Origin of the sequence: Rathayibacter sp. AY1C9, from assembly GCF_002932315.1 — a bacterium.
In the GTDB taxonomy this organism is placed as follows: Bacteria; Actinomycetota; Actinomycetes; order Actinomycetales; family Microbacteriaceae; genus Rathayibacter.
This window is the reverse complement of the sequence record NZ_PSVZ01000010.1, coordinates 57672-115342: the sequence shown is the minus strand read 5'-3', so window position 1 is coordinate 115342 and position 57671 is coordinate 57672. Positions and strand designations below refer to the sequence as shown.

Sequence of the window (57671 nt, the reverse complement as noted above, 5' to 3'; positions counted from 1 at the left end):
CGCGGCGGAGAGGAACAGCCCCTCCGCGGGCGGGTCGTACTCGGCGACGACGGTCGGGCGGCCGGGAGCGTCGCGGAGCACGGTCCGGCGGCGGTGCACGGCGAGCGCGAGGCCGATCAGGACCGCGGCGAGGCCGCCCAGCTGCACCCAGGACCAGCCGGAGGCGAGGTAGCGGTCGTCGCGCGGCGTGAAGGTCCCGGGAGCGAAGCCGATCGCCACGGTCACGTTCTCCCCCGGAGCCAGCGACTCCCCCGATGCCGTGACGACCGCGCCGTCGCGGCCGATCGGACAGGGCGTCGTCGAGCCCTCCGGTCCCCGGTAGCAGCTGACGGTCCCCGTCGCGGCGGAGGCCAGCGACCCGGCGAGCTCGACGCGCACGTCGTAGCGGTCGAAGGACTGGCGCCAGCCCGTGCCATTGACGTCCCAGTAGAACTCGTCCTCGCCGCTGCGCGTGCCGGATCCAGGCAGGGTCGTGTTGTGCTGCGTGTAGGTGAAGACGTAGGTCTGGCCGCCGCTGACGAACTCGTCCGCCGCGCTGGTGACCAGGAGGAAGCCGTCCTCGCGCTCGGTGTCGACCGGCCGCGCCTCCCCGTCGCCGTCGGTGACGGACACCAGGTCGACGTCGGTCGGGTGCCCCTCGTAGTCGAGCGGGATCGCGCGCTGCATGCCGCGGTTCTGCGACGGCGGGAACTCGGCGACGAAGGTCTCGACAGTGGTCAGCGTCGAGCGGCCCTCCTCGTCGCGGTCGAGACGGAAGTCGGCCGAGTACTCCGAGAACCGGAAGCCGTCCACGTCCGCGCGCACGACACCCGCGACGGGCTGCGGAGCCGCGACAGGGTGCGGAGCCGCCACGGCCTGCGCCGCCGCTCCGCCGACCAGCAGCGGGACCGCGAGGGCGACGGCCGCCGCGCGCCGCGCGACCACCCCCGCCCGGCCGGTCGAGGCGGACAGGATCGTGCCGAGCAGCCCCCACATGCCTGCGATGCTACGCGCCGACGCTCGCCCGGCACGTCCCCCGGGCGGACTACTGGAGCAGGAACTGCGTGGGCGAGCCCGAGGGGATGCCGGAGACCGATACCGACAGGTTGTAGGCGGCGCCGCCCGCCTCGACCGCCTCGCGTCCGCCGGAGCAGGTGTCGGCGGAGGAGCGGGTGCGGTCCCACGTCAGCGCGCTGCCCATCACCGAGCGGCCCGCCTGGAGGAGCACCGGCAGATCGGCCGCGCCGGTCTGGCAGTCGGTCGAGGTCCAGATCTGCTCGGAGCCGCTCGTGATCGTGAAGACCTGCTTGCTCGTGCCCGCGTCGATCACGCAGTCGGTGCTCGAGATGTTGGCCAGCGAGAGCGAGAGCTGCGGATCCTCGCCGGGCGCGTAGCTCGTGGCGTCCGTGACCGCGGTGACGGCGACGGAGTCGGCCGAGCAGGCGGGTGCGGCGCCGGGCGTCGCACCGGGCGAGGTGGTCGGGTAGAGCGTCGGCAGCACGACGGTCGGCGTGGGGCTCGACGCGGCGTCGGAGCCGGTCATCCGCGGGAGCAGCGACAGCACCACCGCCAGGCCCGCGACGATGACGACCAGCGCGAGCAGCACTCCGGCGCGGCGTCGCCGGTAGACCCGGGAGGGCAGGCGGCGGGGCGGCGGAGTCACCGGGACAGGCTACGACGTGGCGGCGGTCAGAGCGTCTTCAGCATGCGGGTGTTGCCGAGCGTGTTCGGCTTCACCCGGGCGAGGTCGAGGAACTCGGCGACTCCCTCGTCGGGAGAGCGGAGCAGCTCGGCGTAGACCTCGGGGTCGACGACCTTCTCGCCGATCGGCTCGAAGCCGTGGCGGGCGAAGAAGTCGACCTCGAAGGTGAGGCAGAACAGGCGCTTCAGGCCGAGCTCGCGCGCGTCGTTCTCGAGGCGCTCCAGGATGTGGTGGCCCACGCCCCTCCCGAGCCAGTCGTGCGCGACCGCGAGGGTGCGCACCTCCGCGATGTCGTCCCACATCACATGGAGCGCACCGCAGCCGATCGCCGTCCCGTGGCCGTCCTCGGCGATGCGGAACTCCTGCACGGCGCCGTAGAGCACCACGCGGTCCTTGCCCAGGAGGATGCGCTCGTTCACGAGCGGCTCGCTGAGCTCCTGGATGAAGGGGACATCGCTCGTGCGCGCGCGGCGCACCGGGTACTTCCAATCGGCCATTCGACAAGCCTAGGCCGCACCGGGCGCGGGATCCTGCGAGCAGGCGCCCACCCCCGGACGACGACGTGCCCGCCCCCTCGCGAGAGGGGACGGGCACGTCGTCGTTCGGCAGCCTGCTACGACATCAGGTCGGGCGTCGCCGGGCCGGCCGTGGCCGCTCCGGTGGACGCGCCGGCGCTGATCGAGATCAGACGCGGGGTCGTGGTGAAGACGAACCTGTTGTCGGCGAAGTCCACGTGGATGTGGTCTCCGGCGCCGAGCTCGCCGTGCAGGATCCGCTCGGACAGCTGGTCCTCGATCTCGCGCTGGATCGCCCGGCGCAGGGGGCGCGCACCGAGGGCCGGGTCGAACCCGACCTCGATCAGGCGCTCCTTGGCCGGCTGCGTCAGCTCCACCGTCATGTCGCGGTCGAGCAGACGGTCGCCCAGGCGCTTGATGAAGAGGTCGACGATCTGGAGCAGCTCGGGCTTCGACAGCTGCGGGAAGACGATGACGTCGTCCACGCGGTTGAGGAACTCGGGCTTGAAGTGCTTCTTGAGCTCCTCGTTGACCTTGCCGCGCATGCGGTCGTAGCCGGTGGCGTTGTCGCCCTCGATCTGGAACCCGACGGGACCACCGGCGATGTCACGAGCACCGAGGTTGGTGGTCATGATGATGACGGTGTTCTTGAAGTCGACGACACGGCCCTGGCCGTCGGTCAGTCGACCCTCCTCCAGGATCTGGAGGAGCGAGTTGAAGATGTCCGGGTGCGCCTTCTCGATCTCGTCGAAGAGGACCACGCTGAACGGCTTGCGGCGCACCTTCTCGGTGAGCTGGCCGCCCTCCTCGAAGCCGACGAACCCGGGAGGGGCGCCGAACAGCCGCGAGACGGTGTGCTTCTCGCCGTACTCCGACATGTCGAGCGAGATCATCGCGTTCTCGTCGTCGAAGAGGAACTCGGCGAGCGCCTTGGCCAGCTCGGTCTTCCCGACGCCCGTGGGGCCGGCGAAGATGAACGAGCCCGAGGGGCGCTTGGGGTCCTTGAGGCCCGCGCGGGTGCGGCGGATCGTCCGCGAGAGGGCCGCGATGGCCTCCTCCTGGCCGATGACGCGCTGGTGCAGGGCCTTCTCCATGAAGACGAGCCGCGAGGACTCCTCCTCGGTGAGCTTGAAGACCGGGATGCCCGTCGCCTGGGCGAGGACCTCGGCGATCAGGCCCTCGTCGACCACGCCGGTGGCCTTGACGTCGCCCGACTTCCACTGCTTCTCGAGGCGCAGGCGCTCACCGAGCAGCTGCTTCTCCTCGTCGCGCAGCGACGCGGCCTTCTCGAAGTCCTGGTCCTCGATCGCGGCCTCCTTGGCGGAGCGGACCACGGCGATGCGGTCGTCGAAGTCGCGCAGCTCCGGCGGCGCCGAGAGGATCGAGAGGCGCAGGCGTGCGCCGGCCTCGTCGATCAGGTCGATCGCCTTGTCGGGGAGGAAGCGGTCGCTGATGTAGCGGTCGGCCAGATTGGCCGCCGAGACGATCGCGCCGTCGGTGATGGACACCTTGTGGTGCGCCTCGTAGCGGTCGCGCAGCCCCTTGAGGATGTTGATCGTGTGGGGCAGCGACGGCTCCGCGACCTGGATCGGCTGGAAGCGGCGCTCGAGAGCGGCGTCCTTCTCGAAGTGCTTGCGGTACTCGTCGAGCGTGGTCGCGCCGATGGTCTGCAGCTCGCCGCGGGCGAGCAGCGGCTTGAGGATCGAGGCGGCGTCGATCGCGCCCTCAGCGGCCCCTGCGCCGACGAGGGTGTGGATCTCGTCGATGAAGGTGATGATGTCGCCGCGGGTGCGGATCTCCTTCGTGACCTTCTTCAGGCGCTCCTCGAAGTCACCGCGGTAGCGGGATCCGGCGATGAGCGAGCCGAGGTCGAGCGTGTAGAGCTGCTTGTCCTTCAGCGTCTCGGGCACGTCGCCGCGCACGATCGCCTGGGCGAGGCCCTCGACGACGGCGGTCTTGCCGACGCCGGGCTCGCCGATCAGGACGGGGTTGTTCTTGGAGCGGCGGGAGAGGATCTGCATGACCCGCTCGATCTCCTTCTCGCGCCCGATGACCGGGTCGAGCTTGTTGTCGCGCGCCGCCTGGGTGAGGTTGCGTCCGAACTGGTCGAGGATCTGCGATCCCCCCTGAGGCTGCTGCTGCTCACCGCCCACGGCGACCTGCTCCTTGCCCTGGTAGCCGGAGAGCAGCTGGATGACCTGCTGGCGCACGCGGTTCAGGTCGGCACCGAGCTTGACCAGCACCTGAGCGGCGACGCCCTCGCCCTCGCGGATGAGGCCGAGCAGGATGTGCTCGGTCCCGATGTAGTTGTGGCCGAGCTGCAGCGCTTCGCGCAGGGACAGCTCGAGGACCTTCTTCGCCCGAGGCGTGAAGGGGATGTGGCCGGTCGGCTGCTGCTGCCCCTGGCCGATGATGTCCTGCACCTGCTCGCGCACAGCGTCGAGCGAGATCCCGAGGGACTCGAGCGCCTTGGCGGCCACTCCCTCGCCCTCGTGGATCAGGCCGAGCAGGATGTGCTCCGTGCCGATGTAGTTGTGATTGAGCATCTTGGCCTCTTCCTGGGCCAGGACGACGACGCGCCGCGCGCGATCGGTGAATCTCTCGAACATGCTGTCACTCCCTACAGAACCCGCAGGGGTGGGCTCCGATACGTCGACTGTAACCAGCACTCCCCCCGGTGAGCAGGCCTGTTCGCCCTGGGCGTGCACGCGATCCGGAGGGGTGCGGGCGGCGGTCCCGTCCACCGGTCCATGCGAAGGCATACACTTCCCGCATGAGCAACCTGGAGGAGCATCCCGACGAGCTCCCCGTCGCCGCGGCGCCGGTCCCTCGCGAGTCCGGCGCGGTCGAGATCCTGGAGGCGCGACTCGTCCCGCTCGGCGGTCCGCGCGCGATCGAGGTGCGCCGCACCCTCCCCCAGCGCTCGCGCTCGACGATCGGCGCATGGTGCTTCGCCGACCACTACGGCCCGGTGCGGCTCGGCGAGGAGGCCGGGATGGACGTCCCGCCGCACCCGCACACCGGCCTGCAGACCGTGAGCTGGCTCTTCGAGGGCGAGATCGAGCACCGCGACAGCGTCGGCAGCCTCGCCGTGGTGCGCCCGGGCGAGCTCAACCTGATGACGGCCGGACGCGGCATCTCGCACTCGGAGGTCTCGACCGGGGGCGCGCCCGTCCTGCACGGGGTGCAGCTCTGGGTCGCGCTGCCCGAGGAGGCACGGCTCGTCGATCCGTTCTTCGAGCACCACCGCGGCATTCCCGTGGAGCTGCCCGGCGCGCTGGTCCGCGTCTTCGTCGGAGGGATGCTGGGCGCGTCGGTGCCCGCGAGCACCTTCACTCCGCTGGTCGCCGCGCAGATCGACCTCGAGCCGGGTGCCCGGGTCGAGCTGCCGGTCGAGGAGTCCTGGGAGTACGGCGTGCTGGTCGACGCCGGCCCCGTGGCGGTCGAGGGTGCGGACGTCCCGCGCTCGGACCTCGCCTACCTGACGCCCGGCCGCTCGCACCTGGTGCTGACCGCCGGGGACGCGGGAGCCCGCGTGGTGCTGCTCGGCGGCGAGCCGTTCGCCGAGGAGCTGGTGATGTGGTGGAACTTCGTCGGCCGCAGCCACGACGACGTGGCGGCCGCCCGCGAGCGCTGGCAGTCCGACGTGATCGCCGGGGCGGATCCCGCGGGACCGTTCGGCACCGTCGACGGGTACGGCGGACGCGCGCTCCCCGCGCCCGTGCTGCCGACCGTGCGCCTCAAGCCGCGCCGCCGGGCCTGAGCCGAGACCGTCAGGCCGAGGCGCTCCGAGGCGGGGCCGCCGACGCGGGAGCGCGGAAGTCGCGATGATCCCGCTCGACCACCGCGACTCCCGCGCTCTCACCGGCGCGTCAGGACGCGTCCGACTCCTCTTTCGCGGCGGCCTTCGCAGCGGCCTCGCGATCGGTGGCCTCGGCCGTCTCGCGGAAGGCGCGGCGCGGATCCTGCAGCGCGCTCATCGGCGAGAGGTCGCGCGGCGTGACGGCGTCGACGAGCCAGCCCGTGATGATCCGCCACTTGCGGTCCAGGGTCGGCATCGCCGCTCCGTGGTAGGCGCGGTGGGCGAGCCAGGCGGGGAGGCCGCGCAGCTTCACGCCCTTGATCAGGCCCGCGCCCTTGCCGATGCCGTACTCGGCGACGGTCCCGACGGAGGCGTGGCGGTACTCCTCCACGGTGCCTCCGGTGAGGTCGGCGATGATGTTGCGCGCCAGGAGCTTGGCCTGCCGGACCGCGTTCTGCGCGTTCGGCGGGTAGTACGCGGGCTGCTTCTCGCTGGTGAGGTCCGGCACCTGCGCGCCGTCGCCGGCCGCCCAGGCGCCGCCCACCGGCTCGCCGTCCTCGCGGATGACCCGCAGGCGCGCATCCGCCATGACGTGGCCCTTCGGCCCGCGGGGCGCGTCGGTCGCGTCGAGGATCGGGTTCGGCTTCACGCCGGCGGTCCACACGATCGTGGCCGTCGGGATGCGCTCGCCGGAGGAGAGCTCCACGACGCCGTCCTCGCAGGAGGGCATCGTCGTCTTCAGGTGCACGTGCACGCCGCGCGAGCGGAGGTGGTCGAGCGTCCACTTCGAGAGCTCGGGACCGACCTCGGGGGCGACCCGGTCCAGTGCCTCGACGAGGTGCCAGGTGACGTCGCCCATCGAGAGCGAGGGCTGCGCGGCGAGCGTCTTGCGGCTGAGGTCGAGCAGCTCGCTCAGCGCCTCGACGCCGGTGTAGCCGCCGCCGACGAAGACGAAGGTGAGCAGGCGCCGGCGCTCGGCGGGATCGGTGGTGAGCGCCGCCTCCGCGATGTTCTCGATGACGCGGTCGCGCAGGTGCGCCGCCTCCTCCACCGTCTTGAAGCCGATGCCGTGCTCGGCGAGGCCCGGCGTGGGGAACGTGCGGGTGACGGCTCCGAGCGCGAAGACGACCTGGTCGAACTCGATCGTGCGGGTGGAGCCGTCCATCGCGGCGACGGTGGCGCTGCGCTCGGCGAGGCTCACGCCGGTGATCGCGCCGCGGATCACGCGGGTGCGCTTGAGCGCGGAGACCAGCGGCACCGTGACGTGGCGCGGCTGGACGTGGCCGCCGGCGACCTCGGGCAGCAGCGGCTGGTAGGTCATGTAGGGGTTCGGCTCGACGACGGTGACGTCGATCGGCGCCTCCCCCCGCCTTTTCTCGAGGCCCCAGGCCGTGTACAGGCCGACGTAGCCGCCGCCGAGGATGAGGATGCGCGTCGTACGGGATGCCGTCATGTCCGTTCCCTTCTCGAACCCGGCGCCGGGCAGGCGGAACCGGATGGTGCTGAGGACGCTCCGACGCTACGCGGGGCGCGGCAGCCCGCACAGGGACTTGCGCGACGAGTCGGGGCCGCGCATCCTCCGCCTGCGGGCGGACGGGAGCCGCGCTACTGCAGCGCCGAGGTGAGCCGCGCCAGGTTGTCGAGCAGGGTCGAGCGGAGCGGCTGCTGCCGCCACTCGCGGAGGGTCAGCTCACGGGAGTGCTCGCGGTAGTCCTGCTGCACCTGGCGCAGATCCTCGACGAACTCCGAGCCGCGCACCATCAGCGAGACCTCGAGGTTGAGCGTGAAGGAGCGCATGTCCATGTTGCTCGAGCCGATCACGGCGACGTCGTCGTCGATCGTGAAGTGCTTCGCGTGCAGGATGGTCGGCTTGCGGTACATCCAGATGCGCACGCCCGCGGTCAGCAGCGTCTCGTAGTACGAGCGCTGGGCGTGGTAGACCACGGCCTGGTCGCCGATCTCGGAGACGAAGAGCTCCACGTGCACGCCCCGCCGGGTCGCCGTCGTGATCGCGTAGAGCATCGCCTCGTCGGGCACGAAGTACGGGCTGGTGATGATGATCGACTTCTGCGCCGAGTAGAGCAGCGTCAGGAACAGCCGCAGGTTGTTCTCGCCCTCGAACCCCGGCCCGCTCGGCACCACCTGGCAGTCGATCGTGTCGCGCTGCTGCAGCGCCTCCATCGGCTCCGACTCCCGCAGGAGCAGCTCGTCGGTCTCGCTGTACCAGTCGGTGATGAAGATGGCGTTGATGCCCTGCACCACCGGCCCCTCGAGGCGCACCATCAGGTCGTGCCAGTGCAGGCCGCGACGGATGTTGCCGCGCTTGTTGTAGCTGGAGTCGACGACGTTCTGCGAGCCCATGAAGGCCGCGTTGCCGTCGACGATCAGCAGCTTGCGGTGGTTGCGCAGGTCCGGCCGCTGGTACTGCCCGCGCCACGGCCGCACGGGGAGCATGTACGACCACGAGGCGCCCGCCCGCTCGAGGGCGCGCAGCCGGCGATGGGTGCCGCTGTAGTAGCCGGGCACGCGGATCGACGCGATGTGGTCGAGGAGGATCCGCACCCGCACCCCGCGGGCCACCGCGCGGTCGAGCGCGTCGAAGAAGGGCGCGGTGGTCGAGTCGGCGGCGAGGATGTAGAACTCGCAGTGCACGTACCGGCGGGCGCGGTCGATCTCGGCGGCCATCGCGCGGATGGTCTGCTCGTAGTCGCCCTGGAGGCGCGCGTCGTTCCCGCCGACCAGCGGCATGGCGCCGAGGTTGCGGTTGAGGGTGACCACCGACTCCAGCCACTGCGGCCACGGGTGCTCCCGGGCGACGCGGTCGATGCCGTCGGTCGACTCCAGGATGAAGCGGTTGATCTCCTGCTGCTTCCGGCGGCGCTTGCGCGGCAGCCGGTAGCTCCCGATGAAGAGGAACAGCAGGATGCCGACGTACGGGATCAGGAAGATCGCCATCAGCCAGGCGAGGCCGGTGGTCGGACGGCGGTTCCGCGGCACGACGATGACGGCGATCACGCGGACCACGAGCTCGACGACGACGGCCGCGATCGGGAGGATCACGGCCCAGTCGGGTGCGGGCACCGCGCCTCCTCGTTCGTCGTGCGGAGCCGCTCAGCGGGCGCGGGAGGCACCCGCGCGGCGGCGGTGGTCAGGAGGCGTCGCGGGGAGGCAGGCCGCGGCGCTCGCGCTCGCGGGCCTCGATGCGGTCGTACGCGCGGCGCTCGTTGCGGTCCGAGCGGATGAGGGCGCGCATCACGAACCAGAAGATGGCTCCGACCGTGATCGTCGGCACGAGGGCCCACAGCCCCTGGTTCCACAGCTCCCAGTCCATGCGGCGATCCTACCCGCGGCACCGGCGCGGGAGCCGTGAGCCCGGAGGCCCGTGCGCCCAGCGGCCTTCGCGGGCGCTGGGCGCTACTGGCTCTCGACCGACTTGTTCAACGCCGCGGCGTCGGAGTTGAGGCCCTCCAGCTCCGAGCGCAGGCCGTCGTACACGGCGATGTCCGCGTCGATGGCGGCCCGGGTGGCGTCGACGGCCTGGCTGCGGGCGAGCAGATCGGCGCGCTCCGTCTCGAACTCGGCCGTCGATCCGAAGTCGCCGCTGTCGGCGCGCGAGTTGAAGTCGTCGATCTCGACGTTGAGCGCGTCGTACTCGGCGTTGTTCGCGTCGACCCGCGCCGTGAGGTCGGCGTACATCGTCTCGATCCGGGAGACCAGGTCCTCGATGCGGTTCTCGAGATCGGTGAAGACCGCCTCGTAGCGGGCGTTCAGGCCCACGACGACGGAGCGGTCGTCGAAGAACTCGGCGTAGTGCGCCTCGAGCGCCGGCGGCAGGTCGGCCACCTCGGTCCCCAGGATCGAGTGCAGCTCGTTGACGCGCTCGCCGAGGCCGCCGGTGCGGTACAGCTCGAGGCGCTCGGCGATCGTGCCGTCCTGCGGGAGGGTCTCGTACGCGGCCTCGAGCTCGTCGCCCAGCTCGGCCTGCTCCTCCGCGTCGAGCCGCACCCACGCGGCGTGCAGCATCTCGTGGGCCGCCGTCACGTCGCGGATCCCGTCGAGGTCGGGATTGGCGACGTCCGAGATGTAGATGCTGGTGCCGGTGTAGCAGCCGAGGACGATGTCGTCGGAGGCGCCGTAGCCGCAGAGGTCGTTGAAGCCGGCGGTCGGCTCGACCGACGGGCTCGACGCGTAGTAGAGGGCGCGGCCGCGGTCCGACATGGCGGTCCGCTCCGCGAAGCCGGCGATCGTGGGGTCGGGCGTGAACGCCTCGGCCGCCCGCCGGTCGGCCAGCGCGGTGCCGACGTCGCCGGAGGAGGTGAGGACGCTCGCGGCGACCGCGGTCCCCACTCCGAACTGCGCGATCGTGAGGACGCCCGCCGCGACGGCCGCGACGATGCTCGATGCCCTGACCATGTCTCCCCCTCGGCTCCTGCGACCCTACTTGACGAGCGGGAACAGGATCGTCTCGCGGATCCCGAGGCCGGTGATCGCCATCAGGAGGCGGTCGATGCCCATGCCCATGCCGCCGGTGGGGGGCATGCCGTGCTCGAGGGCGCGGAGGAAGTCCTCGTCCAGGCGCATCGCCTCGTCGTCGCCCGCGGCGGCCTGGCGGGCCTGCTCGACGAAGCGCTCGCGCTGCACGACCGGGTCGATCAGCTCGGAGTAGCCGGTGGCCAGCTCGAAGCCGCGGACGTAGAGGTCCCACTTCTCGACGACGCCCGGGATGCTGCGGTGCGCGCGCACGAGCGGCGAGGTGTCGACGGGGAAGTCCATCACGAAGGTCGGACGCGTCAGGCCGCCCTTCACGAAGTGCTCCCACAGCTCCTCGACGTACTTGCCGTGCGTAGGGACGTGCACCTCGACGCCCTCGCGCGCGGCGAGGGTCTCGAGCTCGGCGAGCTCCGTCTCCGGCGTGATCGCGATTCCGGCCGCGAGCGACAGGCTCTCGTACATCGAGATGCGGTCCCACCGGCCGCCGAGGTCGAACTCGGTGCCGTCGGCCCAGGTGACCACGTGCGAGCCCGCGACGGCCTGCGCCGCGTTCTGGATCAGCTCCTGGGTGAGGTCGGCGATCGAGTTGTAGTCGCCGTACGCCTGGTAGGCCTCGAGCATCGCGAACTCGGGCGAGTGCGTGGAGTCGGCGCCCTCGTTGCGGAAGTTGCGGTTGATCTCGAAGACCCGGTCGATGCCGCCGACGACCGCCCGCTTGAGGTAGAGCTCGGGCGCGATGCGCAGGTACAGCTCGGTGTCGAAGGCGTTCGAGTGCGTGGCGAAGGGGCGGGCGGAGGCGCCGCCGTGCATCACCTGCAGCATCGGGGTCTCGACCTCGAGGAACTCGTGCGAGGCGAAGGTGTCGCGGAGGGAGGCGTTCACGCGGGCGCGGGTGACGACCGTCTCGCGGGCCTGGGGGCGCACGATCAGGTCGAGGTAGCGCTGGCGCATCCGGGTCTCGTCGCCGAGCTCGTTGTGCAGGTTCGGCAGCGGCAGGATCGCCTTCGCGGCGATCGTCCACTCCGACACCCACACGCTCAGCTCGCCGCGCTTGCTCGAGACGACCTCGCCCTCGACGAAGAGGTGGTCGCCCAGGTCGACGAGCTCCTTCCACGCCGCGAGCGACTCCTCGCCCACGTCGCCGAGCGAGACCATGGCCTGGATCCGCTCGCCGTCGCCGGCCTGCAGGGTCGCGAAGCAGAGCTTGCCCGTGTTGCGCTGGAACACCACGCGGCCCGCGAGGCCGACGCGCTCGCCGGTCTTCACGTCCGGCTCGATGCCCTCGTGGCGCGCCCGGACGGCCGCGATGGTGTCGGTGACTCCGACCGCGACGGGGTAGGCGCCGGCGCCGAGGTCGTCGCCCGCGAGCTCGAGCAGGCGCTCGCGCTTGGCGAGGCGGACGGCCTTCTGCTCGGAGGCCTCCTGCTGCGCGGCCCGCTCGGCGGCGGACTGCTCGGCGGCGGGGGTCGTGGTCTCGGGGACGTCGGGGGTGTCGGCCATGAGGGGTCGCGGTGCTTTCGGTTCGGGGCGGACGGCCGCGATCAGGCGAGCAGGATCGGGGCGTTGTCGAGGAGGCGGGTGGTGCCGACGATCGCGGCGACGAGCACGAGTGCCGGGCCGCGGTGGTCGGCGTCGACCGGGAGGAGCGTCGCGGGATCCACGACGACGAGGTAGTCCAGCTTAACGAGCGGCTCGGCGTGCGCGACGGCCTCGGCGGCCTCGATCGCCGCGGCGGCACCGCGGTCCGCGGCTTCCGCGGCGGCCGCGAGGAGGCGCGGCAGCACGAGGCCCGCGCGGCGCTGCTCCTCGTCGAGGTAGCGGTTGCGGCTGGAGCGGGCGAGCCCGTCCTCCTCCCGCACGATGCCGACGCCCTCGATCTCCACGGGCAGGTCGAGGTCGCGGACCATGCGGCGCACGAGGAACAGCTGCTGCGCGTCCTTCTGCCCGAAGACCGCGACGTCCGGCTGGGCGATGCTCAGGAGCTTGGCGACGACGGTGAGCATCCCGTCGAAGTGGCCCGGCCGCGCGCGCCCCTCGTAGAGGCCGCCGACCTCGCCCGCGACGACCCTCGTGGAGGACGGCCCGTCGGGGTACATCTCGGCGACTCCCGGGGCGAAGAGGAGGTCGGCCCCGGCCGCGTCGAGCAGGGCGGTGTCGCCCTCGAGGTCGCGCGGATAGCGGTCCAGGTCCTCGGTCGGACCGAACTGCAGCGGATTCACGAACACCGACACGACGACGACGTCGGCCAGCTCGCGCGCCCGCTCGACGAGGGCGAGGTGCCCGGCGTGCAGGGCGCCCATCGTCGGCACGAGCGCGATGCGCCGACCGGCCCGCCGCGCCTCCTGCAGCCGCTCGCGGAGGTCGCCGATGCGGTGGACGGTGCTGATCACCCGACGATGCTACCGGCGGGCCCGCGACCACCGGGGCCCTCGGCACCGGGACGCCGTGCTCCTCCGCGAGGCACCGCCTCCCGAGCGGCGTCCCACCCGCGGAGCGGCGTCTCGAGCGGCGCCGCCCGTCAGCCCGCCGCGCGGCGCAGGGCGTCGTCGACGGAGGAGCGGACGAGGCTGGAGAGGAAGAAGCCCGGCTTCTCGACGCCGATGCCCGCCAGCAGTCCCGCCGCCTGGTCGACGATCGCGGTCGAGAAGGTCGTGGCGGTCGAGACCGCCTCCGCGTAGGCGGCGCGGTCCGACTCCGCCACGGTGACCGGCTCCCCGCCCATCTCGACCACCAGCGCCTGCGCGATCGGCAGCACCGGGCCCGGTGCCGACACGGCGAAGTAGGTCTCGGCGAGGCGCGCCAGGTCGAGGCTGGTGCCGCTGAAGGCCATCGCCGGGTGGACTGCCAGGGGGATGACCCCGGAGGCGAGCGCCGGCGCGAGCACCCCGTAGCCGTGCTCAGGCGCCGTGTGCAGCACCAGCTGGCCGGGCTGCCACGCTCCGGTCGCGGCGAGCCCCGCGACCAGGGCGGCGATCTCGCTCCCGGGGACGGCGACGATCACCAGCTCGCTGCGCTCGACGAGCTCGGGGATCGCGAGCACGGGGACTCCGGGGAGCAGCGCGTCGGCGCGCTCGCGGCCGCTCTCGCTGGTGGTGGCGATACCGATCACGGCGTGGCCGGCCCCGGCGAGCGCGGCACCGAGCACCGGGCCCACGCGTCCGGCACCGATCACGCCGACGCCCAGGCGTCCGTCGCGGCGGTTCTCAGGCATGCGGTTCCCCCTCCGGAGCGGGCCAGTCGGGCAGGGCGGGTGCGGCCGCCCGCCGCCCCCACTGGTGGCTCGCGTCGCGGTCGGCGGCCCGCACTCCGGCCGTCGCGAGGCTCTCGAAGAAGGCGAGTCCGTCGGCTGCGCTCATCACCGGCACGAGCGGAGTGACGGGGCCGGCCACCGTGTGCACGCGCGCCGAGGCCAGCCCGAGCAGGCGCTGGAGCGGTCCCTGCTGGACCCCGACGCTCTGCATCCGCGCCAGGGGCACCACGGCGACCCGCCGCCAGACCGCTCCGCTGCGCAGGATCGCGACCTCGTCCGTCAGCCGGTACCCGGTCCTCCGGAACGAGAAGGGGCGGAGCCACACCGCCGAGCGCGGCGCCCGGGTGAAGCCGGCCGCGTCGCGGTGCCGGAGCGCGTCGCCGACGGGCGTCGACTCCGCTCCCTCGGCCGGTCCGGGCAGCAGGAGGGCGAGGACGCGCTCGACCGCGGCGAGGTCGCCCACGGGCAGGATCGTGGTGTTCGGCTCGCCGTTCGCCCCGCGGGAGGCCGCGTGGCCGGCGCGGTCGATCCGCACCTGCCACCAGCCGAAGGGGCGCCAGAGCAGCGGCTGCGTGATCTCGACGGCGTGGATCCGGCCGGGCGGGATCGTGTCGCTGCTGGTCGAGAGCACGCCGTAGCCGACCCGCACGCCGTCGGGCGTCGCGGCGATCGAGTACCGGAGCGAGCGCACGAACTGGCGGACGTAGTAGCTGCCCGAGCCGATCAGGCCCGGCAGGATCGCGAAGAGCACGTAGGGCGAGCCGTAGACGGCGACGAACACCACGGCGACGACCGAGGCGGCCAGGAACAGCGTGAAGCCGCTGAAGACGAGCGAGCCGAGGAGTCGGCCCGGCGGGATCGAGACGACCGACTCGGGCGGCGTCTCGTCCTGAGGCTCACCGAACTCCTCCAGCCGGCGCGCCAGGAACCCACCCGCCGGAGCCGCACCGTCGACCGTCGCCTCCCGCTCGCGCACCCCGGACGCGAGCCGCAGGATGTCGCGGCGCAGGGCGTCAACCAAGCGCGACCCGAGGTACGACAGCTGGACGTTCGCGTCCTGCCCGGCCACGCTCACCTCGAGCTTCGCGGCTCCGAACAGCCGGGCGAACAGCGGACGCTGCACCGCGATGCCCTGGATGCGGTCCAGCCGCGCCCGCCGGTTGGTCCGGAAGAGCACGCCGGAGCGCACCTCGACGAGCTCGTCCGTGATGCGGAAGGTGTGCATCCGCCAGGACAGCCAGAACGCGAAGACGGCGACCGCCAGGCCCACCGCGACCGCCAGCAGCGCCCAGCCGACGAGGCCGCGGCGCAGCAGCTCGTCGACCGGATCGCCGCTCTCGAACCCCTCCGGCCCGGGCAGGAACAGCTCGACCAGGCGCTCGCGGAGGTTCGTGATCACGATGCCGAGGACGACCAGCAGGCCGATCCCGCCCTTGAGGACCGGGGTCGCGGGATGGAGGCGGTGCCACTCCCCGTCGGCGAGGTCCGTCTCGACGGCGCGGAGCTCGGTCACAGGCCGGCCCGGCGCGACTCGGCGAGCTCGACCAGGCGGTCGCGGAGCTCCTCCGCATCCTGCTCGGCCAGGCCCGGGATGCTGACGCCGGTCGCCGCGGCGGCGGTGACGAAGCGGAGGTCGGCGAGGCCGAGCGCCCGGGCGAGCGGCCCGCGGTTGACGTCGATGAGCTGCATCCGCCCGTACGGCACCGACACGAAGCGCTGGAACATGATGCCGCGGCGGAAGAGCAGGTCGTCCTGGCGCAGGAGGTAGCCGTAGGCGCGCGCACGGCGCGGGGCCACGATCAGGAGGGTCACCGCGAGGGCGGCCGCGGCGGCCAGCGGGATCCAGCCCCACGGCAGGCCGATCAGCATCAGCACCACGGGCACGGCGAGCAGCAGCACGCTCGACACGACGGCCGACACGATCTCGACCGCGACGTACCGGGGCGAGACGCGGCGCCACTCCCCCGTGATGTCGAGGCGGTCCCGCCGGCGTCCCCTCGCGTCGCGGCGGGTCGTCGGCGACGCGTCCTCGGGCTCGGCGGGCATGGCGTCGTCCTCACTGCCCGCGGCGATCCGGGCGTCGGCGTCAGGCGTGGTTCACCTCGCCGACGGCGCTGTCGTCGTCGTCGCTCGGCGGGATGGTGCACAGGTGCTCGGCGACCAGGCCGGCCACCAGCAGGACGAGCGCACCCACGATGGTCGCGACGTCCTGCCACACGGAGCCTAGCGAAGGGATCGCACGGCTCAGCAGGTACACCAGGATGCCGCCGGAGGCTCCGAGCAGCAGAGCACCGACGTGGCTGGACGCCTTCGCCAGCACCACGACGCGCATCGCCCGGAACGGATCGATGGGCCGGCGCAGCGTGCCCTTCGTGGCGCGGTGGATCGGGACGGCGAAGCCGAGCACGAGGGCCGCGACCACGATCAGGGTCAGCGGAACCGTCAGCGGCGGGATGAGCACGGGGCGGCCGGCGGCGGCGATCGCGAGGTCGAGGAGGAACCCCGCGACGGCCCCGGCGAGGCCGAGTCCGAGCAGGGTGCTGATGCGGGTGCGCCTCACGGAGTCCTGCTCTCGGGGTCGGCGGTGCTGCCGCGGGCGGAGTCGCGCCCCGGCCAGGTCAACCCGGCCGGGTGGTCGGTCACGCGATCGGTCGCCCGTGCGCGCAGCTCGGCCACGGGTCCGGCTCCGGGAAGGACCGCCGCCGGCTCGACGTCGAGCCAGGGCTCGAGCACGAACGCCCGCTCGGCCGCCCGCGGGTGCGGAAGGGTCAGGTGCGCGTCGTCGCGGAGCACGCCGCCGACCGCGATCACGTCGATGTCGAGGGTCCGGTCGCCCCAGCGCACCTCGCCCTCGCCGCGGATCCGGCCGCCGGCCGATTCGATCGCCGCCGTCGCCGCGAGCAGGTCGTCGGGCTCGAGGACGGTCGAGCCGGTCACGACCGCGTTGAGGTACCCGGGCGCGTCCTCGTCGACGCCCTCGGGCTTCCACGCGGGCGACTCGACGACCTTGGACACCGCCTCGATGCGCAGGCCCGGCGTCGTGGCGAGGGCCCGCAGCGCCTCCTCGAGGTGCGCGAGGCGGTCGCCGAGGTTGCTGCCGAGCGCGAGCACGACGTGGCGCACAGGGCGGACGCGCTCCTGCCGCGGCCTCACGAGCGGGTCCTCGTGATCTGCACGGCGACGTCCTCGAACGGCAGCGGGATCGGCGCGTCCGGCTTGTGGACGGTGATGCGGACGACGTCGGCGGCGGCGAAGCCCAGGGCGACCCGGGCGAGGCGCTCGGCCAGGGTCTCGATGAGGTCGACCGGGTCGCGGGTCACCGCGTCGGCCAGGGCGATCGCGAGCTCGCCGTAGTGCACCGTCTCGGCCAGCGCGTCGCCCTCGGCCGCCGGCGCGGTGTCGAGCCAGACCGTCGCGTCGATCACGAAGTCCTGTCCGTTCTCGCGCTCGAAGTCGAAGACGCCGTGGTGCGCGCGCACGCGCAGCCCGGTGAGGGTGATGGAGTCGCGCACGGCGAGGGCGGCGGGGTCGATCGCGGTCACGGGGTCTCCTCCTGAAGTCGGGCGGCGAGGGCCAGGGCACGGGCGGACGAGCGGACGTCGTGGACCCGGACGCCCCAGGCGCCGTGCTCGGCGGCGATGAGGCTCAGCATGGCGGAGACCTCGTCGCGCTCGGCGGCCGGGGCGCCGGCGGGGGCGAACGGAGCGAGGAACCGCTTGCGCGAGTGGCCGACCAGGACCGGGAAGCCCAGCGAGACGATCGCGTCGAGCCCGGCCAGCAGCGCCCAGTCGTGCGCGCCGACCTTCGCGAAGCCGAGGCCCGGGTCGAGCAGGAGGCGGTCGTCCCGGATCCCGGCCTCACGGGCGGCGTCGACGCGGCGCTCGAGCTCGCCGCGGACGTCCGCCACCACGTCGCCGTAGGAGGCGAGAGCGGTCATGCCCGCGCTGTGCCCACGCCAGTGCATCGCGATGTAGACGGCGCCGCGCTCGGCGACGAGCGGGAGCATCCGCGGATCGGCGAGGCCGCCGGAGACGTCGTTGACGACGACGGCGCCGGCATCCAGGGCGGCCTCGGCCGTGGCGGCGCTCATCGTGTCGATGCTGACGCGGACCCCCTCCGCGGCGAGGGCGCGGACGACGGGCAGCACGCGGCCCTGCTCGGCGGCGGAGTCGACGCGCGCCGCACCGGGGCGGGTGCTCTCTCCGCCGACGTCGACCAGGTCCGCGCCGAACGCGGCGGGTCCGTCCCCGGCGGGCCGGGTCAGGTCGAGGCCGTGGCGGACGGCGTCGTCGACGGACAGCCAGCGTCCGCCGTCGCTGAACGAGTCCGGAGTGACGTTGAGGATCCCGAGGAGCGCGGCGCGGCCGGTCGGCGTGAGGTCGGCGACGGTGGTGGCCACGTCACTCCCCCCGCGCGGCGCCGATCAGCGCGATGATCTCGGCGCGGGCGGCCGGGTCGGCGAGGGAGCCGCGGGCGGCGACCGTCACGGTCGAGCTCGCGGTCTGGCGCGGCCCGCGCATCCGCACGCAGCCGTGCTCGGCGTCGACCACGACGAGCACTCCCTCGGGAGCGAGGCCCTGCTCGAGCGCGTCGGCGATCTGCTCGGTCATCCGCTCCTGGATCTGCGGTCGCGACGCGACCGTCTCGACCACACGCGGCAGCCGGCCGAGGCCGACGACCCGCTCGCGCGGCCGGTAGGCGATGTGCGCGACGCCGAGGAACGGCAGGAGGTGGTGCTCGCAGACGGAGCGGAAGGCGAGGCCGCGCACGATCACCGTCTGGTCGAGCGGCGACTCCTGGCCGCCCTCCACCACCGCGAACGTCTCGGTCAGCTGGGCCGCGGCGTCGTCGTCGAAACCGCCGAAGAACTCCTCGTACGCCTCGGCGAACCGCCGCGGCGTGTCGAGGAGTCCCTCGCGGCCCGGGTCGTCCCCGATGGCCGCGAGGATCTCGGCGACGGCCGCCTCGATGCGCGCCTTGTCGACGGGCACGCGCGCGCTACGCCGTCGCGGGGCGCGGGTTGATCAGCGGCGGGCGCTTCGGCGCGACCTCGTCGGCACCGGCGGAGGAGACTCCCCCGTCGGTCGCACCCGAGTCGATCGGCGCCTTGGCGACAGGGACCGCGATGGGCGGCAGGTCGGACAGGGGGCGCTTGTCGCTCGAGAGCCACTGCGGGCGCTCGTCGATGCGGCGGACGTCCTTGAAGATCTCGGCCAGCTGGTCGTGGTCGAGCGTCTCCTTCTCGAGCAGCTCCATCGCGAGGCGGTCGAGGATGTCGCGGTTGTCGTTGATGACCTGCCACGCCTCGTCGTGCGCCTGCTCGATGAGCTGGCGCGTCTCGGCGTCGACCGTCTCGGCGATCTGCTCGGAGTAGTCGCGCTGGTGGCCCATGTCGCGGCCGAGGAACATCTCGCCTGACGACTGGCCGAGCTTGACCGCTCCGACGTTCGCGGACATGCCGTAGTCGGTGACCATCTTGCGGGCGATGGAGGTCGCCTTCTCGATGTCGTTCGACGCTCCGGTGGTGGGGTCGTGGAAGACGATCTCCTCCGCGACGCGGCCGCCCATCGCGTACGTGAGCTGGTCGAGGAGCTCGTTGCGGGTCGTGGAGTACTTGTCCTCCAGCGGGAGCACCATCGTGTAGCCGAGGGCACGACCGCGCGGAAGGATCGTGACCTTGGTCACGGGGTCGGTGTGGCGCATCGCCGCCGCCGCCAGAGCGTGTCCGCCCTCGTGGTAGGCGGTGATCAGCTTCTCCTTGTCGCGCATGACCCGCGTGCGGCGCTGCGGCCCCGCGATGACGCGGTCGATGGCCTCGTCGAGCGCGCGGTTGTCGATCAGCTGCGCGTTGGAGCGGGCGGTGAGCAGTGCGGCCTCGTTGAGGACGTTGGCCAGGTCGGCGCCGGTGAAGCCCGGGGTCTTGCGGGCGACGACCTCGAGGTCGACTCCCCCGGCGAGCGGCTTGCCGCGGCCGTGGACCTCGAGGATCCGCTTGCGGCCGAGCAGGTCGGGGGCGTCGACGCCGATCTGGCGGTCGAAGCGGCCCGGACGCAGCAGCGCGGGGTCGAGGATGTCGGGGCGGTTCGTCGCCGCGATCAGGATGACGTTCGTCTTGACGTCGAAGCCGTCCATCTCGACCAGCAGCTGGTTGAGGGTCTGCTCGCGCTCGTCGTGACCGCCGCCCATGCCGGCGCCGCGGTGGCGGCCGACGGCGTCGATCTCATCGACGAAGATGATGGCCGGCGAGTTCTCCTTCGCCTGCTGGAACAGGTCGCGGACACGGCTCGCGCCGACGCCGACGAACATCTCGACGAAGTCCGATCCGGAGATGGAGTAGAAGGGGACGCCCGCCTCGCCCGCGACCGCACGCGCCAGCAGGGTCTTGCCGGTGCCGGGAGGGCCGTAGAGCAGGACGCCCTTCGGGATGCGGGCGCCGACGGCCTGGAACTTCGCGGGCTCCTTGAGGAACTCCTTGATCTCGTGCAGCTCCTCGATCGCCTCGTCGGCGCCGGCGACATCGCCGAACGTGACCTTGGGCGACTCCTTCGAGACGAGCTTCGCCTTCGACTTGCCGAACTGCATGACGCGGTTGCCGCCGCCCTGCATGCCCGAGAGCATCAGCCAGAAGAACGCGCCGATCAGCAGGATGGGGAGCAGGAAGCCGAGGGCCGAGAGGAACCAGTTGGTCTGCGGGACCTCGTCGTTGTAGCCGGTGCTGCCGAGATCGGCCGCGGACACCGCGTCGACGACCTCCGCGCCGCGAGGGGCCACGTAGTAGAACTGCACCTGCGTGCCGTTGTCGCCGTCGGCCTGCTTGAGCGTGAGATCGACGCGCTGCTCGCCGTCCACGATCTTCGCCGAGTCGACCTTGCCGTCCTTCAGGAGGTCGAGACCCTCCTGCGTCGTGACCGGCCGGAAGCCGGACATGGTGATCAGCGAGGAGCCGATCCACACCGCGACGATCGCCAGGACGACGTAGAGGATGGGACCCCGGAAGATGCGCTTCACGTTCATGCTTGTTGCGGGTGCGACACCCGGCGCCTTTCTGACGAGGAGATTGTGCCTGCCAGGCTACCTCCCGCACTCTGAGCGCCGCCCACGCGTTCGCCGTGGGCCGAACGGCCGCGGGCTGTGTGGTCTGGCGGGGATGCGGCGGGCCGCATCCCCGCGCGCGGTCGGCTTCGCGAGATGGTGCGTTTCGCAGAGCGGGGTGCGTCGGACTGCCGGGAAACGCTGGCACGCGTCGGCACCGTCCGGCGGGGATGCGGCGGGCCGCATCCCCGCGCGCGGTCGGCTTCGCGAGGTGGTGCGTTTCGCAGAGCGGGGTGCGTCGGACTGCCGGGAAACGCTGGCACGCGTTTCCCGGTCCGCGTCCTCTGCCTTGCGGGTGGAGGTCGCGGGGATCGGCGCTTCGGCGGTAGGGACGCGCCGCGAGAGCGCAGGAGTTGTCGCACTCGAGCTCGACAGCGACGACTACTGCGGTCTCGGGAAGGAGGCGAAGGTGTCCGAGCAGGACGCGCCGCGAGAACGCAGGAGTTGTCGCACTCGAGCTCGACAGCGACGACTACTGCGACTACTGCGGTCTCGGGAAGGAGGCGAAGGTGTCCGAGCAGGACGCGCCGCGAGAACGCAGGAGTTGTCGCACTCGAGCTCGACAGCGACGACTACTGCGGTCTCGGGGGGGCGCTGGCGTCCGAGCGGGGCGTGCCGCGAGAAGGGGCAGCAGGCGCGGACGGACAAGCCGGGCCCGCCCGGCCCGGGTCAGGCCGACTCGAGGAGGAGCTCCGGGTCGCGGAGGGCGGGCACGAGGCCACGGCGGCGGCGGGCGGCGGCCAGCACGGTCACGGCGAGCGCCCCGACCAGCCAGAGCACGAGCACCAGGACCGCGTGCGCGACTCCGATGCTGCCGCCGGCGATCAGCGAGCGGAACGCCTCCACCGTCCAGGTCAGCGGCAGGACGCCGTGGATCGCCTGGAAGAAGGCGGGCGCGGTCTCGACCGGGTAGGTGCCTCCGGCCGAGGACAGCTGCAGCACGATCATCAGCAGCGCCAGGAACCGGCCCGGGGCGTCCAGCAGCGCGATCAGCGCCTGGTTGATCGCCACGAAGGTGAGGCTCGTGAGCACGGCGATCCCGATCAGCCCGGGCAGGTTCGACGCCTCGACGCCCACTCCGAAGCGGATGACGAGCGCGGCCAGGACGCCCTGGGCGACCGCCATCAGCGCGCCGGGCAGGTAGCTGCGCAGCGCGATGACCCAGGCGGGCCGGCGCGCGGCGAGGAGGCGGGAGCTGAGCGGGGCGCTCATCAGGTAGAAGGCGAGCGCGCCGACCCAGAGCGCGAGGGCCATGAAGTAGGGGGCGAGGCCGTAGCCGTAGGACGGCACGCGGTTCATCCGCTCGGCATCGATCCCGACCGGGGCGGCCGCGACGGTGCTGAGCTCCTGAGCCTGCTCGCCGGTGTAGGTGGGCACGTCGTCCGCGCCGTCTGAGAGCTTCGTGTCGAGGGTGCGCGATCCGGAGGCGAGCGAGTCGATCCCGTCGGCGAGGTCCTGCGAACCGGTGGCCGCGTCGGCCGAGCCGGTCGCGGCGGTCTCGGCGCCGTCCGCGAGGTCCGAGGCGCCCGTCGCGAGGGCGGCCGTCCCGGAGGCGAGGTCGGAGGCGCCGGCGGCCGCGGAGGCGATGCCGCTGGTGAGCGGGCCGACCGCGCCGGAGAGGGTGTCCACTCCGCCGGCGACCTGCGCGGCTCCGCCGTCGAGGGTCGCAGCTCCCTGGGCGAGGGCCTGCGCTCCGGTCTGCAGCTTCTGGGCGCCGTCGGCGGCGGAGGTCGCCCCGGTGGCCAGAGCGGCGGTGCCGGTCGCGAGGTCGGCGGCTCCGCCCGAGACCGTGGCGGCACCGGCGGCGAGCGCGGTCAGTCCGCTGCCGTCGTCGCCGACGAGCGCGGTCGCACCGGCGGCGAGCGTCTGCGCGCCCGCGTCCGCCGAGGCGGCTCCGCCCGCGAGAGCGGCCGCACCCTGCTCGAGGGCGGTCAGCTCGGCCACGCGCTGGGCATCGGACAGCGAGTCGTACCGCGAGAGCAGGGAGGCGAGGCCGGAGTCGACTCCGGTCGCTCCGGTGGCGAGTTGCGGAGTGGCGGTCGCGAGCGCTCCCGCGCCGGTCGCGAGCTGCTGGGCTCCTGCGAGGGCCTTCCCCGCTCCGTCGGAGAGGGAGGCGGACCCGGTGGCCAGCGCCTCGGCGCCGGACGCCGCCGAGGCCGCGCCGTCCTTCAGGGTCGACGTCCCCGCGGCGAGGTCGGTGGCGCCCGAGGCGAGCGACGCCGCTCCGCCGTCGAGCTGCTGGGCGCCGTCGGCGACCGTGCGGGCTCCCGTGTCGAGCGCCGCCGCCTGGTCGGGCAGCTGCCCGGTCCCGCTCGCGATCCGCTGGAGTCCCGACGAGAGGTCGGACGCTCCGGAGGCCGCGCTCCCCGCGCCCGAGCGGAGGGAGTCGGCGCCGGTCGCCAGCTGCGCGGTGCCGTCCTGCAGCTGCGCGAGCCCGACGACCAGCTCGGAGGAGCCGGACGCGGCGGTCCCGGCGCCGTCCGCCAGCTGAGCGGCGCCGTCGGCCGCCTGCTCGAGGCTCGAGTGCACGTCGGTGAAGCCGAGGTAGACGTTCTCGAGGTAGGTCGCGCCGACCTTCTCCTCCAGCGTCTTCGTCACGGTGGTGCCGATGGTGGAGGCGATGTTGCCGACGATCAGGTTGGCCGCGTCGTTCGTCTCGATCGACAGCTTCGCCTGCACGGCCGCGGCGGGGTCGTCGCCGCCGACGGAGGCGACGTCGGCCGAGAAGCCGGCCGGCACCGTCAGGACGGCGAGGACGTCGCCGGAGGCGAGCTCGCGGGACGCCTCGTCGGCACCGGTCGCCGTCCAGGCGAAGTCCGAGCCGGACGTGTCGGTGGTGAGCTGCTCGGTCAGGTCGTCGCCGAGGGCGAGCGCGGAGCCGTCCGAGGCGGTCGCGCCGGTGTCCTCGTTGACGATCGCGGCGGGCACCGTGTCGAGGTGGTGCGTGGGATCGAGGTTGGCCGAGGTCAGCAGTCCCGCGTAGATCAGCGGGATGAGCGCGATCGCGGCGAAGACGACGACGAGGCGCGGGTTCACGGCGCGCAGGGCGCGGCGGAGCGGGGAGGTGGTCATGGTCCTTCTACTTCGTGGAGTGCAGGGCGGCGAGCCGCGGCGAGGCGACTCCGGTGACGAGGAGCTCGGCGATGTCGGCGGAGGCCGAGGCCACGGGACGGCGGGCGTCGCCGTCGAGGAGCCAGCCGACGACCAGCCAGGTGGTACCGGCGGCGAGGAGGACGGCGAAGCGCTCGACGCGGGCGTGGTCGCCGCCGCCCGATCCGCGCTCGGCGAGGGGCGAGAAGGCGAGGAGCCGCTGCGCGAGGAACGCGACGACCGACTCCTGCACGGCGCGGGCCGTGCCTCCGCTCAGCACGCGGCGGTAGAAGTCGGCGTGCACGAGCAGGCCCTCGAGGAGCCCGCGGACGATGCGGGGGACCGCGCCCTCCCAGTCGGCGGGGGCGGTGCCGGGAGCGACGTCGCCGAACAGCGCGTGCATCCGCTCCACCGCGGCGGCCTCGATCAGGGACGGCACATCGCCGAAGTGCTGGTAGAACGTGGGGCGGCTGACGCCCGCGGCGCCGCAGAGCTCCGTGATGGAGGGCTGGTCGTCGCCCGGGCGGTCGAGTGCCGTCGTGATCGCGGTGAGCAGGAGCTCGCGCGAGCGGGTGAGCCGCGGATCGGTCACGGGGTCCTTCTTCCCGGCGCGAGGAGCGCCTTCTTTACGTCCGTCAGATAACTTACAACCGTAAAGAAGAGCGCGCAAGCGTCAGGAGGAGGGCGGCTCCGGGAGCAGCGTCGCGATGGCGGACGTGTCGACGATCACCGAGTCGTGCGGAGTCAGTCCCGGGCTCCGCGGCGTCGGCACCGGCAGGCGCACGAGCAGGGCGCCCGGATCCACGCCGAAGCGCCCGGAGCGGGTGCGGCCGACCGGATCGCCGTCCAGCTCGGCGAGCACCGGCTGGTCGAGCTCGAACGAGAACTCGCGGCCGGGCCACTGCCGGAGCGAGGCGAGCCCGTTGCGGTTGCCGGTCGCGACATCCAGCGCGAGGCCGAAGCGCCGACGCAGCAGCACCAGCTCCAGGTCGCCGTCGTCGAGCACGGCTCCTGCGGCCAGCTCGATGTTCGCGACCACCGAGCTGCAGTTGCAGGCCAGCACCATGAAGCAGCGCTGCGGTGGCTCCTCCGCGCCGTCGATCGTGAGGGTCACCTCGAATCCGGCCTTGAACATCGCCGGCGCGCCCGCCGCGAAGTAGGCGCCCCAGCCCACCCGCTTCTTCAGCTCCTCGTCCGTCTTGTCCATGATCTCGGCGTCCAGGCCCACCCCGCCCATCACCATGAACACCCGCTCCTCGCCGTCGTCGAACGCGGCCGTGCCCACGTCGATGGCGCGGTCCTGCCCGAGCAGGGCGATCTCGACCGCCTCGGGCAGCGAGCCGAGCGGGATCCCGAGGTTCCGCGCGAGGAGGTTGCCTGTGCCGCTGGGCAGCAGGCCGTAGGGGACGCCGGTCCCGCGCAGCACCGTGGCGACGGCGCGGACGGTGCCGTCGCCGCCCATCGAGCAGACCAGGTCCGGGCCCGCATCGAGTGCGGCGCGGGCCGCAGCGGCACCGGAGTCGCCCGGGCTGGTCTCGAACCAGAGCGGCTCGTTCCAGCCGTGGCGGCGCGCGATCGTCGCGACCAGGTCCTCCGCGGCGCCGACGTCGTCGAACTTGCTCGGGTTGATCACGACGGCGACGGTGCGCTTCTCGGGTGCCTTCACCCCGTCAGTCTGACGGCACCGGCGACCGGTCCAGTCGCGCGGACGCCTCCAGGGCGAGCACGGCGCCGATCTCGGCCGAGAGCGTGGCGGGCAGCGACGGAGGCACGTCCCAGCGGGGCCCGGCCAGCAGCACGCCGCGGCGGACACTCGAGCTCTGCAGCGCGGCGACGCTGCCGGCGACGAAGCCGCGGACGCGAGCCGCCACCGCGGGCGCGACTCCGGCCGTCGTGGCGAGGTCGACGAGGTGCCGGTAGGCGATGCCCCCGAACAGGGCGCCGTCCCCCGATCCCTGGTCGACGAAGACGCCGTCGGGGGCGAGCCGGTCCAGCAGGTCCTCGGCCGTGCGGGAGGCGTGGGCCACCAGGCGGGGGTCGGGCCGCAGGCGGTGCAGGGCGAGCGCCGCGCCGATGTAGACGGCGTGGTTGTAGCTGAAGGCCCAGTCGTCGCGGGCAGAGCCGCCCTCGCGGCCGATGCCGTCGGCGACGAAGCCGGTGTCGTCGTCGCGGAGGCGCACGTGCATCCAGTCGAGGGCGGCGCGCGAGAGCTCCTCCCGGCCGTCCGGCCGCAGCCGCTCCAGGCGCGCGCCGAGGATCGCGAACGGGCCGTTCGCGGGCGCGTTCTTGTAGTCCAGCTGCCGGCGGCGCCAGGCGAGGCTCGCACCGTGGCGGAGGTTCCAGCCCTTCGCGACGGCGAAGCGCCACAGGCGGTCGGCCCGGTCGAGGAAGCACGGGTCGCCCGAGGCCTCCCCGAGCCGGGCGAGCGCGCCGCCGAGCCACATCATGTCGTCGAAGTAGCCGTTGACCAGGCGCCCGCCGTTGCGGAGGCGGATCGCGCGATGGATCCGCCGGGCCCGCTCCAGGTGCGCCTCGTCGCCCGTGCGCTCGAAGGCGTCGACGGCCGCGTCGATCGCGTGCGCGAGCCACCAGTAGTTGAACTCGAGGTCGGCCCGCAGCGAGGTCGGGTAGCTCATGTGGTAGCCCAGCAGGGGCACCGCGAAGAGCCGCTCGAGGCTCTCCTGCGCGGTGTCCGCGGGGCTACTCGTAGACGTGCGGGGCGAGGACGGCGACATCGCGGAGGTTGCGGTAGCGCTCGGCGTAGTCGAGCCCGTAGCCGATCACGAACTCGTTCGGGATGTCGAAGCCGACGTAGGCCACGTCGACCTCGACCTTGGCGGCCGCGGGCTTGCGGAAGAGCGCGCAGATCTCGACGGACTCGGCGCCGCGGCTGCGGAGGTTGCCCTGCAGCCACGAGAGCGTGAGGCCGGAGTCGATGATGTCCTCGACGATCAGCACCTTGCGGTTCGTGATGTCGGAGTCGAGGTCCTTCAGGATCCGCACGACGCCGGAGGACTTGGTGCCGCTCCCGTAGGACGAGACGGCCATCCAGTCCATGACGATGTCGAGCTTGAGCTCGCGGGCCAGATCGGCCATCACCATCACGGCGCCGCGCAGCACCCCGACGATGAGCAGGTTCTCGCCCGCGTAGTCGCGCTCGATGGCGCGGGCCAGGGCGCGGATCCGCTCGTGGATCTCGGCCTCGGTGTAGAGGACCTCGGTGATGTCGTCGGCGATGTCGGCTGCTTCCACCCGGCCACTCTACGGGTGACCGGCCCCCGTCTCCCCTCCGCGAATGTCCGCTCCGGTACACCCCCGTCGGCGAGTCGCGTGCCGGAGCGGCGTCTCGCGGGGAGGGGTCGGGCGTCGCGCGGGGACCGGCGTCGCGGGGACGGGGTCAGGGTGCCGCGGGTGCGAAGACGAGGGTGGTGCCGCGGCGGGTGGCGAGGACGCCGGGGAGGTCGACGCCCTTCTGGCCGTGCCAGTCGGTGACCAGCGCGGCGACCGCCAGCGTCTGCGAGCGCGAGAGCGCGACTCCGAACTCGTTCGCCACGACCAGGCGGATGATCCGCTGCCGCAGCGCCGGCGGGTCCGCCGCGAGCCCGCGCGCGTCGACCGTGACGTGCCCCGCCTCGTCCTGGCCCACCAGCTCGAGCGCCCAGTCGAGGGCGAGCGCGTCGAGCGCGTCCCCGTCCTCCCGCAGCTGCTCGGCCGTGCGCGCCAGAGCCTGGGCCACTCCCGGCCCCAGCTCGTCCTCCAGCACGGGCAGCACGCGGTTCCGCACCCGGACCCGCGAGTAGCGGGGGTCGTCGTTGTGCGGGTCCTCCCACGGCACGAGCCCCTGGTCAGAGCAGGCGAGGCGGGTCGTCTCGCGCCGCAGGCCCAGGAGCGGCCGCCTCAGCGGCCCGCTGACCGGCGCCATCCCGTGCAGCGAGGCCGCACCGGCTCCTCGTGCCAGCCCCAGCAGCACCGTCTCGGCCTGGTCGTCGAGGGTGTGGCCCAGGAGGATCGCGGCGGCGCCCGTCGCGGTCAGCGCGTCGTCGAAGGCTCGGTAGCGCGCACTGCGGGCGGCCGCCTCCGGACCGCCCTCGGCGGACACCGTCACCACCTCGCGCAGCACCGGCGCGAGCCCCAGCCCGTGCGCCTGCTCCGCGGCCCGCCGCGCGACCTCCGCCGACGCCTCCTGCAGCCCGTGGTCGACGATCACCGCGCCGGCCCGCCTCCCGCCCCGCGGGGCCTCGAAGGCGACCGCCGCCGCGAGCGCGAGCGAGTCCGCTCCCCCGCTCAGCGCGACCAGCACGAGCGCTCCGGGGTCGAGCCCGTCGAGGCTCTCGCGCACCGCCCGCCGCAGATCGGCGACGGCGGGGGTCAGGCGGGGGCGATCGGGCACATCAAGTAACGTAATGCCAGCGATCCGCCCCTCCCGCGCGCGCACCCGCGCGAGCGTTCCGGAGGCCGATCCGTCCGCCGATGCGCCGCTCACGGCGCCACCGACTCAAGGAGAGAGCATGGCCGCATACGACGTCGTCGTCGAGATCCCCAAGGGGAGCCGCAACAAGTACGAGGTCGACCACGAGACCGGTCGCGTCTACCTCGACCGCGTGCTCTTCACCTCCTTCGTCTACCCGACAGACTACGGGTACTTCGAGAACACCCTCGGCCTCGACGGCGACCCCGTCGACGCGCTGGTGCTGCTCGAGTACCCCGTCTTCCCGGGCGTGGGCGTCTCCGTCCGCCCGGTCGGCGTGCTCAACATGAGCGACGAGGCCGGCTCCGACGCGAAGGTGATCGTGGTCCCCGCGAAGGACCCGCGCTGGCAGCACATCCAGGACATCGGCGACGTCCCGGAGCAGACGAAGAACGAGATCAAGCACTTCTTCGAGCGCTACAAGGACCTCGAGCCCGGCAAGTGGGTCAAGGTCGACGCGTGGGGCGACGCCGCCGAGGCGGAGCAGATCGTCCAGGACGGCATCAAGAAGCTGGCCGAAGAGGGTCACTGACCCCTCGCACCGACGAAGGAACCCCCTCCCGTCGTCTCGACAGGAGGGGGTTCTCTCGTTGTGCGGTGCGGCCGCGGTTCAGGCGGCCGGGCGGCCGACCATGCCGGCGGGCGTGCCCCAGGTGTTCCAGATGCGCACGGGCTTGCCGTAGTCGGCGGCCTCGATGATCTGGTTGTTCCCGAGGTAGATGGCCACGTGGTAGTAGTCTCCGCCGCCGCCCCAGAAGATCAGGTCGCCGCGCTGGCGCTGGCTGTAGGGGACGAGCTTGCCGGCGCCGGCCATGGTGTTGTACTGGTTCGTCGCCGAGTGGGTGCCGATGTAGATGCCCGAGGACGCGTACGAGGCCTTGGTGAGGCCCGAGCAGTCCCACTGGTCCGGACCCATGCCGCCGAGGACGTACTCCTCGCCGAGCTGCGCCATCGCGTACGAGATCGCGTTCTCGACGGCGCCGCTGGTCGGCACCAGGACCGGAGCGGTGACCGGCTGCGGGAGCGGCTGAGCCGCCGGCTGGGCGATCGGCTGAGCAGCGGGCTGGGCCGGAGCAGGAGCGGGCTGCTGCTGCGCGGGCTGCGGCGCGGCGGGCTGCGGGAGGGACGCGGTCTGACGCGACGGGGCGGCGGTGTCGGCCTGCGCCGAGGACTGCTGCTGGGCGGAGCGGGCGGTGGACTGCGCCTGAGCGGCGGCCTCCGCCTCGGCCTGCGCCTGAGCGGCGGCCTCGTCGGCCTGGCGCTTCTGCTCGCCCGCGAGGTACTGGGTCTCGGCCTCGACCGAGGAGTCCTTCAGCAGCGCGAGCTGGGCGACCAGCTCCTGCGACTTCTCCTCCTGCGCCGAGAGCGACGCGCGGGCCGACTCGGCGGCGGCGTCGGCGTCCTTGCGGGCGGCGTCGGCCTCGTCCGAGAGCGCCTGGTGCTCGGTGACGGCGCGGTCGGCCTGGTCGCCGAGCGACTCCGCGTTCTGCTTGTCGGCGAGGGCGTCGGCGTAGACCTTCTGCGACTGCTCCGAGAGCTGCGACATCGCGCCGAGCTGGTAGAGCAGGTCGCCCGCGTCCTTGCCCTTGGCCACGAGGCTGGCGGAGAGGTCGCCGCCGGCGGCGCGAGAGAGGTGCGCGGCCAGCAGGCCGGCGCGCATCTTCGAGGTCTGGGCCTTGGCGGAGGCGGTGGTCGCCTTCTCCTCGAGGTCGACGACGGCCTTCGCAGCGGCGTCGAGCGCCTCCTTGGCCTGGCGCCAGGCCTCGGCCTTCTTCATCGCGGTGATCGACTTCTCGTCGACCGCGGTCTGCAGGCTCGCGATGAGGCCGGTGATCGAGTCGATCTCGGCCTGCTTGCTCGCCTCGTCCTTCTTGGCGTTCTGCACGTCGTCCCACGAGGGGTACTTCGCGTCGTCGGCGAGGGCCGGGGTGATGCCGAGGGACGCGGTGACCGCCGTGACCGCGAAGGCGGCGGAGATGACGAGCGGGAGGCGGCCCTTCCAGGCGCGCTCCCGGGGTGCCGGGGTGAAGGTGCGTGCGGTCGTCTGTGCGTCAGCCAAGGGTGACTCCTCGTTGGGCCATGAAAGGTTGGGCGTCGACGGCGGAGCCGTTGACGCGGGTCTCGAAGTGCAGGTGGCAGCCGGTGGAGGCGCCGGTCGAGCCGACGGCGGCGATCTGCTCGCCCGCCTGGACCTGCTGGCCGACGCGGACGTAGATCCCGCCGGACATGATGTGGGCGTAGCCGGTGCTGATGCCGCTGCCGTGGTCGATCAGAACCCAGTTGCCGTAGGTGCCGTTGGGGCCCGCGTAGGAGACGGTGCCGCTGTGCGCCGCGAAGATCGGGATGCCGCAGCCGCCCGCGAGGTCGGTGCCGCGGTGGTACGAGCCGGAGGATCCTCCGCCGGTCGAGATGCTGTCGCGCGGGCCGAAGGTGCCGGTGATGCGGCCTCCGGCAGGGCGGACCCAGCCGGAGTCGCTGACGGCGCTGGAGCCGCCGCCGCCCGAGGGGGCGACGTACCCGCCGCCGCCACCGCTGCCGCCGCTGGACGCGGCCGCGGCCCGGGCGGCCTCGCGGCGCGCGGCCTCGGCCTGGGCGGCGGCCTGACGGGCGGCCTCCTCCTCGGCGAGCTTCCGGAGGCGCTCGGCCTCGCGGGCGGCGACGCCGGCCTCGTACTCGGCCACGGTCTTCGACTCGGTGTCGCGGAGCGCGGCGAGCTGCTGCTCGAGCACGACGCTCTGCTCCTGCTGCTCGGCGAGCGCGGCCTCGGACGCCTCCTGGGCGGCGGTCGCCTCGGCCAGCTTCTGCTCGGCGGCGACGCGGAGGCGCTCGCGCTCCGTCTGCGCGACCTCGGCCTGGTCGGCGAGGGACGACGCGGTGTTCCGGGCGGTGCTGGCCTGCTCGTAGATCGCGGAGGAGCGCTCGACCAGCTTGGTCATGCTCCCGATCTTCGACAGCAGCTGGTCGGCCTGGCCGGCCTTCTGGTCGAGGAAGATGTTGACGGACAGGTCGGTGCCGGTGCTGCGGTAGAGCTGCGCGGCGAGCAGGCCCGCCTGCTGCGAGGCCTTGTCGGCCTCCTCGGCGCTGGCGGCGGCCCGGTCCTCGAGCTTCTTCGACTGGTCCGAGGCCTCGTCGAACGCCTGCTGAGCGGCGAAGTGCTCGTCGCCGCGCTGCTGCGCGAGCTGCTGAGCGGAGGCGACCTCGCTCTGGAGGTCGCCGATCAGGGACGTGATCCGGTCGACCTGAGCGGCCGCGGCGGCGGTGTCGCCCTTCGCCGCCTCGACGTCGGCCCACGACGGGTACTCGACCGCCTGGGCGGGAGTGGCGACGAGCAGGCCGGCGACGAGCGCGACGACGGCGGAGGCCAGGGCAGCACCTCGGAGTCGCCCGAGTCGCGGCGCGCCGGGGAGGCGGGCGGAACGCGGACGGCGCAGGGAGTGGGGCATGGGACCTCGGGGATAGGGGGCCCTCCCTCCGCGGCGGTGCGGCTCCGGCGCGCGGGTGGGGGGAAGAGCGATTCCGCCCCACCCTAACCGCGGCCCTGCCCGATCTCCTAGACCCGGGTCAACCCCGGACGGGGTGCACGCCGCCTGCGGAACCGTCGATTTTGCATCCTGCGCCGCGGCCCCCTATGCTTGCGTGTCGGTAGTCATGGGGGGTCGGCCGCAGGGTCGCCCCGCGAGTCTCCGGCCCCATCGTTTAGTGGCCTAGGACACCGCCCTTTCACGGCGGCAGCACGGGTTCGAATCCCGTTGGGGTCACGGATGGGTCGGTACTACCAGCACCACCAGAAGTACCAGCACCACCGGAAAGTGCATCGGCTTGAGAGGGTCGGGGCGTGAAAATAGAACAGCCTCGAAGGCAGTATGCTTGTCTTCGCAACGAGGCCCTGTAGCGCAGTTGGTTAGCGTGCCGCCCTGTCACGGCGGAGGTCGCGGGTTCAAGTCCCGTCAGGGTCGCAAAGAGGCCCTTCCGAGAGGAAGGGCCTTTTTCAGGGGATCACCTCTCCAGCGACATCACGTCGCAACGGCTCTGTAGCTCAGTTGGTAGAGCGCACGACTGAAAATCGTGAGGTCACGGGATCGACGCCCGTCGGAGCCACTGGAACCCTCGCCTAGCTTCTACATGGCGGGGGTTTCTTCGTACCCGGAGGTCCTCGCCGTCGCGATCCGCTACGTGCGCCCGTCCTGCCGATCCGGACCGCGCCGAGCAGTGACGGCAGCCCGGATCCCGTCCAGGCGGTCTGCGTAGGCTGGCCCGGCCATGCAACCCGACGCCTTCCCGCCGCCCGATCCCGCGACGCTCGCGCCCGACTCCGCTGCAGCGCCCTCGTGGCCGGCCGAGCCTCTCCCCTCGGTCCAGGCGCCCTACTCCTCCCTCCTCTACCTGCCCGATCCTCGGGTCCGCTGGGGCCTGCCGACCGCCGTGCTCACGATCGTCGGGATCGTCCTGCCGCTGGCCGTGCTCATCCTGCTGTTCGGGTTCGGCGTGCTCCCCTACTCCGCCGGACTCGCCTTCGCGGGGGCGCTCGCGAGCTACCTCGTCGCGCTGATCGTCCCGTTCGCGGCGTCTCGGCTCCGCGGGCTGGGCACGATGGCGGCCGACTTCGGGCTGCGGTTCCGCTGGATCGACGTGCCCATCGGGATCGGGCTCGGCATCGCGGTGCGCGTCGTGATCCTGTTCGTGCTCGCCGCGTTCGCTCCGCTCCTCCAGGACGCGCAGGGGAACCTCGACATCGACCCCGACCCGCTGTGGTTCGTGCTGAGCTCGGTCCTCATCCCCGTCGTCGTCGCGCCGCTGGTCGAGGAGGTCCTCTGCCGCGGCGTCGTGATGCGCGCGGTGCGGAACCGGATGCTCCGGGGCTCCGCGGAGTCGGCGCCGCCCACCCGCGGCCGCCGGGTCTGGGCGATGGTGTTCAGCATCCTGGCGTCCACGGCGGTCTTCGCCCTGCTGCACGGGCACCAGATGGTGAACCCGGCGACGATCGTGACGCTCGGCGTGACCACGGTCACCGCGGGACTCGCGCACGGCTGGATCGCGACGATCACCGGGCGGCTCGGAGCGGCGATCGTCTCGCACGCGACACTGAACGGCTCCGCGGTGCTGCTGCTGGCGCTGCTGCCGCTGCTGACTCCGTAGGGGGATCTCGAGAGGCCCGCTGCGCGGGGTGCTCGATCGGCAGGAGTCGGGGCGGCCCGATCGGGGGCGTGGGGCGGCGCGTCAGACGTCGTAGGTGCGCGCCCCGGGCAGCGGGCCGCGGACCTGGCGGTGGAGGCGCTCCATGTCGGCGTCGAGGGTGGCGGCGGTGCGGGCCGCGTCGGCGAGGCCGTCGAGGAGCTCCTGCGGGACCTGGCGGTCGTACTTGTAGTAGATCTTGTGCTCCAGGCTCGCCCAGAAGTCCATCGCGATGGTCCGGAACTGCACCTCGACGCAGACGTCGACCGATCCGCCGGAGAGGAACACGGGCACCTCGACGATCGCGTGCAGGCTCTTGTAGCCGTTCTCCTTCGGCTCGGCGATGTAGTCCTTCACCTCGAGCACCGTCACGTCGGACTGCGAGGTGAGCAGGTCGAAGACGCGGTAGACGTCCGAGACGAAGCTGCAGGTGATCCGCACGCCGGCGATGTCGGTGATCGCGTCGGCGATGCCGTCGAAGGTCGTCTCGCAGCCCTTGCGCTCGATCTTCTCGATCAGGCTGTCGGCCGACTTGAGCCGGCTCGTGACGTGCTCGATCGGGTTGTACTCCTGCAGCTCGCGGAACTCCTCCTGCAGGATCGACACCTTCGTGACGATCTCGTCCATCCCGAACTTGTACTGGAGCATGAAGCGCGCGAAGTCGTCGCGCAGGGCGCGGATCTCGGCGACGGTGGTGGCGTCGAGCGCTTCGGCGACGGCGTCCGTCAGCGGAGGGACGGCGTGCGCGGGTTCGGGGATGCGGGATTCCACAGTCGGACACCCTACGCGCGGAGTCGTTCGAGACCGGTGGGAGGCGCCCGGCCTAGCCTGGGAGCGTGATCACCGAGCCCCGCCCGCTGCGCTTCTGCGCGTTCGTCATGAACACCGCCTCCCACATCCAGCACGGCCTCTGGCGCCACCCCGACGCCCGGCAGCACGAGTTCGACGACGTGCAGCTCTGGATCGACCTCGCCCGGACGCTGGAGCGCGGCCGCTTCGACGCGATGTTCTTCGCCGACGTGGCGGGGCTCTACGGTCCGGCGGACGGCGACTGGGACGTCAACGCCCGCGAGGGGCTGCAGCTGCCCAGCAACGACCCGTCGGTGCTGCTCTCGGCCCTGGCGGTGAGCACCGAGCACCTCGGCTTCGCGTTCACGAGCTCGGTGCTGCAGTCGCATCCGTTCGACTTCGCCCGGAAGGTCTCGACCCTCGACCACCTCTCGAAGGGGCGGATAGCCTGGAACATCGTCACCAGCGCCCTCGACGGCGCGGCCCGCAACTTCGGCTACGACCGGCTCGAGGAGCACGACGAGCGCTACGCCTGGGCGCAGGAGTACCTCGACGTGGTCTACAAGCTGTGGGAGGGCTCGTGGGACGACGGCGCGCTCCTGCGCGACAAGAGCGGCTCCTTCGCCGACCCGGCGCGCATCCACCGCATCGACCACGTCGGGAAGCGCTACCGCGTGCAGGGGCCGCACCTCTCGGCTCCGTCCCCCCAGCGCACGCCCGTGCTCTTCCAGGCCGGCTCCTCCCCCGCGGGCCGGCGCTTCGCCGCGCGGAACGCGGAGGCGCAGTTCGTGTTCTCGGGGTCGCCGGAGAAGACCCGCGAGCTGATCGAGGACACGCGGGCCCTCGCCGCGGCGGCCGGTCGCGGAGCGGGAGCACCCTCCTTCTACCTGGGGCTCTCCTTCATCACCGGCGACACGGAGGAGGAGGCGCGCCGCGCTGAGCGCGAGATCGACGAGTACCTCTCCTCCGACGCCTTTCTCGTGCACTCGAACCTCGGCTTCGACCCGGCGACGGGCGAGAAGCTCGACCCCGACCTGCCGCTCTCGGCGATCGAGACCTACGCCGGCCAGAGCCACCTGCAGTGGATCCGGGACGCCTCCCCCGACCGCGAGCCGACCGTCCGCGACCTGGCCCGGCTCTCGGCGAAGCTGCGCGGACGGGTCGTCGGCACTCCCGAGCAGATCGCCGACCACCTGGCGGGCTGGCGCGACGCGGGGATCGACGGGATCAACGTCGTCAACTGGATCCTGCCCGGCAGCTACGAGGAGTTCGTCGACCGGGTGATGCCGGTGCTCCAGGAGCGGGGCCTCGCGCAGACCGAGTACGCCGAGGGGACGCTGCGCCGCAAGCTGTTCGGGACGGACGAGCTGCCGGCGACGCACCCGGCGCGGGCGTACCGCGGGGCGTTCGCGGGCTGAGCCGTCGCGGGCCGGGCTCTGCGCGTCCACTGCCCCTGCACGGGCCGCTCGCCTCGCCCTGCGCACTCCGTCGGGCGGGGGACGCGAGGGCGGGCGCGGCTTCGTAGCGTCGAGGGATGATCCAGACCTGGGGAGTCCTGACCGCGCTGTACGGAGTCGTCGTGACGGCCGTCGCGGTGCTCGCGATCGTGCTGCTGGTGCTGCTGTGCCGCCTGGTGCTCGCCGCGCGCGAGAACCTGCAGGCCTCGACGCGGCTGCGCGAGCTGCAGATCGAGCGGATGCTTCTCGAGGACGAGTAGCGGACGCGCGTCGCCGGCCGCGACCAGGTCTCCTCAGCGAGGAGCACTCGCGGCCGACGACGCGCGGTCCGGTCAGGGCAGAGCGGGTCGCGCCTCCGGGCGGGGCGCCCGCGGGATGAGCAGCCCGAGGGCGACGGCGACCAGCGCTCCGATCGCGCCGATCACGAACGTGGTCTCGAAGCCCTGCGAGCTCGGCAGCTGCACGTCGCCGACGGACACGGTCAGCTGCGCGAGCACGCCCGCGGTCACGGCGGAGGAGAGCGTCGTGCCGAGGGTGCGCATCAGCGAGTTCAGCCCGTTCGCGGCGGCGGTCTCGGAGGCGGGGACGGCGTGCATGATGAGCGTCGGCATCGCGGCGTAGGCGAGGCCCAGGCCGACACCGATGAGGGCGTTGATCACCAGGATCTGCCACACCTCGCCGCCGAACGGGAGGATCAGCAGGTACGAGACCGCGATCAGCCCGGAGCCGGCGATCAGCACGAGCCGCGGCCCGGACTGCGCCGAGAGGCGGGCGGCGAGCGGGGACGTCGCCATCATCGCCAGGCCCGAGGGGGCGAGCACGAGGCTCGCCACGATCAGGCTCAGGCCGAAGCCGACGCCGGACGCGGCGGGCAGCTCGAGGCGCTGCGGCAGGGTGATCTGGGCGCCGAAGAACGCGAAGCCGACCGCGACCGAGGCGAGGTTGGTGAAGAGCACGGCGGGGCGGGCGGCCACCCGGAGGTCGACGAGCGGGCTCTCCTGCCGCAGCTCGTACCAGCCCCAGAGGAGCAGGACGGCGATGCCGCCGAGGCCGGAGCCGAGGATCGCGGGGCTCGTCCAGCCGGAGTCGTTGCCGCGCGAGACGGCGATCAGCACGCCGCTCAGTCCGAGGGCGAGGCCGATCGTGCCGACCACGTCGAAGGTGCCGGGCGAGCGCAGTGTCGACACCGGCACGACCAGGAGGACGAGGACGATGTCGAGGACGCCGAGGCCCGCGGACATCCAGAACAGGACGTGCCAGTCGGTGTTCTGCGCGATGAGGGCGCTGAGCGGCAGGCCGAGCGCGCCGCCGATGCCGAGGGTCGCGCTGACCAGGGCGATCGCACCGGGGAGCCGGTCGCGGTGGAGGGTGTCGCGGAGGATCGAGATGCCGAGCGGGATGACGCCCATCACCGCGCCCTGGAGGGCCCGGCCCACGACCAGCGTCCACACGTCGCCCGCGAAGGCGCACACGATCGAGCCGATCACGAGCACGACCAGCGCGGCCACGGCCATCCGCCGCTTGCCGTAGAGGTCGCCGAGGCGGCCCGAGACCGGGGTGAGGATGCAGGCGCTCAGCAGCGTCGCGGTGATCACCCACGCGGTCTCGGTGCGGTCGGCGCCGAGCAGCGTCGGCAGCTCGGACTGGATCGGGACGACCAGGGTCTGCATGAAGGAGGCGCTCATCCCCGCGAAGGCGAGGACGGCGGTGATGAGGCGCGGGTCCGGCGAGCGGGTCAGGGAGCGTCTGTCGGAGTCGGGCACGGCTGTCCTTCGTGTCGGCGGCGGACGTGCACCCGGACCGCGGCGGCGGGCGGGCCGTCGTCGGCGGGATCGTATCGCTCGGCTCTGCTTTCGACCGGCTCGGGGCTCAACAGCGCGGGCCGCCGCTTTGTTCCCTCCTCCTCCTTCCCGCGCGCGTCGGGCAGGACGAGGATGGGCGGATGATCGACATCGAGAGCTGGATCACCGGCTACGAGAAGGCCTGGGCCACGGACGACGCGGCCGATGTGGCCGCACTGTTCACCGAGGACGCCGAGTACTTCACGGCGCCGCACCGCGACGCGATCACTCCGCGCGACGCGATCGTGGAGTGGTGGCTGGCGGAGGAGGAGCCCGCCGACCCGACGTTCGCGTGGGGCCTGGTCGCGCTGACGGAGGAGACCGCCGTGGTGGAGGCGCGCACCGTCTATCCGGGCGACCGCACCTACCTGAACCTCTGGGTCATCCGCTTCGCCCCTGACGGGCGGGCGCGCTCGTTCACCGAGTGGTACATGGAGGAGCCGGCCGACTCCGTGTCCTGACCCGCGCGGGTCCTCATCGAGCGGCGAGGAGCGCTCAGCGGCGCCGGGTCAGAGCTGCGCGGCGGCGAAGGTGTCGCAGTCGATGGCGTCGCCCTCGAAGCCGGCCTGGAACCAGCGCTGGCGCTGCTCGGCCGAGCCGTGCGTCCACCCCTCCGGATCGACGGTGCCGGTGGCCTGCTCCTGGATGCGGTCGTCGCCGACGGCGGCCGCGGCGCCGAGCGCGTCCTGGTACTCCTGCGCCGTCACCGGCTTGAGGTAGGGCGTGCCGGTCTCGTCGGGCACCGTCGAGGCGTCGCCCACCCAGGCTCCGGCGAAGCAGTCGGCCTGCAGCTCGAGGCGCACCGAGTCCGACTCGGGGCCGGTGCCGGAGCGGTCCGCCGACTCCATCGCGCCGGTCAGGTTCTGGATGTGGTGGCCCCACTCGTGGGCGAGGATGTACATCTGCGCGAGCGATCCACCCGAGGTGTCGAACCGGGTGCGCAGCTCGTCGAAGAAGTCGGTGTCGAGGTAGATCGTCCGATCCGGCGGGCAGTAGAACGGGCCGACCGCGGCGGTCGCGCTCCCGCAGCCGGTGGTGGTGCTGTCCTCGAACAGGTCGACGCCGGTCGGGGTCGTGTAGGCGACTCCGAGGGTCGGAGTCTGCTCGCCCCAGTAGCGGTCGAGCGACTCAGCCGCACCCTCGAGGCGGCAGTCGACCTGCGTGTTCGCGTCGGCGCCGCTGTCGCAGGCCACCGCGGTGGAGGTGACGCCCTCCGGCGAGGACCCGCCTCCGCCGAACACCTCGCCGAGGCCCGAGAGGTTCACGCCGAGCAGCTGCGAGAGCAGCGCGAGCACGACCACGCCCACCGCGCCCCCGCCGACGGCGATGCCGGTGGTGCGGCCGCGACGGCGGACCTTGCCGCCGCTGAGCTGGGAGTCGTCGTTGAAGGTCATGCCGACGAAGCTAGCGCTCCGCGGACGGGCTCCGCTCGGGCTTGCGGTCAGCCCCAGCGCGACTCGCTGGCCGAGCGGATGATCTCGAGCAGCGCCTCGCGCAGGGGGCCGTGCTCGAGCGAGCCCGGGAACATGTCGACCTCGAGGCGGTGCGCCCGGCGCCAGGCCTCGCTGCCCACGTCGGTGAGCGCGACGAGCTGCCGGCGGCGGTCCGACGGATCCGTGGTGCGCGAGACGTGGCCCTCGCGCTCGAGGCGCTCGATGGTGCGCGACATGGTCTGCACCTCGACGTGGGCCGCGGCGGCCAGCTCCTTCTGCGCGACGGGACCCGCCTGCAGGAGGTGCAGCACGATCAGGCCGGCGTGGGTGAGGCCGATCTCGGCGAGGGCGCCGTGCCAGGCGTGCTCGACCATCCGGGAGGCGGTGGAGAGCAGCCGGCCGGTGGGCCAGTCCTCCATCCCGGAGGCGTCGTCCGCGCGCATCTGATCAGGGTAGACCCGCTCCCGGGACACGACGGCACCGGGCGCGGGACGCTCAGGCACGGGCGCCCGGGCATCCCGGCCGCGAGGCGCGGACCGCCCCGCCCGTCAGGACGCGAAGCGGTCCGTCGCCTCGATCAGCGCGTCGAGGATCCCCGGCTCGTCGAAGGCGTGGCCCGCGTCGGCGATCATCCGGAAGTCGGCCTCGGGCCAGGCCCGGTGCAGGTCCCAGGCCGTGAAGGCCGGGGTGCACATGTCGTAGCGGCCCTGCACGATGACGGCCGGGATGTCGCGGAGGACGCCGGCGTCGCGGATCAGCTGCCCCTCCTCCAACCAGCCCCTGTGCACGAAGAAGTGGTTCTCGATGCGGGCGAAGGCGAGCGCGAAGACGGGATCGGACCAGTCCGCGATCAGCTCCGGCTTCTGCAGGAGGGTGATGGTCGACGCCTCCCAGGTGGTCCAGGCGACACCGGCGGGGCCGTGCACGGCGGGGTCCGCGTCGTGGAGCAGGCGGTAGTACGCCTCGATGAGGCTGCCCCGCTCGCCGGCCGGGACGACGGAGGTGTAGCCCTCCCAGAGGTCCGGGTAGACCGCGGCGGCGCCGCCCTCGTAGAACCACTCGAGCTCGGCGCGGCGGAGGGTGAAGATCCCGCGGAGGACGATCTCGCTGACCCGCTCGGGGTGGGTCTCGGCGTAGGCGAGGGCGAGGGTCGAGCCCCAGGAGCCGCCGAGCACGAGCCAGCGCTCGACGCCGAGGTGCTCGCGGAGGCGCTCGATGTCGGCGACCAGGTACCAGGTGGTGTTGGTCGAGAGGTCGGCCTCCGGCTCGCCGGCGTGCGGGGTGGAGCGGCCGCACATCCGCTGGTCGAACAGCACGATGCGGTACTTCTCGGGGTCGAACAGCCGCCGGTGGGCGGGCGAGGTGCCGGCTCCGGGGCCGCCGTGCAGGAACACGACGGGCTTGCCCTCGGGGTTGCCCGAGACCTCCCAGTAGAGCGAGTGGCCGTCGCCGACGTCGAGCATGCCGGAGTCGTGGGGCTCGATCTCGGGGTACAGAGTGCGCATGGCCCGCACCCTACCGACTGTCAGGGTCGCGGTCCGCGAGGCGGGCGGCCCGGCCCAGGAGTGGGCGGGAGCGCCCGCGTCCATCCGGCGCACCCGCCTCCCGCGGTCGTTACTGTGGAGCGGACCTGCACGCCCCCGTCGAAGGAGCCCCCATGCCCACCACTGTGCGCGGCGTCATCGCCCGGTCGAAGGGCGCTCCCGTGGAGCTCGTCGACATCGTCGTCCCCGACCCGGGCCCGGGCGAGGCCGTGGTCGACATCGAGACCTGCGGTGTCTGCCACACCGACTTCCACTACCGCGAGGGCGGGATCAGCGACGACTTCCCCTTCCTCCTCGGTCACGAGGCGGCCGGACGGGTCAGCGCGATCGGAGAGGGAGTCACCCATGTCGCGGTCGGCGACTTCGTGGTCCTCAACTGGCGCGCGGTCTGCGGCGAGTGCCGGGCCTGCACCCGGGCCGAGCCCTGGTACTGCTTCGACACCTTCAACGCGACGCAGCGGATGACCCTGGAGGACGGCACCGAGCTCAGCCCCGCCCTCGGGATCGGCGCCTTCGCCGAGAAGACCCTCGTGCACGCGAAGCAGTGCACGAAGGTCGATCCGGAGGCGGACCCCGCCGCGGTGGGCCTGCTCGGCTGCGGGATCATGGCCGGCCTCGGCGCGGCGATGAACACCGGGAACGTGACGCGCGGCGACTCCGTCGCGGTCATCGGCTGCGGAGGAGTCGGCACGGCCGCCGTGGTCGGCGCCGCTCTCGCGGGCGCCGGCACGGTCATCGCGATCGACCGGGACCCCAAGAAGCTGGTCGCGGCCGAGAAGCTCGGCGCCACGCACGTCATCGACTCCAGCGGCCTCGACGAGGCGGGCGTCGTCGCGGCGGTGCAGGCCCTGACGAACGGCTTCGGAGCGGACGTCGTCATCGACGCCGTGGGCCGCCCCGAGACCTGGCGCCAGGCGTTCTACGCCCGCGACCTCGCCGGGACCGTGGTGCTGGTCGGGGTGCCGACTCCCGAGATGACGCTCGAGATCCCCCTGCTCGACGTCTTCGGCCGCGGCGGCTCGCTGAAGTCGAGCTGGTACGGCGACTGCCTGCCGGAGAGGGACTTCCCGATGCTGACCGGCCTCTACCTCCAGGGCCGCCTGCCCCTGGACGAGTTCGTGAGCGAGCGGATCGGGATCGAGGACATCGAGGAGGCCTTCGCCACGATGGCCGGCGGCGACGTGCTCCGCTCGGTGGTGGTGCTCTGATGGGCGCGCGGATCGAGCAGCTCGTCACGAGCGGCACCTTCAGCCTCGACGGCGGCACCTGGGACGTCGACAACAACGTCTGGATCGTCGGCGACGATTCCGAGTGCGTCGTCATCGACGCCGCCCACGACGCGGACGCGATCCTCGCGGCCGTCGGCGAGCGCCGACTCCTCGCCGTGCTGCTGACCCACGGGCACGACGACCACCTCGACGCGGTCGAGGGAGTCCGCGCTGCGACCGGCGCCCCGGTGCTGCTCCACGAGGCCGACCGGATGCTGTGGGACGCCGTGCACCCCGGCACGGCCCCGAGCGGCGGTCTGGTCGACGGGCGGATCGTGCCCGTCGCCGGCGTCGAGCTCGAGGTGCGGCACACCCCGGGCCACACCCCCGGCGCCGTCTGCTTCGTCGCCGAGGCGCTCGGCACGGTGTTCACCGGCGACACGCTCTTCCAGGGCGGGCCGGGGGCCACCGGCCGCTCGTACAGCGACTTCCCGACGATCATCGACTCGATCACGGAGCGCCTGCTGACGCTGCCCGCCGCGACGGTGGTCCGGACCGGCCACGGCGACTCGACGACGATCGGAGCGGAGGCGCCGCACCGCGAGGAGTGGATCGCGCGCGGGCACTGACCGGGCGGGGCGGGGGCGGGGGCGGGCGCGGAGCTGTCGGTCCGCCCGCTACGGCTTTCTGCGTGAAAGGGCCGACCGACGGGTGTGGGAATTTCGCAACTGTCGGTCGTGCTCCCTTGTTACCGTGAACAATCGCCGGTACCGTGCGAAGACCACACCGCAGGCGGGATCCCCCGTCCGCCCACCGGTTCGCTGCAGAACCCGAGAGGACACGTCGACGATGACGTCACGACCCCCGGGCGGAGGCAGGCCCTCGCGCCTGCTCGCCGCCACCCTCGCCGCATCCGCGACGATCGCCCTCGCCGCCGGCGCCGCCGTGCCGGTCGCCGTCGCCGCGACAGCGGCGACCACTCCCGCGCAGAGCCTGCTCGCGGACTTCACCTTCGACACCGCCCCGAGCGGAGGCGCCTTCACCGACAGGTCGACCCGCGCCGCCGTGAAGGGCACGCCGACCCTCGTCGCCGGCCGCACCGGGCAGGGCAGCGCCGTCTCGCTGTCGTCCTCGTTCTGGCTCGACCTCACCGCGACCGACGGGCAGCCGCTGCTGAAGGGTCGCGACTCCGTCACTCTGTCGTACGACTCCAAGCCCGCCGCCGCGGACAACGTCGGCTGGTCGGTCTTCGCCGCTCGCTCGGCCGCGACCCAGGACTACGCCCAGGAGAAGTACGTCGGCGTCCTCGACAGGACGAACGGCATCACCGTCGAGCGGTACGCCAACAGCGGCGCCCGCGACTCCTCGGGCAACCTCACCGGCCCGAGCAGCACGGAGTGGAAGCACGTCGATCTCGTGCTGAGCGCCGGCACCGCCCGCCTCTACGTCGACGCGAAGCCCGTCGCCGTCACGACGGCCGGCCCCTCGCTCGCGACGGTCCTCGGATCGACCGGCGGAGTCCTGCAGATCGGCAAGGCCAACTGGGGCGGCGGGGAGTACTTCACCGGACTCCTCGACAATCTGCGCGTCTACGACCGCGCCCTGACCGGGGCCGAGCTGGGCGCGACGAGCAGCACCGTGGCGACCGACCTGCGCGCCGCCCTCGACGTCCCCACGACCGTGCTCGGCGACCTGCCCGCGCAGGTCCTCGGGAACACCGTGACGTGGACCGCCTCCGGCGCCGGCGCCGCGCGCGTCTCCTCCACCGGCGCCGTGAACCTCTCGGGCCTCACCGCTCCCGTCGCCGTCCGCCTCCAGGCAGCCGTCGCCGGGCAGACCTACGCGTGGGACAGCACCCTCGCCGTGCCCGGCGGGCGCATCGCCACCTCCGTCGAGACCGTCACCACGACGAACGGAGTGAAGGACGACCCGCTGGCGTACAACGACGACCGTCGCGCGGACTCGCTCTTCACGGCCGCACTGCCCGCCGGCGCGACCACCTGGGAGCCGCTGAACCGCTCGCAGTCGATCCTCTCCGTCCTCAAGGACGGCGATCAGGCGCAGCGCCCGAACGCCCAGATGGGCTCGCCGCTGCTGTTCCGCTCGAAGGACGGCTCGCTCGGCGCGGTCTCGTCGCAGAACAACGCCACGGACTCCGTCTACCTCTGGAGCTCCGCCGACGGCCGCACGTTCCGCGACCAGCGCGTCCTCCGGGTCGCGCCGGGCTCGGTCGTGACCGACCCGCGGATCGTCTTCGACTCCGCCCTCGGCGTCTACAAGCTGTTCTGGACCGATCTGCTCACCACCGAGGGCCGCGTGACGCTGTTCACGGACCTCGCCTCCGGCACCGCTCCCGGAGCGACCACCCGCGCCGACGCCCGCGTCCCCGGTGTCCAGGGCTCGGGTCTCCCCGCCGGGTTCACCCAGGGCCAGGCCGGCGAGACGGCGCTGACCTCGACCGAGTTCAGCACGTTCTACCGCGAGTACGTCGACCTGAAGAACACCGGTGTGAAGTCGCTCAGCGGCTCCGTCGACTCCGGCGCCGGATCCGCTGCGATCGCCGCAGCGCTCCCGGGGCAGGCCGTGATGGAGTACAACGACGGCTCGACCAAGTCGCTCAACGTCGACTGGCAGGACGATCTGACCACCGCCGTCGACACCTCGCGTCCCGGGACCTACCGGGTCACGGGCTCCGTCCAGCAGGACCCCGAGGCGATGGTCAACGAGGCCCGCGCGGATCCGCACGTCTTCTTCAACGAGGACGACGGCTACTACTACCTCACGGGCTCGCACTACGGTCAGGACTCGCTCGGCCCGATCGAGGAGAGCTCCAGCTACCGCAAGATCGGCCTCAAGCGCTCGAAGACCATCGCCGGTCTCGACTCCGCTCCCGAGCAGATCGTGATCGACCCCGACGCCGGCACGCCCGGTCGCCAGAGCCAGTACCCGAACACCTTCTACGGCTGGGGCGGATACATCTGGGCGCAGGAGTTCCACAAGATCAACGGCACCTGGTGGATCGTCGCCGGCATGAACAAGGGCTACGCGCCTGTGGGCGGCTGGTGCGACAACACCGTCCTGATCCCCTACACCGGGACCGACGCCTCGATCGCCGAGGGCGGATTCCTCGACCAGACGAAGTGGGGCGAGCCGGTCGTCCTCGAGGGCGCGGCCTTCGACGTCAGCTACATCGACCGCCAGGAGAACGGCGCCACCCAGGGCTACTGGGTCCTGCCCAACGGCAACACGCTCTCCCTCGCCAAGGCGACGATGGGGCCCAAGGGCACCGTCCCGCTGGTCACCGGTGCGGTCACCCGCATCTACGGCGAGAGCCAGCCGTGGGAGTCGGGCAAGCGCTCGCCGACCCCGTCCGACACCACCGAGGGCAACGACCAGGGCGTCGTCGAGGCGCCGTTCATCGTGTCCAAGGGAGGACGCATGTACCTCACCTACTCGGGCGGAACGGTCGACAAGTACTACTCGCTCGGCCTGCTCACGGCCGACGCGAGTGCCGACCTCCTCAACCCCGCGACGTGGACGCAGACCGCGTTCCCCGTGCTGGACACCGAGGACACCTACCTGGGCCGCCTCGGCGCGGACGAGACGCAGTACTTCTCGCGCCAGCAGGCCGGCACCGGGCACAACTCGTTCGTCGAGGACGAGTCGGGCAACCTGCTCCTCGCCTACCACGCCCGCCCCTACCCGGACCCGCACACGGCGACCGATCCGCAGAACGCGGGCGGCCTGTTCGATTCGGACCGCAACACCTGGTTCAAGGGCGTGAACATCCGCGCGAGCGGCCGGCTCGACCTCTCGCTCTCGAAGGAGCAGGAGGTGGCCTCGGCCAACCGCACCGTCACGGCGACGATCACCGTGAAGGCGCCGGCTGTGCCCGTCACCGCCACTGCAGCGGCTCGCTGCGTCGCGGGCAAGGTGGTCGTCACGCTGACCACTGTCAACAAGGCCGCGTCGACCGCCGACCTCCGCTGGAACACCCTGTGGGGCGCGAAGACGCAGCAGATCGATGCGGGCCGGACCGCCTCGCTGGCCGTGACCACGCGGGCCGCCTCGGTCGCCGCCGGCACCGTCCAGGGGGTCGCCACCGTCGGCAGCGCCTCCGCTCCCGTGAGCGCCGCCTACCCGGCGCTCCGCTGCGGCTGACCTGACCGGGTCCTCCGACCGACGACGCCCGGCCGCCTCTCACCTGAGGGCGGCCGGGCGTCGTCGTTCCGGTCTGCGGTGATGTGCCGGGCGACCGGGTCGCGACCCTCGATGATCTCGGCGGTGCAGCCGGCATCGCGGGAGAAGACCCACCGGATGACGCGGCCGCGTCGGACGACCGGACCGTTGCGATCCACGAACGACTCCCCATCGAGGGGAGGTCGTCGGTCGGCGACGTACGGGGTGTCGTGAGTCGGACGGGAAGAGGCGAGCCGGTCTGCCGCTGCTGCACGAACCGGCCCGCCCCTTCGGCATCGTCTCAGTGGACGAGGGCGGCCTCCGCCTCGTCCCAGGCGGGGTTCAGATCTTCCTTCTTCCCTCGGATGAGGAGGAATCCGGTGAGAGAGGCGGCGACCATGGTCACTGCTGCGGCCAGGAACACGGCCTTGTAGCCGTCGGTGAATGCGGTGAGCTCGGCCGTTCCGGACGCGATGGCGGAGTCCGCGGTGCTCGCGTAGAACACGGTGAACACCGCGAGACCGATGGACCCGCCGATGTGGAAGACGGAGTTGACGACGGCGGAGGCCACTCCGGCGTCCTCGTTCTCGACCCCGAGAAGGGCGAGGTTCTGGACGGGCACGAAGAGCATGGAGAGTCCGATTCCGAGCACGACCAGGGCGGGCAGGACCTGGAGGAAGTAGTTTCCGTCCGGGGTGATGCCGAGGAGCAGGAAGAGCCCTGCTGCCGAGACGAGCGGCCCGACGATCATCAGGGGTCGGGGGCCGAACGTGTTGAGGATCTTCGTGGTGACGGGCGAGAACGCCATGATCGCGACGGTCATGGCGAGGTTCGCGAGCCCTGCCATCAGCGGTCCCATTCCGACCACGATCTGGAAGTAGAACGCGAGATAGAGGATGGCCCCGATCATCACGGCGCCATTGGCGGCCTGGATCAGGATCGCGCCGCCTCGCACACGACGCAGGATGACGCGCAGGGGCAGCAACGGCTGGTCGACCTTGCGTTCGATGAGCACGAAGACGGTCAGCAGGACGATGCCGAGTGCGAGGAAGGCGACGGTGTCGATCGCGCCCCATCCGTGCTCAGCCCGCGTGAACCCGTAGACGATCGCGCCCAGTCCCAGGGTCACCGTGACGGTTCCCCAGACGTCGTAGCGGTTGTCTCCTTCCGCCTTGCTCTCGCGGAGCACGAGAGCCCCGCCGACGAGGCCGAAGGCGACGAAGACCAGGTTGACGAAGAGGCACCAGCGCCGTCGTCAGGACAGTTCGACACCGAGGGGGTCGGGCCTCACCTTCCGACGTCGGCAGGAGAGGATGGCAAACTGGCGGCCGACGCTGTCGCACCCGCTCGTGCGGCCGCGTCGACACCCTCCGGGCCGCCTCAGCACCCGCCGTCCCTAGCCGCTCACTCGGACCGAGGGAGCGGCGGAATCGATCACGACATGGAATCGAACCCACCCAGCGGTGAGGAGGTCCTGCCCTCTCCTCGGACGTCTCCTCGCGCGACGCGACCCAACAACCGGACTCGGATCCTCGACGCCACGGTACGCGCCGCGGCGCGGGAAGGATCTGTCCGCGTCACGCTCGAAGCGACTGCCGAAGAGGCTGGGCTGACACGCGGCGGAATGATGTACCACTTCCGCGATCGAGCCGATCTCGCCCATGCTCTCCAGGAGCACGTCGCGGCCGGCTGGGAAGCCCAGCTGATCGACGTCGCGGGGAAGACGGCGGACGAGGCCACCTTGACGGAGCGCGTGAGTGCCTACGTCACCGTCGCCCTGACGCCGTCGACGCACATGCAGATCGGACTCCTCCAGGCCACGGGCAGCGACACCGCTCTCCGAGCGCCGGTAGCGGAGGTGCGCCGAAGGTGGACGCCCTCCGCAGAGGAGACCGCGACCGATCCGATCGCTCTCCGCCAGTTCATCGCCTGTCTTGCCGCTGACGGCCTGTGGTCACACCACTCCCTCGGAGGCGATCGGATACCGGACGACACTCGAGCCGCGGTGATCTCCGAGATCATCCAGCTCTCCAGCACGGGGTGATGCACGAAGGGCACTTTCCGGCGCGAGGCGGATCCCGGTCGGAGGAGCTCGACCGGGACCGAGACTCTTCCTTCTGCGGTCGAGGATCAGGACAGGCCTGTCCCCGGACCCGGCTCCTGGGTCGAGGCGAGCCCCAGGCCGGCCTCGCACTGCTGAGGATGCAGCAGGGACGGCCTCCTCGAGGAGCGCCGCCATCGCGTCGCGCCACGGCAGCACGGTCGCGAACGCGGCGCCCAGGATGGTCGGCGACGCCTCGTGCTGCCCCGGAGCGCTCAGGACGCAGCCGGAGGCGACGTCCATGTCGAAGTCGCGCCACGTGGAGCGTCACCGACACGACCGGTCCGACGACGGCCGACCAGGAGACGTCCCGCGTGCGCCCGCACAGGCACTCCGCTCGTCAGCGGGACAGCAGCGCGACGTGGATCTCCTCGGCGAGGAGGTCCAGCGCTCTCGCGTGGGACGCCAGGAAGGCCCGGCCGTCGCGCGTGATCGAGAAGCGCTCGATGCGCTGCAGTGCGGTCCTCCTGCCTCTCTCCAGGAGCACCAGGCCCCGGCGGGAGAGCCGGAGGAGCCGCTTGCGCACCTCGAGGACCTCGACACGGTCGCCGGAGCGGAGGTCGAGGACTGCTCGCAGGCGGGTCTCGTCGCGGTTCTCTCCGGTCGCGAGCGCGATCAGGATGAAGACGTCGATGCTGCAGTCGAGCCCGCAGGCTCCGCAGCGGTTCGTGCACCGCGCAGAGCGTGCCAGGGACACGAGGAATCGATCGAGGCGCATCACGGGTATCTCCTGGGGAACGGCGGTCTCCTGCTGCAACGAGAGGAACGGGCCGGACCGGTCACGGTCGGCCCGCATCCGGGAGTCCGCTCAGGAGAGGTTCGCACATCAGCGATCGGTCCGGACAGCAGGATACGGCCCGATCGCCGCCCCGGTCCGCAGCCGGTGGTGATGCCGCCGCGGCGGGATCGTCGGGCGATCAGGGTCGAGGACCCGTCCGTACGGCGCAGGGGGGCTCAGGAGAGAGGGAGGGCGTTGCCGTTGATCAGCAGGAGGTCGTGTCCTCCGACGGCAGCTGCGCTCCCGGCCGCTCCGTCGTCCTTCTCCTCGGTGAGGGGGTGCGACTGCACGACCTTCGTCAGCACGAGCCCGGTGGTCGGGACGGTCCTGGTTCTCACTCTGTGGTGCATCTCGTCGGTCGTCCTCCAGAGGTGGCGGCGCTGCAGGTCGGGCGCAGTGCCGGTCGGGGCGGGACAGCGGAGGAGCGGGCGATCGTGGCGCCCGCTCCCCCGCCTTCTCAACGGCAGCTGCGCGCCGGGTAGTCGACGCTCGTCTGCGTGCTGACCGTCTTCCCGTCGACGACGGCCTTTCCTGTCGCGGCCACCGACCCCGCGGGGATCGAGACCGCTCGGGTGGTGACGGCGCTCGACGCGGACGATCCCGGAGCGACTCCGGTCACGGTCTTCGAGCCGAAGGCGGTGACCGTCGTGATGTCCATGATCGAGCGGCTGTCGTTCTTGACCACAGTGGTCAGGACGACCTTCCCGCTGACGCAGCGGGTCGACGCCGTGGCGGTCACGGTCAGGGGCGACGTGACGGTGACCTTGGCGGTCACAGTCCGGTTCGCGGGTGCGACCTCCTCCGTCGGCGTCAGGTCGAAGACCGGCCGGCCGTCGGCGGCGTAGTGGATGCGGGCGAGACGGGTGTCGCGGCCGTCACCCCCGACTCCGTTGCCCCAGGTGTGGTAGACGTACACGTCGTTGCCGTCCTCGTCCTGGGTGACGGCTCCGTGGCCGGGACCCTGCTCGTAGGTGCGGTAGTCGAGGACGCCGTTGGGCATGGGGACGCTCTGCAGGAGCGGGGCGTCGTACTTGGTCCAGCTCGCGATGTCGGTCAAGTCACTGCCCTCCTTCGCCCAGGCGCCGCCCACGATGTACTTCGGGCTGACGCCGCTGCTGGAGTAGACGAGCGTGATCCTCCCGTCGCGCTGGATCGCGAACGCTCCCTCGGACAGGTGGTCCTCGAACGTCAGCGAGGGCACGATGATCGGGGTCGGCTCGCCGATGACGCGGGTGGGGTTCGCGGGATCGACCTTGGCGATCCAGGTCGCCGGGTCGCTCACTCCGTTGTCGACGTAGCGCTGGGACCAGGCGTAGTACGCAGTTCCACCGGACTCGAAGTAGGTCATGTCGAGGCTGATGTTGCGTCCCGTGCCGGGGCGTCCGAGGGCGCTCCCGTCGCTCTTCACGACGGCGCGCGGCGCGCTCCAGTCGGAGGGGTTCGCGGGGTCTCCGCCGTCGCGCAGCTGCATGATGTGCGCCTGCACCGTGAACCACTGACCGTTCTGGTTCGACTGGTCGTTGTCCGGGTTGAAGCACGGGGCGAACAGGATGGAGAGCTTGCCGCCGATCTCGTGGATCTCGGGGGCCCAGTAGCAGCCCGCGATCACCTTGCCCTCGGCGGTGCGGTCCATCCGCGTGGTGCGGTTGAGGAGGTCCACCTCACGGGCCCGTCCGCCGTTGTCGTCGCTGAGCTGGTCGATGCTGTCGGCGACCCGGATCGGCAGGTGCTGCGAGGCGACGTTGTTGTTGTTCGTGTCGTCCGTGGCGGTGAAGAGGTACTGCGTCTTCCCGTTGCGCTCGTAGCGGTAGATCGTCGGATCCGCGCGGTTGTAGGCGAACGGCTCGTTGTACTGCCGCTGGCGGACGGTCCCGGAGAGGTCGTACGTTCCCGGGCCCTTCGCGGCGAGGTCGGCGAGCTGCTGCTGGTTCCAGTCGATGCCGAGGCTGCCGGTCGAGCCGTCGTTGTATGAGAGCTGCGCCTTCACTCCGGACAGGGCGGAGGTGTCGCCCTGATCGATCGTCTGCGGTGCGACCGAGGATCCGGTGTTGACCGTGCGGCCGAACTTCTTCACGAGCGAGTCGGCGACGGAGCCGGAGACGGTCAGCGCGCCGCCCGGCAGAGCGTCGGCGACGCGGCCCGGGACTCCGGAGAGGTCGGGAGCGGCGACGGTGGCGGGGCTTCCACCGAGGACCGCACCGCGGTTCCCGTCGGTCACGACGACGCTGCGACGGCCGCCGTCCTTCGGCCAGAACGCCTGCGCGCGGAGCTCGGTGCGGGCGAGGTCCGTGACGGTCGTGTACTTCGCCGCCCCGGAGGAGTCCGTCCAGGAGACGAGGTAGCGGTTCTGGTCCGTGTCGTAGACGGCCTTCGGCGCGACGACGCCGCCGGTGGTGCCGAGGTCGATGAGGCCGAGCTCGGTGAAGTCGGACGCGGTGGCGTCCGTGGCCTTGAAGATCAGAGCGCTCGAGTCCCCGGTGCCGTCGGACGCGCCCGACTGCAGGACGCGCGTGGCGATCACGCCGACGGTGCCGTCGGCGAAGGTGAACAGCGAGGGGTTCGCGAGGCCGCGGTTGTCGGCCTTGTCGGTTCCGAGGAAGACCCCGTCGGCGAAGAGGACTCCCGAGTTGCCCGAGAGCGGTGCTGCGTCGGCGACGGACGAGCCGAGTGCCAGGTGGAGGCCGCGGGCGATCGTGTCCTGGTTCGCCTTGTCCTCGCCGGTCGGCGTCCGGGTGTACGACACCACGGTCTTCGCCGTGGAGGCGCTGAGGACGGTGGTGCGGAAGGTCTTCGTCAGCGTGGTGGCGCCGACCTTCACGGAGGCGGTGAGCGCGAGTGCCCGGTCGGTCGCCGAGTCGTTCACGAGGCGGCTGCCGGACAGGCCGGCACCGTCCGCGCTCCACGACACGGTGTAGCCGGCGACCGTGGGAAGAGCGGTTCCGGAGGCGACGGTCGGCGGGACGACGAGGGCGGTGCGCAGGCGCGCCGTGGCGTCGGCCTCGGTGTCGGCGGCGACGGTGACGGTTCGCGCGGTGCCGGTGGCGGCGGATCCGGCGAACGTCGCGGTCGGGGTCAGGGTCACGGTGGCGTTCGCCGAGCCGGGTGCCGGGCGGCGCACGGAGCCGTCGGTGCCGATCACCGCGGGGTCGCTGCTCGCCCAGGTGAGGACGGAGCCGCCCGCGCCGCGGGTCGGGAGGGAGAGGTCGCTGGTGACGGGTCCGGTCACGGCGATGGTCGCCGCGGCGGCGTCCGATGCAGCGATCGCGGCAGCGGCCGGAGCCGCGTCCTCGCGCACCTGGTCCTGGGTCAGTGCGGAGGAGTAGACGTGCACGTCGTCCATCGCCCCGGCGAAGAGAGGGTCGGGGCCGTAGAACGACTTGCCGAGGAGGCCGGAGAAGGCGGAGGTGCCGACAGTCGCCGCTCCGGTCGCGGAGGTCGGGGTGGTCTGGGCGAGCCGGCCGTCGACGTAGGTCGAGACGCTGACGCCGCTGCGCAGGACCACGGCGACGTGGCTCCAGCGGCCGGTGGCGGCGGGACCGGAGTCGGCCGCGCGCTGCTCCGAGCCGTTCTTCACGGCACCGATCAGGCTGCTTCCGCACTGGGGCGTGGTGAAGAGGTACCGCTCGGTCGACTGCCCGAGCGCGTACGCCCAGCTGCAGTTCTGGTTCCCCTCCCAGCGCAGCCAGGCCGACATGGTCACGTCGGTGGTGGCCGCCGTGGTCAGTCCCGGCGCGATCTCGGCGTAGGCGGCGGAGCTCCCTGCGGCGCCGCCGGGGAGGCGGAGTGCGCGGTCGGTGCCGCCGCGCGGACCGGCGACGGTCGTCGCTCCGGTCCCGCGCACGGTGGCGGAGCGGCCGGCAGCGGAGTCGGTCAGGGTCGTGCCCGCGCCCACGGCGGAGCCGACGGCGGCGGACGAGGAGAAGTCGTAGGAGAGGACCGGGCTGGGCACCGCGGCCTGTGCGGGTGCCGCGCCGAGCGCAGCCCCTCCCGCTGTCAGGCTCGCGGCGACCAGGAGTGCCGTCGTGCGTCGGAACCGCATTGTTCGTCTACTTCCGTGGGAGAGGTGGATGCGGGGAGCACGGACCCAGGGTCCATGCTCCCCTGCTCCGGTGGCCGGAGGCCCCGGAACGGAGGAGGTCAGGGGAGGGGCGGCTGGACGCCGCCCCTCCCCTGTCACCGGCCTAGCGGCAGGTGAGCGCCGAGTACGGCGCGGTGGCCGTCCTGGTGCCGTTCGCGTCCTTCGAGGCGACGCTCACCTCGCCCGCGGTGACCGAGGTCGCCCGGGTGGTGAAGGCGGCGGACACGGACTTGCCGGGAGCGACCCCGGCGAAGGTCCTGCTCCCCCACTGCGAGCCGACGGTCATCTCGACCGTGGAGCCGCTCGTGTTGGTGCCGGTCGCGGTGACCGTCACCTTGCCGGCGACGCAGCGGCTCGCGGCCGAGGCCGTCAGCGACGGTCCGGGAGGAGCCGTGGCGGTGATGGTGGCGATGGCCGGCGTCGCTGCCGAGTTGGCGAGCTGTCCGCGCACCTGCACGGTGTCGCCCGCCTTCTTCAGCGAGCTGAGATCGGCGGTCGCCCACGTCACGGCGACCGTCTCACGGTGGCCGTCCTTGAACGTCGCGCCCACCGTGGCGGGCAGGTCGACGGTGGTCGATCCGGCCTGAACGGTCCGCGCCACGGCGTCGATCGAGGTCACCAGGAGCGACGGGTTCCACTTCGCGGCGAGCCCGTCGCGCTCCTTCGCAGTGATGGAGACGACGGATCCGTGGCGGGGCGACGTCGGCAGCGAGAAGCTGCTGGGGATCGTCCACTGGATGTCGCCCTCGAGCGAGTTCGTGCCGAGCGGGATGTAGCCGCGTCCGCCGTAGTTGTCGGTCCAGAGGAAGTACTTGTACCCCGCCCGGTCGCCCTCGTTGGTCTTGAAGATCTCGGGACCCTCGACCTCCGGCGTTCCGGCGGTGCGGCCGATGCAGGTGTCGATGAGGCTCCACGCTCCGGAGGCGGTGGTGGCGCGGAGGTTCGTCGACTTCTGTCCGATGATGTCGGGCGAGAGGCAGCCGCTGGTCTGGGTCGCCTTCGTGAAGCGGTAGTAGGTGTCGCCGTCCTTGAGCATCGTGGCGTCGATCAGTCCGTTGCTCTTGTTGAGCGAGGGGACGTCAGCGGCCTTGAACCAGACCTCGGGGGTGGTGAAGTCGCGGAAGTCGCGCGTGGTGGACGTGAGGATCTGCGGTCCGTTGCCGTCCTCGACGTTGCGCGTGCTGTCGGTGAAGAGGGCCGAGGTCCAGTAGACGACGTAGGCGTCGATGGTGGGGTCGTAGGTGGCCTCCGGTGCCCAGGTCATGCCCGCGTTGGGCAGGTTGACCTCGACGTGGCGCTGCTGGCCCCAGTTGACGAGGTCCGTGGACTCCCAGATCTCGAGGTAGCGGCTGCCGCGGTTGGTCGATCCGCCGAAGCCGGTGGTGCCGACGGAGAGGTCGGTGGCCATCAGGAAGAAGCGGTCGCCCTCCTTCGAGCGGAAGACGAACGGGTCGCGCAGGCCCTTCGTACCCAGGGTCGAGGTGAGGATCGGCTGCGCGTCGTTCAGTGTCTTCCACGTGAGCGAGTCGTTGCCGTCGGAGGTCGCGAAGCGGATCTTCTCGCCCTCGATGCTGTCGCCGGTGAAGTACGCGAACAGGTACGCGTCGAGGTCGCTCGCGGCGACGGGGGCCGCGGCCGGAACGGTGCGCGTGAGCGTCCGCACGAGGGGCGTGGTGCCGGGCACCGTGACCGTCGCGGTGAGGGTGACGGTCGTGTCGGTGGACGGACGCGTGAGCGAGCCCTTGGCGACGACGTTCGGCGCGGTGCCCTTGTCGGCGGAGGTGATGACGGCCTCGTTCGACGAGGTCCAGCTGACCACGGCGCTGGAGCTGTTCGCGCGCGCGGCGGTGGCGGCGACGTCGGCTCCGGTCGAGGGCAGGTTCAGGCTGCCGCGCACCGGTCCGGCGAGAGCGGGATCGTTGCTGATGCCGTCGGCTACGGCCCGGGCGAGCTCGGCCTCGGCGCTGTCACCGGCGGCGTACGCCGGGACGAACACGGTGGTGGCACGGCCGACGACGGTGATGCCGCCGTGGACGGCGGTCGGGGTCAGCGTGACGGTGGCGTCCGGGCTGCCCGCGGCGGGCCGGGTGACGACGCCGCTGGTGCTGACGACGCCGGGGGCGCTCGACGTCCAGGTGATCGTGGAGCCGTTGGCGCCGGTCGTGGGGAGGGCGAGGTTCGAGGTCACGTTCGAGGTGTCGCCGAGCGAGACGGCGGCGTCCTGGTTCGCGAGAACCGAGTGCACGGATGCGGCGCTCTGCTGCACCTGGCCGGCGGTGAGCGCGGAGGTCCAGACCTGCATGTCGTCGATGGCACCGGCCCAGTAGGCGTCCGCGCCGTAGAACGATTTGCCGAGGAAGCCGGAGAACGTGGACGTGCCGATCGCGGACGCGGCGGTGAAGGTCGTGCTGCCCTGGCCGACGAGAGCTCCGTCGAAGTAGGTCGAGACCGACTGGCCGCCCTTGACGACGACCGCCATGTGCACCCAGCGGTTCGCGGCGACCGGAGTGTTGCCTGCGGCCCGCACCTCGGAGCCGCTCTTGATCGCGCCGAAGCCGGCCGGTCCGCACTTCGTGGTGGAGAGGACGTGGGAGTCGACGCTGGAGCCGAGCGTGAAGGGCCAGGTGCAGTCCGGAGCACCGCTCCAGCGCAGCCAGGCGGACATCGTGACGTCCTGCGTGCCGGCGGGGATCAGGCCCGGGGCGATCCGGACGTGCGGCGCGGCCGACGTGCTCGATCCGCCCGGGAGCGAGAGAGCGCGGTCGGTGGAGGCGCCGGAGGGACCCGCGACGCTGGTCGCGCCGGAGTTGATCAGGGTGCCGGGGTGGTTGCCCGGAGCGGAGTCGGCGACGACGGCTCCATTGGCGAGCGTCGCGCCGATGCCGTCGAACGAGTACTGCAGCGCGGGAGCGGGGACGGTCTCTGCGGCGCCGGCGGCGCCGATCGGTCCGAGTACGCCGCCGAGGCAGGCGATGGCGAGCGTCAGCGCGGCGCCCGCTCGGGGGAGGCGTGAGCGCCGGGTGCGCTCCTGCCGGGGGGTTCGTGACATGGGGGGTCCTTCAGGTGAGGGGTCGGAGGGGGAGGACGGAGCCCGCGCGATCGGCCGGCGGAGTGGTGAGTCCGGCGTCCGTCTGGCGGGGAGGGAATCGCCGGAAGGCGGCCCGGGACGCGGGCCTGGCGACCCGTGATCGGGAGGCGGAGGTCGACGTGGGTGCGAGGACGAGACGTCGCGCGCTGCGGGCGCCGACCGCGGTCACCGCGTGGAAGGTGTCGGCCGGGCCGACAGTCATCGGGGCCGGGCGTGGGCCTGCGGCGGGAGGGTGCGGCGGGAGGGTGGTGCTGTCGTCATCATCGACGTTCCTCTCAGGTTCGCCTTCGAACCGGTCGGAGTGGGACGCGAGGCGCGAGGACGCGCTTGCCCACTTCAGGTGACACCGTACCGACTTTTGTTAACGGTAACAATGGCGGATTCCCGGGCGATGCCGCAGCGACGGCGGGTGTGAGCGCTCTCTCCCTGCGAGCACGGGGATCCGCGTGGACGGATCACCCTCGCCCGGCGGGGCTCGGATCGGATCCGCTCGAGACCGGCACTTGACACCGGCTCCGCGACCGGTCGATGGTTGTCCACGTCAACATGCAGGTCGTGATCAGCTTCCCATCCCACTCGGAGCGTCGGCGCTGACGCGTCCCGCGGCGGGACGACCGGATCACCATCCCGGTCGCTCCGGCGCATCCTCTGCCGTGCTCCGACCCCTTCGGACACGGCTCCTTCCTGCGACCCTCACCCGCGTCCCTTCGGGGACGCCGGATGTCTGTGAAAGGCACCCATGTCCCGGACAACGAAGTCCCACCCCTCCAAGCGCCTGATCGGCGGCCTGATCGCGGCCGTCGTCGGCATCACGACCTTCGGCATCAGCTCGCCCGCCTCTGCAGCCACCGCCCCGGTCGGCCTCGGATCGGCGCAGGAGATCCGCAACCAGCACAGCAGCATGTGTCTCGACGACTTCGACTTCGGCACTCAGCCCGGAGCCGAGGTGCGGCAGTGGAGCTGCACCGAGGGGAGCAACCAGCGCTGGCAGGTCACCGACCTCGGCACAGGCTACGCCGAGATCAAGAACACCTTCAGCAACCTCTGCCTCGACAACTTCGACTTCGGCACCACCCCGGGCTCGGAGGTGCGGCAGTGGAGCTGCAACGGCAGCACCGCCCAGCAGTGGCGGATCACCTCCGTCGGCGGAGGCTACGCCGAGATCGCCAATCGGCACAGCGACCTCTGCCTCGACAACAAGGACTTCCGCCAGCTCGACGGCTCCCCCATTCAGCAGTGGACCTGCACCGGCTCCAAGGCCCAGCGCTGGGCACTGACCGATCCGACCGTGCAGAAGATCACCTGGACGCTGAACCGCGTCGCGAGCCCGACCGCGGACGAGGCCGACGCCTACGCCCGCATCACCGACGCGATGGACCGCGCCGTGGCGCGCTACAACCGCCTCAGCAACATCTCCCGCTCCCTGACCGTCTCGTACAGCCCCGGAACCCCGACGGCCGATGCGAACATCTACGGCCAGATCCGCTTCGGCAAGGAGCGCGTCTACATGGTGGAGGGCACCGCCATGCACGAGATCTCGCACACCGTGGGCTTGGGCACGTCGACCACCTTCAACACGAACTGCGAGAACAGCAGCTGGGACTCGGCCCTGGC

The 57671-nt window shown here is 72.2% G+C and carries 48 protein-coding genes and 3 tRNA genes (2 of these 51 cut by a window edge); 14 read left to right on the top strand and 37 right to left on the bottom strand.

Annotation, left to right across the window (positions count from 1 at the left end; translation table 11 throughout):
- The 4 genes from C5D09_RS09195 to C5D09_RS09180 form a co-directional block, all read right to left on the bottom strand.
- Window positions 1–975 carry part of the coding region annotated (locus C5D09_RS09195; protein WP_104269140.1) for a DUF2207 domain-containing protein on the bottom strand (this coding region is incomplete at its 3' end). The annotated region extends 891 nt beyond the left edge of the window, so 975 of the 1866 annotated nt are shown.
- Between the two features lie 49 nt (window positions 976–1024).
- Window positions 1025–1642, bottom strand: coding sequence for a hypothetical protein (locus tag C5D09_RS09190; protein ID WP_104269139.1), 618 nt, complete (start codon window positions 1640–1642; stop codon window positions 1025–1027).
- A gap of 26 nt (window positions 1643–1668) precedes the next feature.
- Window positions 1669–2178: an amino-acid N-acetyltransferase gene (locus C5D09_RS09185; RefSeq protein WP_104269138.1), complete on the bottom strand. Its 510-nt coding sequence runs from the start codon at window positions 2176–2178 to the stop codon at window positions 1669–1671.
- A gap of 116 nt (window positions 2179–2294) precedes the next feature.
- The gene (locus tag C5D09_RS09180) at window positions 2295–4805 is read right to left on the bottom strand and encodes an ATP-dependent Clp protease ATP-binding subunit (RefSeq protein WP_104234294.1); all 2511 of its coding nucleotides are present in this window, start codon (window positions 4803–4805) and stop codon (window positions 2295–2297) included.
- 164 nt (window positions 4806–4969) lie between these two features.
- On the opposite strand from C5D09_RS09180, the gene C5D09_RS09175 reads away from it, so the two are divergent.
- Window positions 4970–5959, top strand: a complete 990-nt coding sequence (locus tag C5D09_RS09175; RefSeq protein ID WP_104269137.1) for a pirin family protein — start codon at window positions 4970–4972, stop codon at window positions 5957–5959.
- A 109-nt stretch (window positions 5960–6068) separates the two neighbouring features.
- Here the strand turns inward: C5D09_RS09175 and C5D09_RS09170 are convergent, their stop codons facing one another.
- The 21 genes from C5D09_RS09170 to tilS form a co-directional block, all read right to left on the bottom strand.
- Complete coding sequence (locus tag C5D09_RS09170; RefSeq protein WP_104269136.1) at window positions 6069–7451, bottom strand: NAD(P)/FAD-dependent oxidoreductase; 1383 nt, start codon at window positions 7449–7451, stop codon at window positions 6069–6071.
- A gap of 152 nt (window positions 7452–7603) precedes the next feature.
- Entirely contained in the window at window positions 7604–9079 is a 1476-nt protein-coding gene (gene cls / locus C5D09_RS09165; RefSeq protein WP_104224093.1) for a cardiolipin synthase, read from the bottom strand.
- Between the two features lie 67 nt (window positions 9080–9146).
- Window positions 9147–9329, bottom strand: a complete 183-nt coding sequence (locus C5D09_RS09160) for a hypothetical protein (protein ID WP_104224094.1) — start codon at window positions 9327–9329, stop codon at window positions 9147–9149.
- Window positions 9330–9412: 83 nt separating this feature from the next.
- A complete protein-coding gene (locus C5D09_RS17500) occupies window positions 9413–10411 on the bottom strand; it encodes a hypothetical protein (protein WP_104255539.1) in 999 nt (332 codons plus the stop codon).
- 24 nt (window positions 10412–10435) lie between these two features.
- Window positions 10436–11989: a lysine--tRNA ligase gene (gene lysS / locus C5D09_RS09150; protein ID WP_104269135.1), complete on the bottom strand. Its 1554-nt coding sequence runs from the start codon at window positions 11987–11989 to the stop codon at window positions 10436–10438.
- Window positions 11990–12030: 41 nt separating this feature from the next.
- Window positions 12031–12879 carry a pantoate--beta-alanine ligase gene (panC, locus tag C5D09_RS09145; RefSeq protein WP_104249705.1) on the bottom strand — a complete coding sequence of 283 codons (849 nt, stop codon included), beginning with the start codon at window positions 12877–12879 and terminating at the stop codon, window positions 12031–12033.
- 128 nt (window positions 12880–13007) lie between these two features.
- Window positions 13008–13700 carry a Rossmann-like and DUF2520 domain-containing protein gene (locus C5D09_RS09140; protein WP_104224097.1) on the bottom strand — a complete coding sequence of 231 codons (693 nt, stop codon included), beginning with the start codon at window positions 13698–13700 and terminating at the stop codon, window positions 13008–13010.
- Complete coding sequence (locus C5D09_RS09135; RefSeq protein ID WP_104238409.1) at window positions 13693–15252, bottom strand: PH domain-containing protein; 1560 nt, start codon at window positions 15250–15252, stop codon at window positions 13693–13695. The genes C5D09_RS09140 and C5D09_RS09135 overlap by 8 nt, the downstream gene beginning before the upstream one ends.
- Complete coding sequence (locus C5D09_RS09130) at window positions 15249–15785, bottom strand: PH domain-containing protein (RefSeq protein WP_104234302.1); 537 nt, start codon at window positions 15783–15785, stop codon at window positions 15249–15251. The genes C5D09_RS09135 and C5D09_RS09130 overlap by 4 nt, the downstream gene beginning before the upstream one ends.
- A gap of 40 nt (window positions 15786–15825) precedes the next feature.
- Window positions 15826–16299: a DUF3180 domain-containing protein gene (locus tag C5D09_RS09125; RefSeq protein ID WP_104238407.1), complete on the bottom strand. Its 474-nt coding sequence runs from the start codon at window positions 16297–16299 to the stop codon at window positions 15826–15828.
- Window positions 16296–16892, bottom strand: a complete 597-nt coding sequence (gene folK, locus C5D09_RS09120) for a 2-amino-4-hydroxy-6-hydroxymethyldihydropteridine diphosphokinase (RefSeq protein ID WP_104269134.1) — start codon at window positions 16890–16892, stop codon at window positions 16296–16298. The genes C5D09_RS09125 and folK overlap by 4 nt, the downstream gene beginning before the upstream one ends.
- Window positions 16889–17281 carry a dihydroneopterin aldolase gene (folB, locus tag C5D09_RS09115; RefSeq protein ID WP_104347803.1) on the bottom strand — a complete coding sequence of 131 codons (393 nt, stop codon included), beginning with the start codon at window positions 17279–17281 and terminating at the stop codon, window positions 16889–16891. Before folB ends, folK begins: the two co-directional genes overlap by 4 nt.
- Entirely contained in the window at window positions 17278–18138 is an 861-nt protein-coding gene (gene folP / locus C5D09_RS09110; RefSeq protein ID WP_104224102.1) for a dihydropteroate synthase, read from the bottom strand. The genes folB and folP overlap by 4 nt, the downstream gene beginning before the upstream one ends.
- Window position 18139: 1 nt before the next feature.
- Window positions 18140–18730 carry a GTP cyclohydrolase I FolE gene (gene folE / locus C5D09_RS09105; protein WP_104269133.1) on the bottom strand — a complete coding sequence of 197 codons (591 nt, stop codon included), beginning with the start codon at window positions 18728–18730 and terminating at the stop codon, window positions 18140–18142.
- A gap of 7 nt (window positions 18731–18737) precedes the next feature.
- A complete protein-coding gene (gene ftsH, locus C5D09_RS09100; RefSeq protein WP_104224104.1) occupies window positions 18738–20753 on the bottom strand; it encodes an ATP-dependent zinc metalloprotease FtsH in 2016 nt (671 codons plus the stop codon).
- Between the two features lie 747 nt (window positions 20754–21500).
- On the bottom strand, window positions 21501–23903 hold the full coding sequence (locus tag C5D09_RS09095; protein WP_104269132.1) for a YhgE/Pip domain-containing protein: 2403 nt from the start codon (window positions 23901–23903) through the stop codon (window positions 21501–21503).
- Window positions 23904–23910: 7 nt separating this feature from the next.
- Complete coding sequence (locus tag C5D09_RS09090) at window positions 23911–24513, bottom strand: TetR/AcrR family transcriptional regulator (RefSeq protein WP_104226013.1); 603 nt, start codon at window positions 24511–24513, stop codon at window positions 23911–23913.
- A gap of 81 nt (window positions 24514–24594) precedes the next feature.
- On the bottom strand, window positions 24595–25587 hold the full coding sequence (locus tag C5D09_RS09085; protein WP_181135022.1) for a diacylglycerol kinase family protein: 993 nt from the start codon (window positions 25585–25587) through the stop codon (window positions 24595–24597).
- A 4-nt stretch (window positions 25588–25591) separates the two neighbouring features.
- Window positions 25592–26656: a glycoside hydrolase family 76 protein gene (locus tag C5D09_RS09080; protein ID WP_104269130.1), complete on the bottom strand. Its 1065-nt coding sequence runs from the start codon at window positions 26654–26656 to the stop codon at window positions 25592–25594.
- Entirely contained in the window at window positions 26622–27173 is a 552-nt protein-coding gene (hpt, locus tag C5D09_RS09075; protein ID WP_104238400.1) for a hypoxanthine phosphoribosyltransferase, read from the bottom strand. The genes C5D09_RS09080 and hpt overlap by 35 nt, the downstream gene beginning before the upstream one ends.
- A gap of 145 nt (window positions 27174–27318) precedes the next feature.
- Window positions 27319–28311, bottom strand: coding sequence for a tRNA lysidine(34) synthetase TilS (tilS, locus tag C5D09_RS09070; RefSeq protein WP_104269129.1), 993 nt, complete (start codon window positions 28309–28311; stop codon window positions 27319–27321).
- A 118-nt stretch (window positions 28312–28429) separates the two neighbouring features.
- Here tilS and ppa point away from each other — a divergent pair, with 118 nt between their 5' ends.
- Window positions 28430–28921 carry an inorganic diphosphatase gene (gene ppa, locus C5D09_RS09065; RefSeq protein WP_068255683.1) on the top strand — a complete coding sequence of 164 codons (492 nt, stop codon included), beginning with the start codon at window positions 28430–28432 and terminating at the stop codon, window positions 28919–28921.
- A 78-nt stretch (window positions 28922–28999) separates the two neighbouring features.
- On the opposite strand, the gene C5D09_RS09060 is transcribed toward ppa, so the two are convergent.
- Complete coding sequence (locus C5D09_RS09060) at window positions 29000–30448, bottom strand: NlpC/P60 family protein (RefSeq protein ID WP_258066961.1); 1449 nt, start codon at window positions 30446–30448, stop codon at window positions 29000–29002.
- Complete coding sequence (locus C5D09_RS09055; RefSeq protein ID WP_104226018.1) at window positions 30441–31832, bottom strand: peptidoglycan DD-metalloendopeptidase family protein; 1392 nt, start codon at window positions 31830–31832, stop codon at window positions 30441–30443. Before C5D09_RS09055 ends, C5D09_RS09060 begins: the two co-directional genes overlap by 8 nt.
- A gap of 242 nt (window positions 31833–32074) precedes the next feature.
- Between C5D09_RS09055 and C5D09_RS09050 the strand changes: the two genes are divergently transcribed.
- From C5D09_RS09050 to C5D09_RS09035, 4 genes are all read left to right on the top strand, one after another.
- A tRNA-Glu gene (locus C5D09_RS09050) sits at window positions 32075–32147 on the top strand.
- Between the two features lie 124 nt (window positions 32148–32271).
- Window positions 32272–32345 (top strand) — tRNA-Asp (locus C5D09_RS09045).
- Window positions 32346–32414: 69 nt separating this feature from the next.
- Window positions 32415–32487, top strand: a tRNA-Phe gene (locus tag C5D09_RS09040).
- A 162-nt stretch (window positions 32488–32649) separates the two neighbouring features.
- Window positions 32650–33525, top strand: a complete 876-nt coding sequence (locus tag C5D09_RS09035) for a CPBP family intramembrane glutamic endopeptidase (protein WP_104262338.1) — start codon at window positions 32650–32652, stop codon at window positions 33523–33525.
- 81 nt (window positions 33526–33606) lie between these two features.
- On the opposite strand, the gene C5D09_RS09030 is transcribed toward C5D09_RS09035, so the two are convergent.
- Window positions 33607–34209, bottom strand: coding sequence for a GTP pyrophosphokinase family protein (locus C5D09_RS09030; protein WP_104224409.1), 603 nt, complete (start codon window positions 34207–34209; stop codon window positions 33607–33609).
- A gap of 230 nt (window positions 34210–34439) precedes the next feature.
- On the opposite strand from C5D09_RS09030, the gene C5D09_RS09025 reads away from it, so the two are divergent.
- Both C5D09_RS09025 and C5D09_RS09020 read left to right on the top strand, forming a co-directional pair.
- The gene (locus C5D09_RS09025; protein ID WP_374953130.1) at window positions 34440–35768 is read left to right on the top strand and encodes an NtaA/DmoA family FMN-dependent monooxygenase; all 1329 of its coding nucleotides are present in this window, start codon (window positions 34440–34442) and stop codon (window positions 35766–35768) included.
- Between the two features lie 116 nt (window positions 35769–35884).
- Window positions 35885–36067, top strand: a complete 183-nt coding sequence (locus tag C5D09_RS09020) for a hypothetical protein (RefSeq protein WP_104224402.1) — start codon at window positions 35885–35887, stop codon at window positions 36065–36067.
- Between the two features lie 72 nt (window positions 36068–36139).
- Here the strand turns inward: C5D09_RS09020 and C5D09_RS09015 are convergent, their stop codons facing one another.
- Window positions 36140–37570 carry an MFS transporter gene (locus C5D09_RS09015; RefSeq protein WP_244230520.1) on the bottom strand — a complete coding sequence of 477 codons (1431 nt, stop codon included), beginning with the start codon at window positions 37568–37570 and terminating at the stop codon, window positions 36140–36142.
- Window positions 37571–37749: 179 nt separating this feature from the next.
- Here C5D09_RS09015 and C5D09_RS09010 point away from each other — a divergent pair, with 179 nt between their 5' ends.
- A complete protein-coding gene (locus tag C5D09_RS09010; protein WP_104249695.1) occupies window positions 37750–38109 on the top strand; it encodes a nuclear transport factor 2 family protein in 360 nt (119 codons plus the stop codon).
- A gap of 48 nt (window positions 38110–38157) precedes the next feature.
- Here C5D09_RS09010 and C5D09_RS09005 read toward each other — a convergent pair whose 3' ends face one another.
- From C5D09_RS09005 to pip, 3 genes are all read right to left on the bottom strand, one after another.
- Complete coding sequence (locus tag C5D09_RS09005) at window positions 38158–39042, bottom strand: neutral zinc metallopeptidase (protein WP_104247848.1); 885 nt, start codon at window positions 39040–39042, stop codon at window positions 38158–38160.
- Between the two features lie 47 nt (window positions 39043–39089).
- Entirely contained in the window at window positions 39090–39524 is a 435-nt protein-coding gene (locus C5D09_RS09000) for a MarR family winged helix-turn-helix transcriptional regulator (protein ID WP_104247849.1), read from the bottom strand.
- Window positions 39525–39629: 105 nt separating this feature from the next.
- Window positions 39630–40586, bottom strand: coding sequence for a prolyl aminopeptidase (gene pip, locus C5D09_RS08995; RefSeq protein ID WP_104226020.1), 957 nt, complete (start codon window positions 40584–40586; stop codon window positions 39630–39632).
- 152 nt (window positions 40587–40738) lie between these two features.
- Here pip and C5D09_RS08990 point away from each other — a divergent pair, with 152 nt between their 5' ends.
- From C5D09_RS08990 to C5D09_RS08980, 3 genes are all read left to right on the top strand, one after another.
- Window positions 40739–41833 (top strand): S-(hydroxymethyl)mycothiol dehydrogenase, encoded by a 1095-nt coding sequence (locus C5D09_RS08990; RefSeq protein ID WP_104226021.1) that lies wholly within the window; start codon window positions 40739–40741, stop codon window positions 41831–41833.
- Complete coding sequence (locus C5D09_RS08985; RefSeq protein WP_104262335.1) at window positions 41833–42462, top strand: MBL fold metallo-hydrolase; 630 nt, start codon at window positions 41833–41835, stop codon at window positions 42460–42462. The genes C5D09_RS08990 and C5D09_RS08985 overlap by 1 nt, the downstream gene beginning before the upstream one ends.
- A gap of 220 nt (window positions 42463–42682) precedes the next feature.
- Complete coding sequence (locus C5D09_RS08980) at window positions 42683–45994, top strand: family 43 glycosylhydrolase (protein ID WP_104269128.1); 3312 nt, start codon at window positions 42683–42685, stop codon at window positions 45992–45994.
- A 319-nt stretch (window positions 45995–46313) separates the two neighbouring features.
- Here the strand turns inward: C5D09_RS08980 and C5D09_RS08970 are convergent, their stop codons facing one another.
- On the bottom strand, window positions 46314–47201 hold the full coding sequence (locus C5D09_RS08970; protein WP_374953806.1) for an MFS transporter: 888 nt from the start codon (window positions 47199–47201) through the stop codon (window positions 46314–46316).
- A gap of 252 nt (window positions 47202–47453) precedes the next feature.
- Between C5D09_RS08970 and C5D09_RS08965 the strand changes: the two genes are divergently transcribed.
- Window positions 47454–48056 carry a TetR/AcrR family transcriptional regulator gene (locus C5D09_RS08965; RefSeq protein ID WP_104269126.1) on the top strand — a complete coding sequence of 201 codons (603 nt, stop codon included), beginning with the start codon at window positions 47454–47456 and terminating at the stop codon, window positions 48054–48056.
- 397 nt (window positions 48057–48453) lie between these two features.
- Here the strand turns inward: C5D09_RS08965 and C5D09_RS08960 are convergent, their stop codons facing one another.
- The 4 genes from C5D09_RS08960 to C5D09_RS08950 form a co-directional block, all read right to left on the bottom strand.
- Window positions 48454–48834 (bottom strand): hypothetical protein, encoded by a 381-nt coding sequence (locus C5D09_RS08960; protein WP_104249689.1) that lies wholly within the window; start codon window positions 48832–48834, stop codon window positions 48454–48456.
- A gap of 233 nt (window positions 48835–49067) precedes the next feature.
- The gene (locus C5D09_RS17495; RefSeq protein WP_181027229.1) at window positions 49068–49229 is read right to left on the bottom strand and encodes a hypothetical protein; all 162 of its coding nucleotides are present in this window, start codon (window positions 49227–49229) and stop codon (window positions 49068–49070) included.
- A 119-nt stretch (window positions 49230–49348) separates the two neighbouring features.
- A complete protein-coding gene (locus tag C5D09_RS08955; RefSeq protein ID WP_104269125.1) occupies window positions 49349–52930 on the bottom strand; it encodes a LamG-like jellyroll fold domain-containing protein in 3582 nt (1193 codons plus the stop codon).
- Between the two features lie 142 nt (window positions 52931–53072).
- Complete coding sequence (locus tag C5D09_RS08950; protein ID WP_104269124.1) at window positions 53073–56018, bottom strand: immunoglobulin-like domain-containing protein; 2946 nt, start codon at window positions 56016–56018, stop codon at window positions 53073–53075.
- Window positions 56019–56796: 778 nt separating this feature from the next.
- On the opposite strand from C5D09_RS08950, the gene C5D09_RS08945 reads away from it, so the two are divergent.
- Window positions 56797–57671, top strand: partial view of an RICIN domain-containing protein gene (locus tag C5D09_RS08945; protein WP_104269123.1) — the 5' portion only. The gene runs 154 nt beyond the window's last position; the window shows 875 of its 1029 coding nt (coding positions 1–875); it begins with the start codon at window positions 56797–56799; its stop codon lies off the right edge, out of view.

Excerpts from the sequence above, each read along its gene's own strand:
- C5D09_RS09185 (WP_104269138.1), bottom strand. The coding sequence starts at position 2,178 with ATGGCCGATTGGAAGTACCCGGTGCGCCGCGCGCGCACGAGCGATGTC.
- C5D09_RS09180 (WP_104234294.1), bottom strand. The coding sequence starts at position 4,805 with ATGTTCGAGAGATTCACCGATCGCGCGCGGCGCGTCGTCGTCCTGGCC.
- C5D09_RS09175 (WP_104269137.1), top strand. The coding sequence starts at position 4,970 with ATGAGCAACCTGGAGGAGCATCCCGACGAGCTCCCCGTCGCCGCGGCG.
- C5D09_RS09170 (WP_104269136.1), bottom strand. The coding sequence starts at position 7,451 with ATGACGGCATCCCGTACGACGCGCATCCTCATCCTCGGCGGCGGCTAC.
- C5D09_RS09160 (WP_104224094.1), bottom strand. The coding sequence starts at position 9,329 with ATGGACTGGGAGCTGTGGAACCAGGGGCTGTGGGCCCTCGTGCCGACG.
- C5D09_RS17500 (WP_104255539.1), bottom strand. The coding sequence starts at position 10,411 with ATGGTCAGGGCATCGAGCATCGTCGCGGCCGTCGCGGCGGGCGTCCTC.
- lysS (WP_104269135.1), bottom strand. The coding sequence starts at position 11,989 with ATGGCCGACACCCCCGACGTCCCCGAGACCACGACCCCCGCCGCCGAG.
- C5D09_RS09140 (WP_104224097.1), bottom strand. The coding sequence starts at position 13,700 with ATGCCTGAGAACCGCCGCGACGGACGCCTGGGCGTCGGCGTGATCGGT.
- C5D09_RS09130 (WP_104234302.1), bottom strand. The coding sequence starts at position 15,785 with ATGCCCGCCGAGCCCGAGGACGCGTCGCCGACGACCCGCCGCGACGCG.
- ftsH (WP_104224104.1), bottom strand. The coding sequence starts at position 20,753 with ATGAACGTGAAGCGCATCTTCCGGGGTCCCATCCTCTACGTCGTCCTG.
- C5D09_RS09095 (WP_104269132.1), bottom strand. The coding sequence starts at position 23,903 with ATGACCACCTCCCCGCTCCGCCGCGCCCTGCGCGCCGTGAACCCGCGC.
- C5D09_RS09080 (WP_104269130.1), bottom strand. The coding sequence starts at position 26,656 with ATGTCGCCGTCCTCGCCCCGCACGTCTACGAGTAGCCCCGCGGACACC.
- ppa (WP_068255683.1), top strand. The coding sequence starts at position 28,430 with ATGGCCGCATACGACGTCGTCGTCGAGATCCCCAAGGGGAGCCGCAAC.
- C5D09_RS09055 (WP_104226018.1), bottom strand. The coding sequence starts at position 31,832 with ATGCCCCACTCCCTGCGCCGTCCGCGTTCCGCCCGCCTCCCCGGCGCG.
- C5D09_RS09035 (WP_104262338.1), top strand. The coding sequence starts at position 32,650 with ATGCAACCCGACGCCTTCCCGCCGCCCGATCCCGCGACGCTCGCGCCC.
- C5D09_RS09030 (WP_104224409.1), bottom strand. The coding sequence starts at position 34,209 with ATGCTCCAGTACAAGTTCGGGATGGACGAGATCGTCACGAAGGTGTCG.
- C5D09_RS09025 (WP_374953130.1), top strand. The coding sequence starts at position 34,440 with ATGAACACCGCCTCCCACATCCAGCACGGCCTCTGGCGCCACCCCGAC.
- C5D09_RS09020 (WP_104224402.1), top strand. The coding sequence starts at position 35,885 with ATGATCCAGACCTGGGGAGTCCTGACCGCGCTGTACGGAGTCGTCGTG.
- C5D09_RS09010 (WP_104249695.1), top strand. The coding sequence starts at position 37,750 with ATGATCGACATCGAGAGCTGGATCACCGGCTACGAGAAGGCCTGGGCC.
- C5D09_RS09005 (WP_104247848.1), bottom strand. The coding sequence starts at position 39,042 with ATGACCTTCAACGACGACTCCCAGCTCAGCGGCGGCAAGGTCCGCCGT.
- C5D09_RS09000 (WP_104247849.1), bottom strand. The coding sequence starts at position 39,524 with ATGCGCGCGGACGACGCCTCCGGGATGGAGGACTGGCCCACCGGCCGG.
- pip (WP_104226020.1), bottom strand. The coding sequence starts at position 40,586 with ATGCGCACTCTGTACCCCGAGATCGAGCCCCACGACTCCGGCATGCTC.
- C5D09_RS08990 (WP_104226021.1), top strand. The coding sequence starts at position 40,739 with ATGCCCACCACTGTGCGCGGCGTCATCGCCCGGTCGAAGGGCGCTCCC.
- C5D09_RS08985 (WP_104262335.1), top strand. The coding sequence starts at position 41,833 with ATGGGCGCGCGGATCGAGCAGCTCGTCACGAGCGGCACCTTCAGCCTC.
- C5D09_RS08980 (WP_104269128.1), top strand. The coding sequence starts at position 42,683 with ATGACGTCACGACCCCCGGGCGGAGGCAGGCCCTCGCGCCTGCTCGCC.
- C5D09_RS08965 (WP_104269126.1), top strand. The coding sequence starts at position 47,454 with ATGGAATCGAACCCACCCAGCGGTGAGGAGGTCCTGCCCTCTCCTCGG.
- C5D09_RS08955 (WP_104269125.1), bottom strand. The coding sequence starts at position 52,930 with ATGCGGTTCCGACGCACGACGGCACTCCTGGTCGCCGCGAGCCTGACA.
- C5D09_RS08950 (WP_104269124.1), bottom strand. The coding sequence starts at position 56,018 with ATGTCACGAACCCCCCGGCAGGAGCGCACCCGGCGCTCACGCCTCCCC.